This is a genomic window from Nocardioides caeni, from assembly GCF_004912195.1.
GTDB classification, from domain to species: domain Bacteria; phylum Actinomycetota; class Actinomycetes; order Propionibacteriales; family Nocardioidaceae; genus Nocardioides; species Nocardioides caeni.
Window position 1 is genome coordinate 26,544 of sequence record NZ_STGW01000013.1, and the last position, 56,429, is coordinate 82,972.

Consider the following 56,429-nt stretch of genomic DNA (forward strand, 5'->3'; position numbering starts at 1 on the left):
GTCGCGCAGGCGCTGCGGGCGGCGATCCGCTCGCTCCCGCTGTCCACGACCCGCCCCCGGGCCGAGCGTGGTCCCGTGGATGAGGAGGTGGCCCGCCAGATCGCGGCGCTGCGCCAGCAGGTGCGCGAGCACCCCTGCCACGGTTGTGCCGAGCGCGAGGACCACTCGCGGTGGGCCGAGCGGCACGCCAAGCTCGAGCGCGACACGCAGACGCTCGCGCAGCGCATCGAGCGACGCACCAACACCGTCGCCCGCACCTTCGACCGGGTCTGCGAGGTGCTCGACGTGCTCGGCTATCTCGAGGAGGACGCCGTCACCGAGCGCGGTCGCGGTCTGATGCGGATCTACTCCGAGCTCGACCTCGTGGCGGCCGAGGCGCTGCGCACGGGGCTCCTCGACGACCTCGGGCCAGCGCAGCTCGGCGCCGTGCTGTCGTCACTCGTCTATGAGTCCCGCCGGCCCGAGGAGGCCCCGCCCAGCGTCCCCGGCGGTGCGATCGCAGTCACGATCGAGGCCATCACCCGGCTGTGGGCCGACCTGGAGCAGGTCGAGAGGAAGCACCGGCTCGACTTCCTGCGGCGTCCGGACGCGGGCTTCGCGTGGACCGCCTACCGCTGGGCCGAGGGCCAGGACCTCGACGAGATCATCACCCGCAACGACCAGACCGCGGGCGACTTCGTGCGTCAGATGAAGCAGCTGATCGACTTCGCCGGCCAGATCGCCGACGCCGCGGCCGGCACGCCGATCCGCGACACCGCCCGCGAGCTCGTCCGACTGCTGCGCCGCGGGATCGTCGCGGCCGACCAGTGATCAACTGAGCGCGGGCAGGGCGGCGAGCACGCCGGTCAGACGCTCGACCGGGCTGGCGAGACCCCACCGCTCGGTCAGCTCGGCGAGGCCGGCCGGGTCGACGGGAGCCGCCGGCAGCGCCAAGCCGTCGCGGGGGAGGTCGATGTCGCGGGCGACGGCGACGACCGTCGGCGCGACCTCCAGGTAGGGAGCGGCGTCGCGGATCTTGAGTCGAGGGCCGGGGCCGAGGTCGGAGCCGGGGTCCGCCACGGCCGCGACGATGCCGTCGATGTCGCCGTACTTCTGCAGGAGCGTGGCCGCGGTCTTCTCACCGACGCCCTTGACGCCGGGCAGGCCGTCGGAGGCATCGCCGCGCAGGGTGGCGAAGTCGGCGTACTGGTCGGCACGGATGCCGTACTTCGCCAGCACCCACTCCTCGTCGACCCGCTCGTGGCGACCCACACCCTTGCCGACGTAGAGCACCCGCACGCCGGCGGCATCGTCGACGAGCTGGAAGAGGTCGCGGTCGCCGGTGACCACGTCGACCGGCATGCCCGCCCCGGTCGCGAGGGTGCCGATCACGTCATCGGCCTCATAGCCGGGTGCGCCGATGACGGCGAAGCCGAACGCCTCGAGGACCTCGCGGATCACCGGCACCTGGACCTCGAGCGGGTCGGGCACCTCCTCGACATCGGGAGCCTCCGCGACCACCTCGACGACGCGGTGCGCCTTGTAGCTGGGGATCAGGTCCACCCGCCACTGTGGCCGCCAGTCGTCGTCCCAGCAGCACGCGAGGTGCGTCGGCTGGTACTGGTCGACGAGCTGGGACAGGTAGCCGAGGATGCCCCGGACGGCGTTCACGTTGGTGCCGTCGGGGGAGAGGATCTCGGGCGCACCGAAGAAGGCCCTGAAATAGAGTCCGGCGGTGTCCAGCAGGAGCAGTCGCTGCGTCACCGGATCAGCCTAGCGATTAGGCTTCGCCGCGTGAGCCAGAGCAACACGCCGCCTGTCGAGGCAACCGACCGGCAGATCCTGGAGCTCCTGGCCAAGGACGGTCGGATGTCCTACACCGATCTCGGCCGAGCGACCGGGCTGTCGACCTCGGCGGTCCACCAGCGCGTCAAGCGCCTGGAGCAGCGGGGCCTGATCCTCGGCTACGGCGCGACGGTCAACTACGCCGAGATCGGCGTGCCGCTGACCGCGTTCATCGCGATCCGCCCGATCGACCCGTCCCAGAAGGACGACTGCCCCGAGCGGCTGATCACGATGCCGGAGATCGAGTCGTGCTGGTCGGTGGCCGGCGAGGAGTCCTACGTCGTCAAGGTCCGGACCACGACGCCGGCCGAGCTCGAGGGACTGCTGGGCCGGATCCGGACCGCGGCCAACGTCTCCACCCGCACGACGATCGTGTTGTCGACGTACTACGAGAACCGGCCGGTCTCCGGCTGATCGTCGCCTCCGGGGCGGACGTCTCGGCGCGCCGTGTCCGACACGCCGAGGGATCTCGGGTTTTTTCGAGATTTTTCCGTGTCCGGGGCGCGTCGCTGACCTGCGAGAACGTGTATCAGTGCAGGTCAGCGTCCGGTTGACAGTCGCCGGACGGCTGACCAGAGTACGGAACCGTTCGCTCGTGCAGGTCGTGGACAGCGGACCGACGTCCGAGTGGCCGTTCGTTGGGGGAGTAGCACCAGCTCCAGCCAAGGCGGTTCGCGGAGGTCGGTTCGCTCCTCGAGAGTGGACCGGAAGGGCTCGGGTCTCCCTAGACAACGTCGCGCGCGCCGGCAGCCGGTCGGACGCCGCGATGGTCCGAAGGCGGCCCGACCCTTCCGCGCCTGCAGAGCGGGCGCTGCCGACGTCCCTCGACCGGATCAGTAGGCTCACGTCGTGCTGCGGCGGTCGGGTGTGGGGATCCTCGGAGGGCTGCTGCTGTTCGCCGCCTTCGAACCGATCGCGCTGCCCTGGCTGCTTCCGTTCGGCGTGGCCTGCTTCGCCTGGGCGCTCCGGGACCTGTCCGCGCCGCGGGCCGGGCTGATCGGCCTGTGCTTCGGGGTGTCGTTCTACTTCACGCACATCTACTGGATGAGCGAGTCCATCGGCACCGATGCCTGGCTGGCGCTGGCCGGCATCGAGGCCGCCTTCTACGGCGTCCTGGGCGCCCTCGCGCCCCTGCTGCGCCGGCTCCCGGCGTGGCCGCTGTGGATGGCCGCGGCGTGGGCCACGATGGAGACGGTGCGCAGCGGCTGGCCGTTCAGCGGCATGCCCTGGGGCCGTCTCGCCTTCGCCAGCATCGACACCCCGGCGGCCCCGGCGGTCGCGTGGGCCGGGATGACGGGTCTGTCGTTCCTGCTGGCGCTCCTCGGCTTCACCCTGGCCGCCGTCGCCGAGGACCGGGCCCGGCTGCGCATCTGTGCCGTCGTCGCGACACTGGCCGTCCTCGTGCTCCCCGCTCTCCTGTCGTACGACGTGGAGGAGTCCGGCAAGGCGACCGTGGCCGTCGTGCAGGGCAACGTGCCCGGCCCCGGCAACAACATCCTCTACGACCCCCTCGGGGTCACCGAGAACCACGTCGCGGCGACGGTCGACCTGGCGACACGGGTCGAGCAGGGCGACAGCCCGGCGCCCGACTTCGTGCTGTGGCCGGAGAACTCGACGGCCAGCGACCCCTTCTCCGACTCCGAGGTCAACGCCGGCATCCAGCGTGCGGTCGACGCGATCCGGGTGCCGGTCGTCGTCGGCGGGATGGTGTCCGAGGGCTATGACCACGTCCTCAACCAGGGGATCGTGTGGGACCCGGTCAGCGGCCCCGGCGAGCGCTACACCAAGCACCACCCGGTGCCCTACGGCGAATACATCCCCTTCCGCGACATCTGGGACCCCGAGTTCGGCCAGCTGGCCCTCATCTCGCGCGACATGAAGAGCGGCACGCGCACCGATCCGCTCGACATCGCCGGCATCCCCGTCGCGGACGCCATCTGCTTCGACGTCGCCTACGACGACGTGATGCCAGCCCAGGTCCGTGACGGCGCCGAGCTCCTCGTCGTCCAGACGAGCAACGCCAGCTTCATCAACACCTTCCAGATCGAGCAGCAGTTCGCCATCACCCGGCTGCGGGCGATCGAGGCAGGGCGTTGGTTGACGGTCGCCTCGACCAACGGGCGGACCGGCGTCATCGACCCCGACGGCAGTGTCGTCGCGACCGCCGGCATCCGCACCACCGCGGTGCTCGTCGAGGAGGTCGGGCTGAGCACGGGGCTCACCCCAGCCATGTGGCTGGGCCCCTGGCCCACCCGGCTGCTGATGATGATGACGCTGGGCGCCCTCGCGGCTGGCGTGGTCGCGTACCGTCGACAGCGAGAGAACGACACGGATCCGCTGCCGGAGCGGATCGAGGAGCCCGAAGGTGCCTGAGACCAGCAACGACCACCTGCCGGCGCTCGGTCGCGTCGTGATGGTCCTGCCGACCTTCAACGAGGTCGACAACCTGGCGTGGATCGTCGGACGGCTGCGCGCCTGCCAGCCGAGTGTCGACGTCCTGGTGGTCGACGACGGCTCCCCGGACGGCACCGGGGCGGTGGCCGACGCCCTCACGGCGGCGGACCCGCAGGTGCACGTGCTGCACCGCTCCGCGAAGGGCGGGCTCGGGGCGGCCTACCTCGCGGGCTTCGCGTGGGCGCTCGCCGAGGGCTACGACGTGATCGGCGAGATGGATGCCGACGGGTCGCACCAGCCCGAGCAGCTCGGCCGGCTGCTCGTGGGACTGATGGATGCCGACCTCGTCATCGGCTCGCGCTGGGTGCCCGGTGGCTCCATCGTCAACTGGCCCTGGCAGCGCGAGCTGCTCTCGCGCGGCGGCAACCTCTACGTGCGCCTGCTGCTCGGCATCCCGGTCCACGACGCGACCGCCGGATTCCGGCTCTATCGCCGCACGACCCTGGAGAAGCTGCGCCTGGAGAGCGTCCGCTCCACCGGCTACGTCTTCCAGACCGACCTCGTGGCCCGCGCCCTGCACGCCGGCCTCACCGTGCGTGAGGTGCCGATCGAGTTCGTCGAGCGGGTCCGGGGCGAGTCGAAGATGAGCCCCCAGATCGCCGCCGAGTCGCTCGGCCGGATCACCCGGTGGGGCCTGGGGGAGCGGGTCGCCCAGCTCCGGACCCGCGCCACCCGCGGAGGTCGGCCGTGAGCTCGCCGGAGCGGCGCCGCCGCCGGCTGACCGCGGCCGTGCTCCTGGCGTTCCTGCTGGTGCCGATCGCCGAGATCTACGTCCTGATCCAGATCGGGCAGGTCATCGGCCCGTGGTGGACCATCCTGCTGCTGGTCGTCGACAGCATCCTGGGCGCCTGGCTGATCAAGCGCGAGGGCAGGAAGGCGTGGGCAGCCCTGCGCGAGCGGGTCGAGACCGGCGCGCTGCCGGCCCGCGAGCTCGCCGACGGCGCGCTCATCGTCCTCGGCGGCGCACTGATGCTCAGCCCCGGCTTCGTGACCGACGTCGTCGGCATCCTGCTCATCCTGCCGGTCACCCGCCCGCTCTTCCGGGGGCTCATCACGTCGTACGCCGTGCGGCGGGTCGCCACACCCGCCCGCCGGAACGCACCTCGCCCCGGACCAGAAGTGGTCCGGGGCGAGGTGATCGACGACGGCGAGTGAGCCGGCGTCACCTGATCGGGCGGATCAGGCCTTGGCCTTCTTCTTGCGCTGGTTGGCGCGGTGCAGGTGGGCGGGACCGATCTCCCCGCCACGCAGCAGCTCGAGGCGCTCGGTGAGGATCTCCTCGAGCTCCTTCTCCGAGCGTCGCTCGAGCAGCATGTCCCAGTGGGTGCGCTGCGGCTTCTCCGCCTTCACCTCACGCTCGATGCCGGCAGTCGACTCGGCCTCGAGTCCACAACGGGGGCATTCCCACACCGCCGGGACGTCGGCCTCGACCGACATCGTGATCTCGAACTCGTGCCCCTGGGCGCAGCGATAACCGACCTGCTGGCGCGCCGCGAACTCGATGCCGCGCTCGTCCTCGAAGGACTGACCCCCCAGTCGGGCCCCGCGTAGTGTCCGTTCAGCCATGAGAACTCCACCTCCCGTGTTTCGTCTCTGACCTCTCAACGTTACCCGTCGGTCAATGGTTCCACTCCCGGGGAGGTTTCTGTCAGACAATCCGGGCGTTGCCGGCCTCCCGGATGCCCCGCTCGGTGTCGACGCGCAGCAGCAGGAGCCCGCCGATCGCGAAGAAGACGATCAGCGCGAAGATCGCGGGACGGTAGGAGTCGGTCAGCTGGTAGACGAGACCGAACGTCAGGGTGCCGAGCCAGGACGTCCCACGGTCCATCGCGTGATAGAGGCTGAAGAACTCCGCTTCCTTGCCTGCCGGGATGAACAGCGAGAAGTACGAGCGGGCGAGGGCCTGCGTGCCGCCCAGCACCACGCCGATCGCGACGCCGAGCACCAGGAACGGGATCAGGGCCCCGTCCGGGACGGCGAGGGCGACGGTGACGATGCCCATCCAGCCCAGCAGCCCGACGAGGATGACCCGCTTGGCGCCGTAGCGGCGGGCAGCGCGGCCGAAGCCGATGGCGCCGAACACGGCGACGAACTGCACCAACAGATAGGTGCCGAGGACGGTCCCGGTCCCGAAGCCGAGCTCCTTCTCACCGAAGATGGCCGCCGACGCGATGACCGTCTGGATGCCGTCGTTGAAGAACAGGTAGGCGACCAGGAAGGTCAGCGCGACGGGATAGTTGCGCAGGTCCTTCAGCGTCGCCCACAGCTGCCCGAACGAGCGGGCCAACAGGCCGCCCTCGACCTGCTCCACCGCCGCCGGCGCATGCGGCCTGATCCCGCGCCACGGGATGATCGTCCACGCGGCCCACCAGACCGCTCCCGAGAGCATGCAGAGCCGGACGGCCGTCGACGTGCTCAGCCCGAGGCTGTCGTGGAAGGTCACCACGGCGAAGTTGACGGCGAGCAGCAGGCCCCCGCCGGCATAGCCGTAGGCCCAGCCGATGGACGAGACCCGGTCCCGCTCCGACTCCTCGGAGATGAGGGGCAGGATCGCGTCGTTGATGACGGTGGACGCGCCGAAGGCCAGGTTGGCCACGATGAAGACGAGGCTCCCGAACAGCCAGTTGTCACCCACCAGGAAGAACAACAGGCCTGCCGCGGTCGCGCCGGTCCACGCGAAGCCGGCCAGCAGGGCGGGCTTGTGCGCCGTCCGGTCGGCGATCGCGCCGATCAGGGGGTAGAGCAGGGCTCCGAGCACCGTCGACAGGGTGATGACGTACGACGGCAGCGACCCCGGCGAGATCGCGAGGCCGAGCACGTCGAGGCTCTCCCGGCAAGTGCGGTCGTCGTCCCCGACGAAGCCGCAGGCCGCCTGCTCGGCGATCGAGATCAGGTAGGGCGCGAAGAGGACCCCGGCGATGGTCGTCGCGAAGGCCGAGTTGGCCCAGTCGTAGAAGAACCAGGCCCGCTGCTCCTTCCTCCGGTTGAGCGGACCCAGGTCGGCGATGCCGGCGCTGCTCATGTGGTCGTCCCTCCCGACGGCGGCCGCCACTGACCGCGTCCCTCGAGCACATCCTTGAGCAGGTCGGTGCGATCCGTGAAGAGGCCGTCGACGCTGCGGTCCAGCAGCTCGACCATCTCGGCGGGGTCGTCGATGGTCCACACGTGGACCTGGTGGCCGGCGGCGTGCGCGCGCCGCACGAAGCCGGGCGTGACCACCCGGAGGCCCTTGCGACGGTGCGGGACCTGGAAGGCGACGAACCCGTCGCCGGCCAGGCGCCGGGCGATGCCTGCGGTGGGGGAGAGCCGGAACGCGACGACCTGCCACGGGTCGGCCGCGGTCGGCACCCGGCCCTCGGTCAGCGCACGGAAGCGGCGGATCCGGGACCGCGAGAACGACCCGATCAGGACCCGGTCCCACAGGTCCCGCTCACGGACGAGCCGGGCGAGGGCGTCCACCGCGCCGTCGGCCTTGATGTCGATGTTGAACCGCGCGTCCGGGAACGCATCGATCAGGTCGACCAGCGTCGGGATCTCCTCGCGCCCGCCGATCCTGGCTCGTCGTACCTCGGCCAGGGTGAGGTCGCGGATCGCGCCCTTCTGGTCGCACACGCGGTCGAGGACGTCGTCGTGGAAGGCGAGGAGCACGCCGTCGGCGGTCAGGTGGACGTCGGTCTCGAGGTAGTCGTAACCGAGCGCGCTGGCGTGCCGGAAGGCGGCCAGCGTGTTCTCCAGACCCTCGATCTCGGGGTGATAGGCCCCACCGCGGTGGGCGAAGGCGAGGATCCGGCCCTGGGGGAGATAGGGGGACATCTGGTCTCCTGGCTGACTCGGTCTCGGTACGCGCGTCGCTGCCTCGCAGGCTCGGCAGCGGCGCTACTCGACCTGGCCGCTGATCCGCTGCCTCGCAGGCTCGGCAGCGGGCGTCTCAGATGTCCCTGAACGTCTCGATCTCGGCGCCCAGGGAGCTGAGCCTCTCGGCGAGGTCCTCGTAGCCACGGTGGATGACGTAGGTGCTGCGCAGCACCGAGGTGCCCTTGCTCGCCAGCATCGCCAGCAGGACCACGACGGCCGGACGCAGCGCGGGCGGGCAGACCAGCTCCGTGCCGGTCCATGAGGTGGGTCCCTCGATCTGCACGCGGTGCGGGTCGAGCAGCGTCACCCGGCCGCCGAGCTTGTTGAGCTCGGTGAGGTAGATCGCGCGGTTGTCGTAGACCCAGTCGTGCAGGTACGTCGTGCCGTGCGCCACCGCGCCGATGACCGCGAAGAACGGCAGGTTGTCGATGTTGAGGCCGGGGAAGGGCATCGGGTGGATCTTGTCGCGCGGCGCCACGAGGTCGGAGGCGTGGGTCGTGATGTCGACGAGCCGGGTGCGGCCGTTGGCGGCGAGGTACTCCTCGGTGAGGTCGTAGTGGAAGCCCATCTCCTCGAGCACCGCGAGCTCGATCTCGAGGAACTCGATCGGCGCGCGCTGGATGGTGATCTCCGAGCGGGTGACGATCGCCGCGGCGAGCAGTGACATCGCCTCGATCGGGTCCTCGCTGGGGGAGTAGTCGACGTCGACGTCGATGCTCTCGCAACCGGTCACGGTGAGGGTGGTCGTGCCGATGCCCTCGACCTCGACGCCGAGCGCCTGGAGGTAGAAGCACAGGTCCTGGACCATGTAATTGGAGGACGCGTTGCGGATGACGGTGCGCCCCGGGTGGAGGGCTGCGGCCATCAGCGCATTCTCGGTGACGGTGTCGCCGCGCTCGGTCAGGACGATGGGCCGGTCGGGCTCGATCGCCCGATTGAGCTGGGCGTGGTACCAGCCGTCGGTCGCCTTGACGTCGAGGCCGAAGGGGCGCAGCGCCGACATGTGGGGCTCGACGGTGCGGGTGCCGAGGTTGCAGCCCCCGGCATAGGGCAGGTCGAAGGTCTCCGCGCGGTGGAGCAGCGGGCCGAGGAACATGATGACCGAGCGCGTGCGCCGGGCTGCCTCCTCGTCGATCTTGGTGAGGTCGAGCTCCTTCGGCGGGATGATCTCGAGGTCGTTCTCGGCGTTGATCCAGCGCGTCTGGACGCCGAGGCTGGCCAGCACCTCGAGCAGGCGGTTGACCTCCTCGATGCGGGCGACCTTGCGCAGCGTGGTCCGTCCCCGGTTGAGCAGGGAGGCGCACAGCAGCGCGACACCGGCGTTCTTGGAGGTCTTGACGTCGATGCTGCCGGTCAGCGTCGTCGGGCCCTTGACCCGCAGGTGGGTCGGCCCCGCGCCGAGCGCGACGATCTCCGAGTCCAGCGCGGTCCCGATCCGGGCCAGCATCTCGAGGGAGAGGTTCTGATGGCCCTTCTCGATGCGGTTGATCGCGCTCTGGCTGGTGCCGAGGCGTTCCGCGAGCTGGGCCTGGGTGAGGCCACGGTGCTTGCGGGCGTCGCGGATCAGGTTGCCGATGCGACCCTTGTAGTCGTCCGGCTGCTCGTCCTGGGTCATGCTGTCGACGGTAACTCACATATGAGATAAAGCAACACCCGGCTGTCGCCGCGTGTCGCCGGACCGGCATCCCTGACAGGATCGTGCCATGCGCGCCACGACGATCCACGCCGCCCGTGACATCCGCGTCGAGGAGGTGGCCGATCCCCAGATCCGCAAGCCCACCGACGCCATCGTGAAGGTGACCGCGGGCTGCATCTGCGGCTCCGACCTGTGGCCCTATCGCGGGGAGAACCCGATCAAGCCGGGTGCCACGATCGGCCACGAGTGCATCGGCGTCGTCGAGGGGGTCGGGGGAGAGGTCACCGCCTTCCGGCCCGGCGACTTCGTCATCGTCCCGTTCTGCCACTGCGACAACACCTGCCCGCACTGCGCCGTCGGCGCACAGTCGGCCTGCCAGAACCTCGGCATGACCGTGAGCGGCCAGGCGGAGTACGCCCGCGTCACCCAGGCGGACGGCAGCCTGGTGGCCACCGACGGCGTTCCCGACGATGCCCTGCTGCCCTCCGTCCTCGCCCTGACCGACGTGATGCCGACGGGCTGGCATGCCGCCGTGTCCGCGGGCGTCAAGGCCGGCGACACGGTGGTGGTCGTCGGTGACGGCGCCGTCGGCCTGTGCGGCGTCCTCGCGGCGTCCGTCATGGGCGCCGAGCGGATCATCGCGATGTCGCGACACGAGCCCCGCCAGGCCGTCGCCCGCGCCTTCGGCGCCACCCACGTCATCGCCGCCCGCGGCGACGAGGCCCGCGCAGAGCTGCTCGAGCTGACCGACGGCATCGGGGTCGACGCAGCGCTGGAGTGCGTCGGCACCGACGCCGCCATGACGACCGCGATCGAGGCGACCCGTCCCGGTGGCGGCGTGGGCTTCGTCGGCGTCCCGCACGGCGTCAAGCTGCCGGTCGGCACCCTGTTTGCCCGCAACGTCGGCCTGCGTGGCGGCATGGCTCCCGTACGCCGCTACCTGCCCGAGCTGCTGGAGCTGGTCACGTCGGGCAGCATCGAGCCGGGACTCGTCTTCGACAGCACGCTGCCGCTCGACGAGTCGCCGCAGGGCTACGAGGCGATGGACGAGCGCCGCGCGATCAAGGTCATGCTGCGGCCGTAGGGCGCAGCCGTCCGCTCCCGGGTCAGCGCATCTGCGCCCGGCGCCCGGCCCTGCCCGCCACCCACACGACGCCGAACAGCGCGCCGAAGAGCGCAGCGACGAGGAGAGCGGTGGCGAGGACGACGATGGCGACGGTGCTCATGGGCCCACTCTCACATGACGTGGGTCACATTTGCACGCACCTGATCAGCACTCGATGACGTTGACGGCGAGACCGCCGCGCGAGGTCTCCTTGTACTTCGTGTGCATGTCGCGGCCCGTGTCGCGCATCGTCTTGATGGCCCGGTCGAGGGAGACGGTGTGGGCGCCCGTGCCGGCAACGGCCAGCCGCGCCGCGTTGATCGCCTTGACCGCCGCGATCGCGTTGCGCTCAATGCAGGGGATCTGGACCAGACCGCCCACCGGGTCGCAGGTGAGTCCGAGGTTGTGCTCGATGCCGATCTCCGCGGCGTTCTCCACCTGCGGCGGCGTCGCCCCGATCACCTCCGCGAAGCCGCCGGCGGCCATGGAGCAGGCCGACCCGACCTCGCCCTGGCAGCCGACCTCGGCCCCCGAGATGGATGCGTTCTGCTTGAACAGCGCCCCGATGGCGCCGGCGGTGAGCAGGAACCGGACGATGCCGTCGTCGTCGGCCCCGGGGACGAAGCGCGTGTAGTAGTGCAGCACCGCCGGCAGGATGCCCGCCGCGCCGTTGGTCGGCGCGGTCACCATCCGGCCGCCCGAGGCGTTCTCCTCGTTGACCGCGATCGCCCACAGGTTGACCCAGTCCATGGCCCCCAGGGGATCGGCGCCGTCGGTCCGCTCCAGCAGCCGGGCGTGCAGGCCCGGCGCGCGCCTCGGCACCTTCAGTCCACCCGGGAGGATGCCCTCGTGCGCGCAGCCCGCGCTCACGCAGTCCGCCATCGCCGACCAGATCCCGAGGAGTCCCGAGCGGATCTCGGCCTCGGTGCGCCACGACGTCTCGTTGACCAGCATCACGTCACTGATCCGCAGGTCGTGCTCCGCGCAGGCCGCGAGGAGCTCCCCAGCGGTCGCGAACGGATGCCGGACCGGGGTCTCGTCAGCGACCACGCGGTCGGCGCCCACCGCCCGCTCGTCGACCACGAAGCCGCCACCGACCGAGTAGAAGATCCGCTCGCGGACCACGGAGCCGGTGGCGTCGTACGCCGTGAAGCGCATGCCGTTGGGATGGCCGGGCAGCGACCGGCGCCGGTGCAGCACCAGATCGTCGTCGCCGAGGTCGACGTCGTGCCGCCCCGCGAGGCGAAGGCGCCCGGTCGCGCGGACGGCGTCGGCCCGCTCGTCATAGGTCGCGATGTCGACGGTCGCGGGCTCGGCCCCCTCCAGACCGTGCAGGACGGCCTTCTCGGACCCGTGGCCGTGACCGGTCGCTCCCAGCGACCCGAACAGCTCGGCGCGCACCCGGGCCACGGCATCGAGGTCTCCGGCCTCGGCAAGCCCTTCGGCGAACAGGCGCGCGGCTCGCATCGGCCCGACCGTGTGGGACGACGACGGTCCGATGCCGATCGAGTAGAGGTCGAAGACACTCAACGCCACGTCTCCACCGTAGTCCGACGCCGGCTCCGACCACGGGAGGACGACAGGGACCTCCCGGAACCGGCAGGATCCCGCCCATGAGCGACCTGAGTGGACGGACCTTCCTAATCACGGGGGCCAACACCGGCATCGGCAAGGAGACAGCCCGCGAGCTGGCGGGACGGCGCGCACGCGTCGTGCTCGCCGGACGCTCGGAGGACCGGACACGCGCGGCGATGACCGAGATCGCCGACCAGACCGGCAACACCGACCTCGACTACCTGGCCCTCGACCTCGGCGACCTCGACTCGGTGCGGACGGCCGCGGCCACCTTCCTCCAGGCAGCGGAGCCGCTCCACGTCCTCATCAACAACGCAGGGTTGGCCGGCAAGCGTGGCATGAGTGCCAGCGGCTTCGAGCTCGCCTTCGGCACCAACCACGTCGGCACCTTCCTGTTCACCGAGCTGCTGCGCGACCACGTGGTCGACAGCGGGGGAGGGCGGATCGTCAACGTGGCCAGCACCGGGCACTACCGGGCGCCCGGGATCGACTGGGAGGCCGTCCGGCGGCCGTCGGTCACGCGCACCGCCTTCGACGAGTACTGCGTCTCGAAGCTGGCCAACGTCCTGCATGCCCGCGAGCTCGGCCGACGGCTCCGGGGCACGGGCGTCACGACGTACTCCCTGCACCCGGGAGCCATCGCCTCGGACGTGTGGCGGGAGGTGCCGCCGGGCCTGCGGCACGCGATGAAGCTCTTCATGAAGTCGCCGGCGCAGGGCGCCCGCACATCGCTCTTCTGCGCGACCTCGCCGGACGTGGCGGACCAGACCGGCCGCTACTACGACAGCCGGCGGGAGAAGGCACCCTCGAAGGTCGTCACCGACGAGCTCGCGGCGGATCTCTGGGAGCGATCGGAGGCATGGGTCGGCGTCGATCGCTAGGGTCGTCGCCGTGAATCACGCTGCCGACTCCCACGACCTGATCCGCGTCCAGGGCGCCCGCGAGAACAACCTCAAGCACGTCGACGTCGAGATCCCCAAGCGCCGCCTCACCGTGTTCACCGGGGTCTCCGGGTCCGGGAAGAGCTCCCTGGTCTTCGGGACGATCGCCGCGGAGTCGCGGCGGCTGATCGACGAGACCTATTCGACGTTCGTCCAAGGGTTCATGCCCACCCTGCCGCGACCCGAGGTCGACGTGCTCGAGGGCCTGACCACGGCCATCCTCGTCGACCAGGAGCGGATGGGGGCCAACCCCCGGTCGACGCTCGGCACGGTGACCGACGCCCACGCCATGCTGCGGTCGCTGTTCTCCCGGATCGGCGCGCCCTCGATCGGCGGCCCCACGGCCTTCTCGTTCAACATCCCGACGACCACGGTCGGCGGCGCCTCGGTGACGGAGTCGGGCAAGAAGAACGTCATCAAGCAGCAGGTCTACCTCGGCGGCATGTGCCCGCAGTGCGAGGGCCGGGGGACCGTCTCCGACCTCGACCTGAGCCAGATCGTCGACGAGAGCAAGTCGCTGGTCGAGGGCGCGGTGCTGGTGCCCGGCTACACGGCCGACGGCTGGATGGTCGCGGCGTTCAAGGCGGTGCTGCCGCCGGAGAAGCCGGTCGCGAAGTACACGAAGGCGGAGCGGCAGGACTTCCTCTACGCCGAGCCGCGCAAGATCAAGGTCGACAAGATCAACATCACCTACGAGGGCCTGATCCCCAAGATCCGCAAGGCGATGTTCGCCAAGGACGTCGATTCGCTCCAGCCCCACATCCGGGCGTTCGTCGAGCGCGCCGCGGTCTTCGGCACCTGCAGCGCCTGCGACGGCACGCGGCTCAACGAGTCCGCGCGGTCGGTCACCATCAAGGGCCGCAACATCGGTGAGGCGGCGGCGCTGCAGGTCACCGATCTCGCCGAGTGGCTGCGCACCATCGACGACCCGGGAGTGGCGCCGCTCATCGGCAAGCTCCTCCACCTGCTCGACTCCTTCGTCGACATCGGCCTCGGCTATCTCTCGCTGGACCGGCCGTCCGGCACCCTGTCGGGCGGCGAGGCGCAGCGCACCAAGATGGTGCGCCACCTCGGCTCGGCGCTGACCGACGTCACCTACGTCTTCGACGAGCCGACCATCGGCCTCCACCCGCACGACATCGAGCGGATGAACAACCTGCTGCTGGAGCTGCGCGACAAGGGCAACACCGTGCTGGTCGTGGAGCACAAGCCGGAGACGATCGCGATCGCCGACCACGTGATCGACATGGGTCCGGCGGCCGGCAGCGCCGGCGGCGAGGTGGTCTTCCAGGGCACGGTCGAAGGCCTCCGGGCGTCCGGGACCCGCACCGGCGAGCACCTGTCCTACCGGGCGTCGCTCAAGGACGCCGTGCGGGAGCGCAGCGGTGTGCTCGAGATCCGCGGGGCGGACTCCCACAACCTGCGCGACGTCGACGTCGACATCCCGCTGGGCCTGCTCACGGTGGTCACCGGTGTCGCGGGCTCGGGCAAGAGCTCACTGATCCACGGCTCGGTGGTCGGGCGCGAGGGCGTCGTGGCGATCGACCAGGGCGCCATCAAGGGCTCGCGCCGGTCCAACCCGGCGACGTACACGGGCCTGCTGGAGCCGATCCGCAAGGCCTTCGCGAAGGCCAACGACGTCAAACCGGCCCTGTTCAGCGCCAACTCGGAGGGCGCGTGCCCGACCTGCAAGGGCTCGGGCGTCATCGTCACCGAGCTCGGGTTCATGGACACGGTGTCCACGCCGTGCGAGGACTGCGGGGGCAAGCGCTTCCAGGCCGCGGTGCTCGACTACCGACTCGGCGGGCTCAACATCGCCGAGGTGCTCGACCTCCCGGTGGAGAGGGCGCTCGAGCTGTTCTCGGCCCCCGACACCAAGGTGCCCGCGGCGGCCGACATCCTGAGCCGGCTCGCGGACGTCGGGCTCGGCTACCTGACCCTCGGTCAGCCCCTCAACACCCTCTCCGGCGGCGAGCGGCAGCGGGTCAAGCTCGCCCTGCACCTGAAGGAGAAGGGCGGCGTCTACGTCCTCGACGAGCCGACGACGGGCCTGCACCTGGCTGACGTCGACAATCTGCTGCGCCTGCTGGACAAGCTCGTCGACTCCGGCAAGTCGGTCATCGTCATCGAGCACCACCAGGCCGTGATGGCGCATGCCGACTGGATCATCGACCTCGGGCCGGGCGCCGGCCACGACGGTGGCACGGTGGTCTTCGAGGGCACGCCGGCGGACCTGGTTGCTCAGCGGGCGACGCTCACGGGGGAGCACCTGGCGGACTACGTCGGCGGCTGAGCGGTCGCGCTGGTGCTGGCGCCGCGCGTATTGGCGACGCCGATCCCCGCCAGGGCGACCGTGAGGCCGAGCCACTGCAGCGGCGTCAGCGACTCGTGGGCGACCATCGCACCGAGGAGCACGCCGGTCACGGGGTTGAGCAACCCGATCACCCCCACCTGGCCCGCCCGCAGGTGCGCCAGACCGGTGAACCAGCAGACGAAGGCGAGGGCCGTGCCGAGGACGCTGACGAAGGCGACTCCGGCGACCACCTCGGGCGTCGGCTCGGGCGGAGCCCCTTCGACGGCCACCGCCACCAGTCCGAGGAGGAGGCCGCCGACGGCCATCTGCCAGGCGGTGGTCGCCAGGATGGGCGTGCCGTCGGACCACTTCTTCGCGAGCACGGAGCCGATGCCGTTGAGGGTCAGCGCACCCAGTGAGGCGAGCAGTCCCCGGACGCTGAGCGAGCCGCTGGACGCGCCGATGAGCAGGAGCACCCCGACGATGCCGCTCACGCCGCCGATGACGACACGGGGTGTGATGCGCTCGCCGATCAGGAGCCAGCCGGCGCCCGCCAGCGCCACCGGACTCAACGCCATCACCGACGCGGCGATCGACGACGGCAGGGCCTGGGCAGCCAGGTAGATCAGCAGGAAGAACGCACCGACGTTCAGCACGCCGAGCACGGCCGAGCGCCACCACCAACCGCCGCGGGGCAGTGCACGGGCCAGCAGGAGCAGGAGAGCGGCCGCGGGGAGCGCGCGCAACGCCGAGCCCCACAGGGGGAGCTCGGGCGGCAGCAGCTGCCGGATGACCACGTAGTTCGCCCCCCACGCCAGCGGGGCCACGGCGGTCACGGCGATCCAGCGGGAGGTCATGACGACCCAAGGCCAACCGTGCGGGATTTATTCACCCACCACCGTGATGCGGGTCAGTCGACATGCGGTGGGTTGTCGGTGGTCGCCGGTAGACCAGTGTCATGAGCCGAGACATCCAGGTCACGTTCGACGCCCACGACCCCCGCGCCCTGTCGACCTTCTGGGCCGAGGCGCTCGACTACGTCATTCCCGGTCCGCCCGGGGTCCCGCTCGCTGCCGGCGACGACCCCTGGGCCGCGTGGGAGGCCTTCCTCGAGCAGCTCGGCGTGCCCGCCTCGCAGCGCAACAGCCGCTCGGCCATCGAGCACCCCGACGGCAGCGGGCCCCGCGTGTTCTTCCAGCAGGTGGCCGAGGACAAGGTCGCCAAGAACAGGGTGCACCTCGACGTCCGCGCGGCGCCCGGCCTGGCGGGGGAGGAGCGGATGGCGGCGCTCGAGGAGGAGTGTGCCCGTCTGGTCGCGCTCGGCGCCACGCGGCTCGCCCGTTTCGAGCCAACTCCGCCCATGAGTGCGGGCCACCTGGTGCTCGCCGACCCCGAGGGCAACGAGTTCTGCCTGGACTGATCGACCGTACGAGTCTGCGCAGGTCAGAGCGCTACTTCGCGACCCGGAGGCCCTTCCGTGCCACATCGGTGCCAGACCGGGCGCGCTGTGCCATCGCGGCCCGCAGCAGGTCGTCGCCCTCCGGCAGCGCGTGGCTGTAGATGTCGAGCAGGACGCGCTCGGTGTGCCCGAGAGCGCGTGCCACGGTCGCGGCTGGCACGCCTGCGTTCAGCAGCACCGAGCCTGCCCGGTGGCGCAGGGCGTGCGGCGTCGCGCCGGGCACCTCGGCCTTGATGGCTGCCTGCTCGAACTGCCAGCGCAGCCGGTGGTACCGCACCGGCAACCCGGTGGGCGTCGAGAACACCAGTCGCCCGAGGACGTGGTCGAGAGGCGGAAAGGCGAGCATGTGCGCCGACAGCACCTTCACGAGGTCACGGGGGACTGGCACGGCGCGATCGGACTGCGCCGACTTCACCGGCCCGGCCGTCTTGCCGTTGGGCGCCATCGAGCGGCGCACGTGGATGACCCCGGCCTCGCGGTCGATGTCGTCGACCGTCAGCGCCAGCGCCTCGCCGATGCGCAGCCCGGCGACCGCGAGCAGGGTCACGAGGGCGTGGTACCGCTCGGGCATCGCCTTGCGCAGGGCCTCGACCTGCTCGTCGGTCAGCACCTCCTGCCGGTACGCCTTCGTGCTGCGCCCGGCGGCCTTCACCGTGACGCCCTCGACGGGTGACCACGTGATGAGGCGGTCGTCGCGAGCGCTGGCCATGACGGCGGCGAGGAAGGTGCGCACGTACTTCAAGGTGCTCGGCGCCAGCACCTCGCCGCGCTCAGTCAGCCACTCGCGCACGTGGGTCGGCTTCACGTTCCCGAGCGTCATCCGGCCGAGCGTGCCTAGGCGCGGCGCCGCCGCAGCAACGACACGAGAGAGTGCACGGCGAACGCGACCGCCAGCACCACCACGACGAGGCTCACGACACGAATCCAAGTCGGCGCCTCGGCATCGCGTGCCGAGCCAAGGGCGAACCACAGCACGAACAGGTCGGCGAGCAGCAGGCCGATCGTGGCGTCTGACCTCAGTCGAATGGCTGGCACACGCTGACGATATCGGCTTTTGGCCTGTGCTCGGCGAGACGCTACGGGGGTCGCGCATCTAGCGTTGGACATGCGCCGCGAGGTCTGGTTCCCGAGCGGCGCAAGTGCGGAGTGCGAACACCGCGACGCTCTGACGATCCCCCGGTCCCGGTGCTAGCCGGGCCGGGGGTGACTCGGGCAAGACTGCAGCGAAGGCCGGGCGCCGACGCAGCGGAATCGAGGTTGGCCGGGCGCCTCCTCGCAGATCATCCCGACTGCGATGGAGCCCACCCATGCCCAACGACACCACCAACGCGCAAGAACTGACCCGCGAGCAGGTGCAGGCGATCCTCGTCCGCCCGCTCGAAGCCCGGTCCGTGTTCCTCGCCTCCGGCCCGCGCATCTTCGACGTGACGCACTCCGGCCGCGTCCGCATCCCCCGACTGACCGGCATGACCGCGCCCGGCTGGCACGGCGAGGGCGAGCAGATCACCGAGGCCGAAGCCTCGTTCGACGACGTCATCCTGCTCGACGGCGTGGCCTCGTTGAAGGTCATCACCCGGTACAGCAACGAGTTGGCCCGCTCGTCCGTCGTCGCGCTCGACAGCGCCCTGCGCGACAAGTTGGTGACCGACGTGCAGGCCGTGCTCGACACCGCGTTCTTCGCCGGTGACGGCGCCGTGAACCCCGCCAACGGCCTACGCGCTCCGGTCGGGCTCATCAACTACGCGGGCGTGCAGTCGCTGACCGGCATCGGTGCGATCAACCCTGACGACATCCTCGACGCCGTCGGCCTCCTCCTCGCCGCCAACGTCGACCCCGCCAAGGCCCGCATCTTCATGCGGTCCAACGTGTTCATCGCCGTGCGCAAGTTGAAGGACGGGCAGGGGCGCTACCTCTTGCAGCCCGACCCGACCGCGGACGGCGTCTACCGCATCCACGGCGTGCAGGTGGTCGTGACCAACCGGCTGCCGCAGGTCGCGGGCGCCTCGACGGTCGCCGTCGCCGACATGTCGCAGGTGGCTGTCGCGCGGGACATGGCGCCGAGCGTGACCGTGCTGCGCGAGCGCTACGCCGACACCGACGAGCAGGGCATCCGCGTTGTGGCCCGGTACGACGCTGCGCCGCTCAACCCTGACGCGGTCGTGCTCCTCGAAGGCGTCACGGCGGCCTGAGCATGGCCCTCGTCGAGGCCGAGGCGCTCGTCGAGTACCTCGGCAAGATCAACGCGCCGTCGAGCGCGGTCGCAGTGGCTGACGTGGCCGCTGCGACCGCCTCGACGTACACGCAGGCGTACTGCTCCCGGCTGCGTCCCGGCGAGCCCGCCCCGCCCGTCGTCGCGGCGGTCGCGCTGCACCTCGCCGCCCGCGTCGCGACCAACCCCAAGGCGACGCGCAGCGTCTCCACCGACGGGCAGAGCGCCGACCTGCCTGTGCTCGGCTTCACCTACTTGGAGAGCCTCCTGCTCAACCCGTACCGGAGGCGTACGGCCTGAGCCGGTCGACCGATGCCCGGTGCCGGTCGACCGGCTCGTTGGCGGAGGCAAGGGGAGCGACGTGCCACCCACGTGCCAGATCGGGACGGAATCAGACCGCTAAGCGGCTGTACACCCTGACCTGCGCGGCTAAGCCTGTGTACACACGTTTTCGCAGGTCAGACGCTAAGCGTGTGTACATCGGTCGTCTCTGTGACCTGCACAAACGAGGCCGGGCAACGAGTTCTGCCTGGACTGAGGGATCAGGTGCCGGTCCGCTCGACCCGGAGCTGCTTCTTGAGCCCGGTATGGGTGGCGTCGTACCCGAGGCGGGCATAGAAGCGGAGCGCGTCGGCGCGCTGGTCGTCCGTGGTGAGCTGGGCAAGGGTGGCACCACGGGCACGCCCGTGGTCGTGGGCCCAGTCGAGCATCAGTGCACCGAGGCCCCGGCCGCGCAGGCCAGCGGCGACGCGGACCCCCTCGATCTGCAGTCGGGTCGCGCCGCCGCGGCTCAGGCCCGCGACGATGCTGAGTTGCATCGTCGCGACCACGGAGCCGCCGGCATCGCGGACGACGGCCAAGAACTGAGCTGGGTCGCGCGCGACGCCGTCGAAGGCGGCCTCGTAGCGGGCGATGTCGCCGCTCTCGCGTGCCGCTCCGATCTCGTCGTCGGCGAGGAGCGCGACGACAGCGGGGACATCGCTGCGCCGGGCGCGCTCGATGCGGTAGGTGGTCCCGGCGACGGTGAGGGCCCGCGCGTCATCGGCACGGGCGGCATTCCGGAGGCCCGCGATGAGTCGGTCCAACCAGCGCCCCACGTTGCGGCGGGCCTCGGCGGTGTCCGGGTAGCGGCAGCGCAGGTGCAGCCCGGTGTCGTCGAGCACGAACCAGAGCATCACGCCGTCAGTGAGGATCGAAGCGCCCACATACTGCGCCTCGATCCCGGAGGCGTCGAGGCGAACCGGCAGGCGGCGCAGGTCGAGCCACGAGATCGCGAACATCCCCGGCGCCTCGGGCATCCCACCCCAGGGCACGAGCACCTCGGCGAGCGGCCACGAGCCGAGGTGCACCGCCTCCTTGACGGCGGCCGCGGCGCCGGCCGGCTCCGGGTCGTCACACTCGATCACGGAGTTCGTGATGAACCAGCCGACGGAGTCGTGCCAGGACGGCTCAAAGCGGCTGTGGACGGGGAAGACCGCACGGAGCGGCTCGTCTGCGAGAACCCGCGTGACCCTGGTCATCTCGGCAACGACGATCGAAAGCGTCGAGACTCCAGCTTGCGCGGCGCCGGCACCGAGGGCCGCAGCAGCGTCGACGTCGAGGACGTCGCGGACCTCCACCCGTTCCCGCTGAGGCCCGTCGCTCTCACCGAGGCCCATCGGGAAGCGAGGCATCACGTCGCCGGAGTCGCCGAGGATCTGCGCCCACCGGTCCCGGACGTCCTGGGGCGCCTGGGGGCGCTCGCGCAGCGCCGTCGTGTGAGCCGCGAACGGCGGGGGAGCGGGGTCCCCGGCGAACGGCTCCTGTCCGGAGCGGCGCGCCGCCATGGCTGCGAGGAGGTCCCGGGCGATCACGAGCATCGACCACATGTCGACATGGGCATGGTCGGCGGCGACGACGACCGTCGGCCCGTCGGCGGTCTCGAGGACGCACAGCCGGTGCGAGGGCGCGGCATAGGAGGTGCACGCCGTGTCGAGGACCTCACGCAGCGCCTCGTTGACCGCCTGTCCCGGGGCGATCGGGTGCTCTCGCCAACTGCCCTCGCCGATCCTCACCTCGTGCAGACGCGGGCCGGCGGAACCGGGGGAGAAGGCCGTGCGCAGCGTGCCGTGCCGGAGGACGACGGCGCGCCACGCCTCCTCGATGTCGGCCAGGCCGTGGGGGCCGGTCAGCCGGAAGGACAGCGCCATCCACGAGCCGGCCCGCGTGCCGGCACCCACGTGGCGGCCCTGATCGAAGGAGACGGGCAGCTCAGCGCCCGGCGCCGACACCTGGAGGTCGTAGCCCATCAGCCGGCCGAACGGGAGCCGCAGATGCGCCACGTTCGTCAGCCGCATGCGCCACACTGTAGGGCCAGGGCCACCGCCAGCAGCGCAGCCGGCACATCTGAAGACCCGCGCCGACCAGCGCAGAACTCGCAGGAGCCACCGGTGCCAACGTTCCCCGTGTCCGGTGCGGACCTCGACTGGGAGATCAGCGACGAGGGCGGCGAGCCGGTCGTGCAGCTGCACGGCCTCACCTCGAGCCGCTACCGCGACCGGGTGCTCGACCTCGACCTGGGCCGCGGCCTCAGCGGCACGCGGCTGCTGCGCTACGACGCGCGCGGGCACGGACGGTCCACCGGCAGGACCGTGCCGGAGGACTACCGCTGGGACAACCTCGCCGACGACCTGCTGCAGATCCTCGACCACGTTTTCCCGGGGGAGCAGGTGCACGGTGTCGGGCCCTCGATGGGCTGCGGAACCCTGCTGCACGCAATCACGCGGGCGCCCGACCGCTTCTCCGCACTCACCCTGGTCGTACCGCCGACTGCCTGGGCCACCCGGAGATCGAAGGCGGACGACTACCGGACCGCGGCCGACTTGGTCGAGGCCGGCGGAATGGATGCCTTCATCTCCGCGGGCGCCGCGACGCCGCCTCCGCCGGCGACCGTCGATGCGCCGCCCACCGTGCCCGACGTCGACGTGGCACTGCTGCCCACACTGTTCCGCGGCGCCGCGCTGACCGACCTGCCGGCTCCGGACCTGATCGCCCGCATCGCCGTACCGACGACGGTGCTGGCCTGGACCGACGACCCGTCGCATCCGTTGAGCACCGCCGAGACCATCAGCCGCCTGATCCGCGGCAGTGCGCTGGTCATCGCGCGCACGCCTACCGACCTGGCACGTTGGCCACACCTGCTGCACGAACAGGTCGTGTCGGTCCACCGGTGACGGGTCAGAACCCCTGTTGCAGCGCCGCTCGCACAGGACGGAACCGCAGGACGGACGCGCCGGAGCGGAAGTCATGGCGCGCCACGAGCTCCAGCTGGATGCGCTCCCGCAGGCCGGCGAGCAACGTGGGGCCGCGTCCAGCCAGGACCGGGTGCACCACGAACTCGTACTCGTCGATACTAGAGCGCCGATAAGTGACATTATGTCAGTTCACGCCGAACGGAACGCTTTCAGCGGCGACTTCTCATCCGGATCGGCCCCACTGCCCCGTCCAGATCCACCACGCGTCCCCCCTGCGTCACCTCGACGACGCCGCGCGCCACCAACGACCGGGCCGCAGCGCGCACCGGCTCCATCAGCGCCCGCCAGTCGTCGTCGGCCGCCGCGGCTCGCGCTGCGTCGGACGGGCAGATCGTGGCCCCCGGGCGCCGTTGCGCGAGGAGCTCGAGGATCGTGCGCTCGAGTTGCTCCTCGCCCCGACGTGGTGACATAACGTCTCAGCCCCTCCGTCCGACCCGCTCCGCAAAGGCGTCCAGGGCGTCGATCACGTCAGGCGCGAGCCAGATGCGGTTGCGGCGGCCCGTGCCGATGCGTCGTACGACGCCAGCGGACTCCAGCTGCTCGACGGCTCGCTGTGCCGCCGACAGCGCCACGCCGGTGACCTGCTCGACGTGACCGATGGTGATCGCCGGCTGGCTCAGCAGGTGTGGCAGCAGCCGGCGGGCTGCCGAGCCGCGCCGCGACGGCAGCCGCTCGCCCCAGGCGTCGTGCACGGCCTCGAGGTCGTCGACGAGGTGTCGCCCGTTGTCGATGGCGCGGAAGGACGCGTCGACGAACCGACGGACGATCGGCTCGACCACGCCTTGGCGATAGGCGGTGAGCGCGTCGAAGTAGTCGTCGGTGTCGGTGAGCAGGCCGGCCGAGACCGGGACGGTGAGGGGTTGGGTGACGCCGGCGTGGCGCAGCATCGCGTGCACCAGGGTGCGGCCGATGCGGCCGTTGCCGTCGTTGAACGGGTGGATCGTCTCGAACTGCGCGTGCGCGACGGCGACCTGGATCAGGACGGGCAGGTCCACCCGACCCACGAACGCGACCAAGTCCTCCATCGCCGCGGACACGCGCTCGTGGTGCGGCGGCACGAAGGATGCCCCGTGCGGACTGGGCGCAGAGCCGCCGATCCAGACCTGCTGCTCGCGCAACTCCCCCGGCGCCGCGTGATCGTGCCCGGCCAGCAGCTCACGGTGGGCGGCCAGCAGCGCCGTCACGCTGATCCGGTCGGCCTGGTCGATCGCCCGCTGCATGGCGGCGACATTGGCCGTGACCAGCTGGGCGTTCGGGTCGACCTGGGCGTCGATCGCCGCCAGTGCGAGGGCCCGGGCGCCGGCCGTGACGCCCTCGATCTGGGAGGACGACGCCGACTCGGTCCGCAGCAGCACGGCGGCCAGCGGCGCCACCGCTGCCGGCACTCCCCCTGCGTCCGACGAGTCGGCGCGGCGCCGCCCGATCGCCGTCACCTCGGCGTCGAAGCGCGCGATCTCGCGGACCGCGTCCTCGGCCTCGGCCTGGAGCGATGCGGCCACTGGGACGTCGAGGTCGGCGATCGCAGCCGGGACGGCTGCCCGGTAGGAACCGCGCGCCGCGAGCTGCTGGCGTCGCGACGCCGGACGCTCGACGGACTGCTTCCACTCGCGTTGCTCCCAGGCCACCGCAACGGTGGCCGAGGACTGCGCAGCATGGTCCATCCGGACACCTTACACTACTTTATCGATTAAAGTGGTGTAAGCGACGGGCCGCGCGGGCGGCGGCTAGTGCTCAGTGACGATGCCGCGCTCGACCCGCAGCTCACGGGTCGTCGCGACCGCCTCGAGCATGCGGCGGTCGTGGGTCACGAGCAGCAACGTTCCCGGATAGTCGGCGAGTGCGGTCTCCAACTGCTCGATCGCCGGCAGGTCCAGGTGATTGGTCGGCTCGTCGAGCACCAGCAGGTTCACTCCCCTGGCCTGCAACAGCGCCAGCGCGGCGCGGGTGCGCTCGCCCGGCGACAGGGTGGTCGCCGGGCGCAGGACGTGGTCGGCCTTCAGGCCGAACTTCGCCAGCAACGTGCGCACGGGCTCGGGCGCGCGGTCGGGGACCTGGCGCTGGAAGGCGTCGACCAGCGGCTCGTCGCCCTCGAAGAGCCGGCGCGCCTGGTCGACCTCGCCGACCACGACACCGGGCCCCAGGTGGCCGCTCCCCTGCTCGAGCGGCACCCGGCCGAGCAGGGCCGCGAGCAGCGTCGACTTGCCGGAGCCGTTGGGGCCGGTGATCGCGACCTTCTCCGCCCAGCCGATCTCGAGGTCGACGGGACCGAGCGTGAAGTCGCCGCGTCGTACGACGGCATCGCGCAACGCCGCCGTGACCGCGCCCGAGCGCGTGGCGGTGGCGCTCTCGAGGCGCAGGTCCCACTCCTTGCGTGGCTCCTCGACCTCCTCGAGCCGCTCGAGCGCACGCTCGGACTGCCGCACCTTGGCGGCCTGTTTCTCGCTGGACTCCGTGCGGAAGCGCCGGATCGACTTGTCCGGCTCGTTGTTGATGCTGCGCCGCGCGTTGCGGACGCCCTGGGCCGCCCAGTTGCGCTGCGTGGTGATCCGGCCCTGCAGCGTGGAGACGGTGTCGGCGTAGTCCTCATAGGCCTCGCGCGCGTGACGACGAGCCACTTCACGCTCGGTCAGCCAGGCGTCGTAGCCCCCGCCGTAGAGGTTGACGGAGCGCTGGTGCAGGTCGAGCTCGACGATCCGGTTGACCGTGCGGGCCAGGAACTCCCTGTCGTGGCTGACGATCACCGCCGCGACGTTGATCCCGGCCACGAAGCGCTCCAGGCGATCCAGACCGTCCAGGTCGAGGTCGTTGGTGGGCTCGTCGAGCAGGAACACGTCGTAGCGCGACAACAGCAGGCTCGCGAGCCCGGCGCGGGCGGCCTGCCCGCCGGACAGTGATGTCATCGGCTGCTCGAGCTCCACCGTCAGGCCGACGTCCGCGACCACGGCTTCGGCGCGCTCGTCGAGGTCCGGCGCGCCGAGCGCCAGCCACCGCTCCAACGCCTCCGCGTAGGCGTCGTCGGTCCCCGGCTCCCCCGCCTCCAGCCGCGCCGTCGCCTCGTCGAAGGCACACTGCGCCGCCGCCACGCCGGTACGACGGGCGAGGAAGCCGCGCAGCGTCTCTCCCTCGATCCGCTCGGTCTCCTGGGGCAGGTAGCCGACCGTCGCCGATGACGGCGCGAGCGTGATCGTGCCCGACTCCGCGCTGAGCTCGCCGGCAAGCGTGCGCAGCAGCGTCGACTTCCCCGCGCCGTTGGGGCCGACGAGACCGATGACGTCGCCCGGCGCGATCACCACGTCGAGGTCCGAGAAGAGCGCCGTCGCGCCGTGGCCGGCGGCGAGGCCGCTCACCTTGATCGTCGCGTTCACCCGCAGAGACTAGAGGCCCGCCACCCTCGGCAGCACCTCGTTAACGACCTCGGACGTCCACGCGGCGGGGTCCTCGGAAGCCGGCATGAAGGTCGCGAGAGTGACCCCGAGGTCGGCGTACTGCTCCATCTCGCGGGCGAAGCGGTCGGCCTCGCCGACCGGGTCGCCGAACCAGAGGATCGTCTTGCGGATGGCGTCGTAGTCGCGCCCGAGGTCGTCGCAGTGACGGCGCAGCACGTCGAGCTTGCCGGCCACGCCAGGTACGCCGTCGCCGGTGAACAGGTTGCAGGCGTCGGCGTACTGCGCGACCATCCGCAGCGTCTTGCGCTCGCCCTGGCCACCGATCATCAGCGGCACGCGGCCACGGACGGGCCGCGGCAGGCAGAGGGTCTCCGCGAGCTGGTAGTGCTCGCCGTCGAACGGACCGTCGTCGTCGCTCCACATCTGCTCGGCGATGCGGATCGTCTCCTCCAATCGCTCGAAGCGCTCGGCCAGTGGCGGGAACGGGACGCCGAGGCCGGCGTGCTCGCGGTCGTACCAGGCCGCACCGATCCCCAGCCACGCACGACCCCGCGACAGCACGTCGAGGGTGGAGACGACCTTGGCCAGGAGGCCGGGGTGGCGGTAGGTGACGCCGGTGACGAGGAGGCCGAGGTGCACCCGCTCGGTGCGGGCAGCGAGGTAGCCGAGGGTCGTGTAGCCCTCGAGCATCGGCTCGAAGGGGCCACCGAAGTCGACCATCTGGAAGTAGTGGTCCATGCCGGTGACCAGGGAGATGCCGCCCTCGTCGGCGATCCGCACGGTCTCGTCGAGCCGGTCCGTCAGCGTCGACTGCCAGTCGGGGTGGGTGAAGGTCGCGTAGTGGATGCCGAGGTCCATGTCGGCCAACCTACGCCCGAGGTGCGCGGACCGCCTGCGTACGATGCGCGCCATGCGATCGCGTCTGGCCCTGGCCGCTCCCCTGCTGCTCCTCCCCCTCCTCGCCGCCTGCGGCGACGAGGAGTCCGGCAGCGCCTCCGGACCCGACACGGCGTGCAACTACGTCTCCGGTGGCACCCCCGCGCGAGACGTCACCGCGCCGCCCAGCGAGCCCGAGGTCTCGGGCGAGGTGACCGCGGTGCTGCACACCTCGATCGGCGACCTCACCGCGATCCTCGACGCCGACAAGGCGCCCTGCACCGTCGCCTCCTTCGAGTCCCTCGCCGAGCAGGGCTACTACGACGACACGTCCTGCCACCGTCAGGGCAACGACCCCGGCTTCGAGTTCCTCCAGTGCGGCGACCCGGGCTTCGACCCGACCGCTGCGACACCCGACCCGGCGGTCGGCAGCGGCGGTCCCGGCTACACGATCCCCGACGAGATCGCCGGCGACGAGACCTACCCTGCCGGCACGCTGGCCATGGCCAACACCGGTCAGGACAACTCGGGCGGGGGTCAGTTCTTCATCGTCTTCGGCGACTCGTCGTTCCCGCCGAGCTACACCGTGTGGGGCCACCTCGACGAGGCCAGCCTCGCGACGCTGAAGGAGGCGACCGCGGCCGGCAACGACAGCTACTGGGCCTCGATCGGCAGCAGCGGCGGCCGCCCCAACAACCCGGTCACCTTCGAGAGCATCGAGATCAGCTGACCGGCAGGTCGAGGCCGGTCAGCTCGACCGACCGCTGCCACAGCGACCTCGCCAGCACCTCGTCGCGCGCCAGCAACGACATCCGGGCCTCGCTCGGCCAGCCCCACAGCTCGGTCCGGCCGTGCGGCCCGATGTAGGCGCCGCCCGCCACGTCCATCGTCGCCGCGTGCACCGTGCAGAGAGCGCCGCGCCAGGCCGGCATGCTCACCAGCCGCGAGCCGTAGTGCCCGATGAAGGCGTAGACGCGGTTCGTCGTACCACTGGTGATGTGGGTGGCCGAGGCGCCCGGATGCGCACCCACCGACCGCACGGACGATCCGGCAGCCCGGAGCCGGCGGTCGAGCTCGCCCATGAAGAGCAGGTCCGCGAGCTTCGACTGGGCATAGGCCGGGAAGGCTCCATAGGGCCGGCGCTCCCAACCGAGGTCGTCGAGGTCGATCCGGCCGGAGCGGTGCTCGCGCGAGCTCACCGTCACGACCCGGTCGCCCACCAGCGGCAGCAGGCCCATGGTCAGTGCGTAGGGCCCCAGGTAGTTGGTGGCGAAGTGCATCTCGATGCCCTCCGCCGAACGGCGCAGCGGGAGACCGAGGACCCCCGCATTGTTGACGAGTACGTCGACCGGTCGGCCCTCCGCGACCATCTCGCCGACGAAGGCGCGGACCGAGCCCAGGTCACTGACGTCGAGGCGGCGCACCGTGACCCGGCCCTTGTCGACACCCGGCACCGTGCGAGCCGCCGCCTCCGCCTTCTCCACGCTGCGGCACGCCATCACGATCTCCGCGCCGCGGGAGCCGAGGATCCGGGCGGTCTCGAGGCCGAGCCCGCTGTTGGCACCGGTGATCACGAAGCGCCGCCCGCTCTGGGCCGGCACCTGGGTCCATGGACGCATGACGCGAAAGGTATCGGTTCCCGAGCGACTCGGCAGTGTCCCTAGTGTGGGCGCATGGCGAACGACGCGACCAGTCATTCTCGCAGCCTGACGCGCACCGAGGCCGAGCACCGCGCGCAGGCGCTGCAGGTGACGTCCTACGACGTCGCGCTCGACCTCGCGATCGGCGACGAGACCTTCTCCTCACACAGCACCATCCGCTTCACGAGCCAGGCCACGTCCACGTTTCTCGACGTCAAGCCGCGGACGCTGCACCGGATCACCCTCGACGGGCTGCCGCTCGACCCGGCACTGCTGGACCGCGGCCGCGTGCCGCTCACCCTCGACGCCGGCGAGCACGAGCTCGTCGTCGAGGCGACGATGCCGTTCCGCAACGACGGCGAGGGTCTCCACCGCAGCGTCGACCCCGCCGACGGGCGCGCCTACGTCTACGGCATGTCCTTCATGGACGCCGCCCCGTCGATCTTCGCCTGCTTCGACCAACCCGACCTGAAGGCGCCGTACTCCTTCCGCGTGACGGCGCCCGCCGACTGGTTCGTGGCCGGCAACGCGCCCGCGCGCGAGGCGGGCGGCGACGGCCGCACCCGGCAGTGGGAGCTGGGCCCCACTCCCCCGTTGGCGACCTATTTCGTCACCCTCGTCGCCGGGCCCTATCACCACCTCGCGGCGGAGCACGACGGCATCCGCCTCGGACTCAGCTCGCGACAGAGCCTGGCCGCGAGCCTCGAGAGGGAGGCCGACGAGCTCTTCACCCTGACCCGCCAGTCCTTCGACGAGCTGCACCGGCTCTTCGGCGTGCGCTATGCCTTCGGCGACTACCACCAGGCCTTCGTCCCCGAGTTCAACGCCGGGGCGATGGAGAACCCCGGCTGCGTCACGATCCGCGACCCGCTGCTCTATGACAGCGGCACGGCCACCCGCGCCGACCGCAGCTTCCGCGCCGCACTCGTGGCACACGAGATGGCCCACCAGTGGTTCGGCAACCTGGTGACCCCCCGGTGGTGGGACGACCTGTGGCTCAACGAGTCCTTCGCCGAATACATGGGCTACCGGGTCGTCGCCGACGCCACGGAGTACGACGACGCGTGGCTGCACCAGTCCTACGCCCGCCGCACGTGGGGCCTGACCGCCGACTGTCGCCCCACGACGCACCCCGTCGCCGGCAACGCCGCCGAGGACGCCCTCTCGGCGCTGCAGAACTTCGACGGCATCTCCTACTCCCGCGGCTCCAACGTGCTGCGGCAGCTGGCCACCCGGCTCGGCGACGAGGCCTTCCTCGGCGGTGTGCGCGAGCACTTCGAGCTCCACCGCTTCGGCAACGCGACGATGCACGACCTCTTCGGCAGCTGGGAGCGGGCGGCGGGCGTGGCCGACCTGGACGACTTCGTGCGCGACTGGTTGCTGACGCCGGGGCCCGACACGCTGCGGGTCGAACGCGAGGCGGCCGCTGTCATCCGCACCTCCCCCGCGGCGCATCCAGCCCAGCGCAGGCACCTGCTCGACATCGCGGTGCACCGCGACGGCGGGTGGCAGGTCGAGCCGCTGGTGCTCGACGGCCCCACGACGCCGCTCGCCGCCGGCGACGCGCCGGTGCTGCTGGACGCCCGCGAGACGACGTGGGCCCTCACTCCGCCCGACGCGCTGACGATGGCGGCACTTCCCCGGCTCGTGCCCGCCATGACCGCCCCCCAGCTGCGGGCGACGACGTGGAACAGCGTGCGGCTGGCGTTGTTCGACAACGCGGTCGACGTCCGCGACGTCGCCGAGCTCCTCGTCGCGGCCCCGCCGGTCGAGGACACCGCCGACGGCGTGCGCAACCTGCTGCCGTGGGCGCTCGACACCGCACTCCCCCTCTGTCCCGGCGGCACCACCGGGCGGTTCCACGACGCGGTGCGCGCCGCGACCGACGCCGCGGTCAAGGGGTCCGAGCTGCAGCTGTCCGCCTTCCGCGCCACGATCCTGACCTCGGCCGACGCCGCCGAGCTCGAGCGTTGGGCCGCCGGCGCGAGCCTCCCCGACGGGGTCGCCGGCGACCTGGACCTGCGCTGGAAGGCCCGTCGCCGCCTCGCCGAGATCGGTGCCACCGACCGGTCAGCGCTGGACACAGCGCTCGCCGAGGAGCCCAGCGGCGCGGCGACCGTGCACCACGCCCGCGCCGTCGCCTCCCTGCCCACGGCCGAGGCCAAGGCGTTCGCCTGGCAACGCGCCACGGGCGAGGTGTCGGTGCCCAACTACGAGATCGAGGCGGCGGGCGTCGGCATGTGGCGTCCCGACCAGCGGGAGCTGACAGCGCCCTACGCCGCCGCCTACTTCGAGGAGCTCGACACGCTCATCGCCGCTCACCAGGGCTGGGTGCAGGGAGTCGTCCTCGGCGCGTTCTTCCCGATCAGCCACCTCGACGACGCCACGGCCGCCGCCGCCCGTCGCGCGCTCGAGCGCGACCTCCCGGGCGCCGTACGACGGCGGCTGACGGACCATCTGGACGAGCTCGAACGCCGCCGCGCGGTGCTGAACGGCGGCTGACGGCGCGCCCGGCGGAGTTCCGTCGGGACCCACTGTTTGACTGGACCCATGTTGATCCTCGCTGTGCTCCTCGTCGGTCTCCTCCTCGGAGCGGGACTGGGCTGGCTCGCGCGGCAGGTGACGCTCCCGGTCGTGGAGCCCGTCGCGCCGGCCGACCCGGCCGAGGCCCCCGAGGTGGTCGCAGCCCGGCACGAGCGCGACCTGGCGGCGCTGCAGCACCAGGTCGACCTGGCCAACTCGCGCGCGGAGGTGCTGGTCGCCCAGGTCCGCGAGCAGGAGGCAGCCGCCGTCTCGGGCGTGCGCAGCGACCTCGCGACCGCCGCGGCCCAGGTCGACGAGCTCCGCGCGGCGCTGGCCGACGCCCGGGCCCAGCACCAGGCGCTGCTGGAGTCGCAGCGCCGCGCCCAGGTCGAGCGCGAGCGGACCGAGGGCGGCCACTCCCAGGTGCTCAAGACGCTCTCCCCCGTCGTCGAGCACCTGCGCACCATGCAGGCGAAGGTCGACGACCTCGAGAAGGCCCGCGTCGCCCAGCACACCGAGCTCGCGGCACAGATCCGGCACACCCAGGTCTCGGTCGAGGAGTCCCGCAAGGCCGCGACCACCCTCGCATCGGTCCTCAAGGACAACGCCGTGCGCGGCGCATGGGGCGAGACCCAGCTGCGCACGCTCGTCGAGACCGCAGGACTGCTCAACCGGGTCGACTTCGAGCTGCAGCACACGATGGAGGCCGACTCGGGGGCGCGGCGCCCGGACATGGTCATCAACCTGCCCGGTGGCAAGCAGATGGCGATCGACGCGAAGGTGCCCTACAACGCGTTCATGGACGCCCAGCGCGAGGGCATCGAGCCCGAGTCGCGTCAGCGGCACCTCGAGGCCCACGCCCGCAAGGTGCGCGGTCATGTCGACGTCCTGGCGCGCAAGGGCTACTGGACCGGGCTCGCGGTGAGCCCCGAGTTCACGGTCGCCTTCATCCCCAACGAGCAGCTGCTCAACGCCGCGCTCGAGGTCGATCCCTCGCTGATGGAGCACGCCTTCGCGCAGGGCATCGTCCTCGCCACGCCCGCCAACCTGTGGGGACTGCTCAAGACGGTCGCCTTCACCTGGAAACAGGAGGCCCTGACCGAGGACGCCCAGCAGCTCTTCGAGCTCGGGCAGGTCCTCTACCGCCGGATCCTCAAGCTCGCCGAGCACGTCGACAAGCTCGGCCGGTCCATCCAGCGCAGCGTCAAGGACTACAACGCCTTTGCGGGATCGCTCGAGCGCTCCGTGCTCCCGGCCGCCCGCAAGCTCAACGCCGCTGCTCCGGCCAGCACGACCATCCCCGCCCCGACCGAGGTCGAGGAGGTCCCGCGCGCGCTGACCTCGAGCGAGTTCGCAGCCCTGGCCGACCTGGATCGTGAGGAGCTGACGTTCGACTTCGAGGCGGTCGACGCGGAGATCGTGGAAGACGACGCGCAGGCCGGCTGAAAGCTGGAAGCAGCACCCATCCGGTCGGCGGTTCGCTCCGAACGGAGTGTGACAGCTCACACTCTCGCTCCGGAGGAACCCATGCGCATCCGCAAGCCCACGCCCGCCTTCGCCGTGGCGGTCGGCGCCCTCGTCGTGTCTCTTGGCGGCACGTCCTACGCCGCCCTCGCCATCACCTCCGCCGACATCCAGGACGGGGCGGTGCGGTCCTCCGACATCCGCAACGACAGCATCCGCTCGCGTGACGTCGCCAACGACAACCTGCGCTCGATCGACATCAAGAACGGCACGCTGCGGCGCGTCGATCTGGCCGACGGTGTGCTTGCCGGACAGCGCGGCCAGCGCGGGGCGCGGGGACCGCAGGGCCCCGAAGGCCCGCAGGGTGCGCCAGGAGCGGATGGTACGGATGGCGCCGACGGCGCTCCGGCCCGCTGGGTCCTGATCAACGCCGCCGGGCAGATCGAGGCCCAGTCCGGTGGCTTCACCGTGGCCGCTGCCTACCCGACGCTGGCCAACACGGCCCAGTCGGGCGACAACTCGCTGCGGGCGGCCGGCAACGTCTACATCAACGCCGGTGAGGACCTCTCCGACAACGCGGTCATCGCGACGATCGTGCTGCAGAACCAGACCGACCAGAACGCCGACGGGATCACCAACGGCCGGGCCGCCGGTCCGGACGCCAACCCGGAGTTCTCGGGCGAGATCAGCGCCTCGGTCTGCGGGATCGCCGGCGTCGTGGCCTGCGCCCCGGCCGACACCAACAACGCGTCCCACTTCGTCGTCAGCCCGCGCAACAGCGACGGCAGCGTGACCCAGGACGGCGCCCGGAAGCGGTTCTACGTCGTCATCGCCGGGGGCTGACGCCGGCGGTCCGGCCTGACTGGTGGGCGGGCTGGACCGCCGGGACGGCGGCCGTGACGCTCAGGCGCCTGCGCCGGGGTGGTCGCGGCTGCCGTCCCACTCCGAGCCACTGAAGTCCACGGTCCGTCGGGTGTTGGCCAGCGACGTGACCGTGGCCGTGCCGAACACGCCCGACCGGTCGAACACCTCGGCCGTGCCGACGGCGACGCCGTCGGACGTGACGTGGTCGGTGACGCGCAGTCCGAGCGAGGTGTCCTCGGGCAGCCGCGACAGCGCGAGGCCGATGTCGGTGTTGATGAACTCGACCCCGCCGCGGCCCCAGTTGACGACCATGCTGGTCGCGTCGGCGATGGAGGCGACCGCCTGGAAGGGCGTGCACTCCTCGTCGGCGACGATCGGCATCGCGGTCTGCCAGGTCTGGTGACGGCCGCTGTTCTGGTGCTCGGTGAAGTTGTTGGACCAGGGCCGTTCACTGGCGAAGATGGGCACGTGGTGCTCACCCGCGGCGGGCAGCAGCTCCGGCGGCGGCGGTGTGGGCCGGTCGTCGGGGGACGTCCAGACCGTGGTCGCCGGGGCCTTGGTCGGCTGGAGGAAGGTCGCGCTCGCCCGGGCCATGATCTCGCCGTCCTGCTCGATGACGGCGTCGACGAGCACGAGCCTCGGCCCCTCCCGCACCACGGTGGCGCGCGCTGTCGTCCCGATCATCCGGGCCGGACGGAAGAGATCCACCTGGTAGCGGGCCGGGACGAGGTCGCCCCGACCGAGGTCGTGGACCGCCAGCTCCAGGGTGCGGGCGAGCAGTCCGCTGACGGCGACGCCGTGCATCTGGTCCTCGCGCCACAGGGCCTGGGCCAGCGGCAGGGGGAAAAACAGCTCGCCCTCGCGACGGAACCAACCCAACTGGAACGTGTTCTCGTTTTCGTCCACGGCACCATGATGCCCGGTCGTCACGGGCGAGCGGCCGGTGGCCCTCCGGGGATCGGCGCGCGGGGGTCATAGGGGACGCGGGTCCAGATGAAGGTGGCGCACTCGAGGTGGTTGACGGTGCCGTCCGGGTCGCGAACGACGCGCAGGGTCTCGCCCGCGAGATAGCCGGTGCGGCCGAGGAAGGTGCCGTCTGCTCGGGGCTCGAAGCTCATCACCCGTCCGAAGCCCGCGGGCGGTGCAGCGTGCAGCAGCTGGCCGTCCCACCGCAGCACGTTGGGCGCGTGGCCCCAGTGCCAGGTGCCGACGATCTCCCGGACAGCGTCGGGCACCGAGGTCGTGGGCGCCCACTCCCGTGGCAGCGCCGGCTCGGTGTCCAGCACGAGATGCACGAGCTCCTCGGCCACACCACCCAGACCGTAGGCGCCGTTGGTCAGCACGACGGCACCCACCCGTGCGTCGACATCGATGCAGACACCGCAGCAGAAGCCCGGCATCGATCCGCCATGACCGACGAGCTTGCGTCCACGGGACCGGCTGATCGACAGGCCCAGTCCCCAGGTCTGTCCGGTCCGGTCGTCGGGGTCGCCGACCTGCGGCGTGGCCATCGCCCGCAGCGAGGCGGCGGACAGCACCGAGCGGTCGGCGTCGACGAGAGCCGTGAGCCAGGTGCCGAGATCGGTCACGGTGCTCCACAGCTGGCCGGCCGGTGCCATCGCACCGGTGTCGGGCAGTGGCTCCGGCATCGCCTCGCCCGTCAGGGCATCGACGGCGAAACCCTCGGCCGCCGGCTCGACCCACTGGTACGACGTGCGGGTCATGCCCAGCGGAGTCAGCACCTCGGCCTGCAGCACCGACCACCAGCTCTCGCCCCAGACCCGCTCGACCACGGCGCCGAGCAGGCCGTAGCCGAGGTTGGAGTAGTGCAGCTGTGCGCCCGACGGCAGGACGGGCGTCGCGCCCTCGTGCGCCGCGGCGAGGGCTGCGAGGTCACCGCCCTCGGAGCGCTCCCACCACTCGCCGTGGGGCTCGGCCGTCATCCCGCTCGCGTGGCTGAGCAGCGACCGCAGCGTCGCGTCGCCGAAGGGCGCCTCCGGCCAGAAGCGCCGGACCGCGTCGTCGATGCCGAGCTCGCCCCGCTCCGCCGCGAGCACGACCAACGCGGCGGTCATCGTCTTGGTGACCGAGCCGATCTTGTACTGCGTGTCCGCGTCGGGCCGGGCGTCCGAGTCCCGCCGGACCGTGCGGCCGCGACCACCGGACCAGGCGAGGTCGCCGTCGCGGACGACACCGGCCGCCACCGACGGCAGCCGTCCGTCGGCCTGGGCCGAGGCGACCCGCCGCAGCACAGCGGCACCGGTCGGTTCGAACAGTGCCATTACTCGACGTACTCCTCGAGCGGCGGGCAGGCGCAGACCAGGTTGCGGTCGCCGAAGGCCTGGTCGATGCGAGCGACCGGCGGCCAGTACTTGTCGGGGCTGATCCCGCTCGGGAACACCGCCAGCTCACGCGAGTAGGGCCGGTCCCACTCGCCCACCAGCGCGCGGGACGTGTGCGGGGCGTTGGCGAGCGGCGAGGCGTCGACGGCCCACTCCCCTGCCGCCACGCGGTCGATCTCGTCCTTGATCGCGATCATCGCGTCGCAGAAGCGGTCCAGCTCGGTGAGGTCCTCGGACTCGGTCGGCTCGACCATCAGCGTGCCGGCGACGGGGAAGGACATCGTCGGCGCGTGGAAGCCGTAGTCGATCAGTCGCTTGGCCACGTCGTCCACACTGACGCCCGTCTCCTTGGAGATGTCGCGCAGGTCGAGGATGCACTCGTGCGCGACCAGTCCGGACTCGCCGCGGTAGAGGACGGGGAAGTGCTCCCCCAGACGTGCAGCGACGTAGTTGGCCGACAGCACCGCGACGGCGGTCGCCCGGGTGAGCCCCTCGGCGCCCATCATCCGGATGTAGGCCCACGAGATCGGCAGGATCCCGGCGGAGCCGAAGGGCGCTGCGCTGGTCGCGCCCGTGCCCTCGCGGCGGTCGGCGTCGGGGTGCAGCGGGTGCGTCGGGAGGTACGGCGCCAGGTGGGCGCGGACCGCGACCGGACCCACACCCGGCCCGCCGCCGCCGTGCGGGATGCAGAACGTCTTGTGCAGGTTGAGGTGGGAGACGTCGCCGCCGAACCGACCCGGCTGGGCATAGCCGAGCAGTGCGTTGAAGTTGGCGCCGTCGACGTAGACCTGGCCGCCGTGCTCGTGGACGATGTCGCACAGCTCGGTGATGGTCTCCTCGTAGACGCCGTGGGTCGAGGGGTAGGTCACCATGATCGCGGCGAGGGTGCCGGCGTGCTGCTCGCACTTGGCACGCAGGTCGTCGAGGTCGACCGTGCCGTCATCGTTCGACTTCACGACGACGACCTTCATGCCGACCATGACCGCGGACGCCGGGTTGGTGCCGTGAGCCGACGACGGGATCAGGCAGACATCACGCTGGTCCTGGCCGTTGGCCCGGTGGTAGTTGCGGATCGCGAGCATGCCGGCGAACTCGCCCTGGGCGCCGGCGTTGGGCTGGATGGAGACCCGGTCGTAGCCGGTGACCTCGGCCAGCCAGCTCTCCAGCTGCTCGATGAGCTCGCGGTAGCCGTCGGCGGACTCCGCTGCGACGAACGGGTGCAGGTGAGCGAAGCCGGCGAGCGAGATGGGCTCCATCTCGGTCGTGGCGTTGAGCTTCATCGTGCACGAGCCGAGCGGGATCATGCCGCGATCGAGCGCGTAGTCGCGGTGGGCCAGCCGCGTGATGTAGCGCAGCATCGACGTCTCGTTGTGGTGGGTGTTGAAGACCGGGTGGGTGAGGAAGTCCGTCGTCCGGCGCAGCGCTGGCGGGAGTCCGTCAGCTGGCTGCACGGCGACCGGCGTCACCCCGAACGCGGTGTGCAGCGCTCGCAGCGTCGGCGCGCCGGCGGTCTCGCCGAAGGAGATCCCGACGGTGTCCGCGTCGACCAGGCGCAGGTGCCCCTCCTCGGCCCGTGCTGCCGCCACGACCTCCGCGGCACGACCGGACACGCGCACCTGGAGGGTGTCGAAGAAGGTGTCGTTGACCAGCTCGAGGCCCGCGCCCCGCAGGGACGCGGCGGCGCGACCGGCCAGGTCGTGGATGTCGCCGGCGATCGCCCGGAGGCCGTCGGGGCCGTGATGGACGGCGTACATCCCGGCGGTCACCGCGAGCAGCACCTGCGCGGTGCAGATGTTGGACGTCGCCTTGTCGCGGCGGATGTGCTGCTCGCGGGTCTGCAGCGCGAGGCGGTAGGCCGGGCGTCCCTCCGCGTCGACGGACACGCCGACGAGCCGCCCCGGCAGCTGGCGCTCGAGCCCCTCGCGCACGGCCATGAAACCGGCGTGCGGGCCGCCGTAGAAGAGCGGGACACCGAAGCGTTGGGCCGAGCCCACCACCACGTCGGCGCCGAGAGCCCCCGGCGCCTCCAGGACCGTCAGCGCGAGCAGGTCGGCGGCGACGACGGCGAGACCCCCACGCTCGTGGACGGCGTCGATGACCGGCTTGATGTCGGCGATCCGCCCGGACGCGCCGGGGTACTGGATCAGCACGCCGGAGACGTCGCCGTCCGGCAGACCGGCCGCGAGGTCGGCGACGAGGATCTCGATGCCGATGCCCTCGGCGCGGGTGCGCACCACGTCGATGGTCTGGGGCAGCGCGTCGGCGTCGACGACGAACGGGCCGGACGCCAACCTATTGGCACGGAAGGCCAGCGCCACCGCCTCGGCCGCGGCCGTACCCTCGTCGAGCAGCGACGATCCCGCAGTGGCCAGACCGGCGAGGTCGGCGACCATCGTCTGGAAGTTGATCAGCGCCTCGAGCCGTCCCTGGGAGATCTCCGGCTGGTACGGCGTGTAGGCGGTGTACCAGCTCGGGTCCTCGCGGACATTGCGTCGGATCACCGCGGGGGTGACCGTGGCGTGGTAGCCCAGGCCGATCATCGGCTCACCCGGGACGTTGCGTCCCGCCATGGCCCGCATCTCGGCGGCGGCCCTCTCCTCGTCGACGGCGTCCGGCAGGTGGAGCGGGTCCGTGGAGCGGATGGACTTCGGCACCGCCGCGTCCATCAGCGCCTCGAGCGAGGGGTGGCCGAGACGGTCCAGCATCGTCGCGACCTGCTGGTCGTCGGGACCGATGTGACGGTTCACGAAGGGGGTGCTCATGGGCAGGCAGGTCCTCGGGGATCGAAAAGGAGATCGAGTCCCTCCCCCTCTGTCACCGCAGCGCCGCGGCTCCAGAGTTGCCTGCTCCACACGGTCCGGGCGCCTGAGAGGTTCCGGGGAGGAATTGCCCCTTCGGCGCAGGCCTGCGTCCACGACGCATCCTGACTCTCCCGTGTGGGATGAACAGCGGCTTCAGGGTAGCGCGTCAGCCCACGTTACGCGCAGCGCGCCGCGCGGCGAGCTCATCGCCGGCGATGGTCTCGGTGGGCTCCTCGTCCGAGGCGCTCTCGCTCGGCAGTTGGGCGAGCGTGCCCTCGATCTCGCGCCACACACCGCCGATGGCGATGCCGAAGACACCCTGGCCACCCTGCAGCAGGTCGATGACCTCGTCGTTGCTGGTGCACTCGTAGACCGACGCACCGTCGCTCATCAACGTGACTTGGGTGAGGTCGTCGGTGCCGCGCTCGCGCAGGTGACTGACGGCGGTACGGATGTTCTGCAGCGAGATGCCAGCATCGAGCAGTCGCTTGATGATCTTGAGGATCAGGATGTCGCGGAAGCTGTAGAGCCGCTGCGAGCCGGAGCCCTTGGCGCCCCGCACGCTCGGCTCGATCAGGCCCGTGCGGGCCCAGTAGTCGAGCTGGCGGTAAGTGATGCCGGCCGCGTTGCACGCGGTCGGACCGCGGTAGCCCAGGTCACTGGGCAAGGGCGAGACGTCGTCGGTGAACAGCAGACCCTGCTCCTCCGCGGCCGCGGTGGCGGCAGCCGTGTCCTGGCCGACCTTCTCAGGCTGCTGCTCGTTCACGGGTCCTCCACGGTGCGGGGCTTCACGGTGCTGATGGCGGCGCGTCTCACGGTTGTGATTCGACTCCTCACGGTACGGCCGAGCCGACAGGTGGGTCAAAGACATGACCGGGCGTGTCGCGGAAAACCCTCAGCCTCAACTTGAGGTTGAGCCCGGCTCCTCCTCGCCACCGAAGTCCTCCGGCGAGACATGGTCGAGGAACTCGCGGAAGGCCTCGACCTCGTCGTCCTCCTCGGCCGGAGCGTTGATGCCCGCCTCGGCCAGGACGTCCTCGGCGCAGAAGATCGGCGTCCCGGTCCGCAGGGCCAGCGCGATCGAGTCCGACGGACGTGCGCTGACCTCGACACCGGACGCGAAGACGAGCGTCGCGAAGAAGACGTTGTCCTTGACGTCGGTGATGCGCACGGCGCTCAACTCGTTGCCGGTGGCCTCGACGACATCGCGCAGCAGGTCGTGGGTCAGCGGCCGCGGCGGGACGACGCCCTGCTGGGCGAACGCGATCGCGGTCGCCTCCACGGCGCCGATCCAGATCGGCAGGTAGCGTCCCCCGGACGACTCCCGCAGCAGGACGATCGGCTGGTTCGAGGGCATCTCCACCCGGACACCCATCACGTCGACCTCGCGCATGCGATCAGCCTAGTCCGAGGGTCTAGAGCTTGCGCAGGCCCGCCTTGACCAGCGTCGCGTGCAACCGCACCGACAGTGCGGCGATCTCGCTGACCGTCTCGTCGGCCCTAGCACTCGCCCCGGCGTCACGACCCCTGCGGGGAGTGACCACCTGTTGAATCAGGCCGACCTCCCGGTCGGCCGCTGCCCGGTAGGCACGCAGGTGGCGGGGCTCGATGCCGTAGTCAGCCAGCTCGCGGGCGGTCTGGGCGATGACGAGGGCGTCGGTGTCGTAGTGGCCCGTGGCCGAGGCCGTGATGAGGCCGAAGCCCTCCAGCTCGCCCAGCAGGGTCTCGTCGATGCCGGCCACCTTGATCAGCTCCTTGCGCGAGAGCCGCAGCCGGTCGGTGCGGCGGAAGGACTCGGGCGCCGGCAGGCCGTCGGCGCCGATCGCCACGGTCGGCACGGTCGGCACGACCGGCTCCGGCGACGGCGGCTCCAGGCCACGGTCGATGGCGTCCAGGTGCTCGCGGATGACCTTGTGGGGCAGGTAGTGGTCACGCTGCATCCGCAGGATGTAGCGCAGCCGCTCGATGTCGGCGTCGGAGAACTTCCGGTAGCCCGACGGCGTCCGCTCGGGCTTGATCAGACCCTCCGACTCGAGGAACCGGATCTTCGGGATGCTGATGTCCTCGAAGTCGGTGCGCAGCCGCTCGAGGACCTGACCGATGTTGTAGCGGGAGTCCCCGGCGTCGCGGGCGACGACCGCGGCCACGATCAGTGGCTCTCGTGACCGGCGAAGAAGACCAGTCGATACTTCCCGACCTGGACCTCGTCGCTGTCCTTGAGAGCGGTCTTCTCGATGCGGTCGCGGTTGACGTAGGTGCCGTTGAGGCTGCCGGCGTCGGCCACGGTGAAGCCCTGGCCCTCGCGGCGGAACACCGCGTGGCGGCGCGACACGGTCACGTCGTCGAGGAAGATCCCGCTGTCGGGGTGGCGTCCGGCGGTGACCTCGTCGGCGTCGAGGAGGAAGCGGCTGCCCGCCCCCGGCCCCTTCTGGACCACCAGCAGCGCGTGACCGACCGGCAGTGCGTCGACGGCCGCGGCATCCACCGGGCTCAGCGCACGGTCGGACGTCTCGACGCCCGACGCGCTGCCGGCGCCGAACTGGATGGTCGCGGTCGCGTCACTGACGGCGGGCTGCTCGTCCGGCGCGACGAGGCGCGTGCCGCACTGCGAGCAGAAGCGTGCGTCGTCGGGGTTCTGCCGGCCACAGGCGGTGCAGAACGGCATCAGGCAACTCCTCGGGTCCGAAAACGGGCTCTGCTCGAACCTACCGGATCAACCACCGAGCTGGGCCTCATATCCGGCCGCGTCGAGCAACCCGTCGAGCTCCGTGCGCTCGGACGGCACGACCTCGAACAGCCAGCCGTCGCCGTAGGGGTCGTTGTTGACCAGCTCCGGCGTGGCGTCGAGCGCCTCGTTGACGGCCACGATCGCACCGGTGACAGGGGCATAGACGTCGCTGACCGACTTCGTGGACTCCAGCTCGCCGCACGACGTACCGGCGGTGACGACCGCGCCGACCTCGGGGAGCGAGACATAGACGATGTCGCCGAGGGCGTCCTGCGCATAGTCCGTGATCCCGACGCGCACCGAGCCCGCGCTCTCGCCGGGCTCGCGGAGCCACTCGTGCTCGACGGTGTAAAGCAGCTCAGCAGGGTTGGTCATGCCCGAAGGCTACTGCCCCTGGTCCGGGACGGCGTAGCGAGGCTCGTCGCGCTCGGAGACCGCCTCGATGTCGACCGTGTCGAGCTGACGGACGTCGACGGACCCGCCGTCGTCCTCGATCTGCTTGCGGGGACCGAGCGCGAAGTCGATGGACGAGGACAGCACGCCGGGCTCCCCGATCACGTCGATGACGTACGGCGCCTCGACGGGCTCCCCGTCGACGAGGAAGCCACCCTCGGTCTCCTCGAAGGAGGTCTGGGCGATGACGCGGACGGTGCCGTTGATCGCGATCGCCTCGGCGCCGACGGTCCGCAGCTCCTGGATCGTGTCGAGCAGCGTCTCGAGCTGGATCCGGCCGTCCTGCTCGGTGACGGTGAGGCGGATGCCCGGGCCGGTCACCGGCACCAGCCCGGCCACGATGGACAGGTTCTCCACCGTCGACTCGGCCTGCTCGAGAGCGGTCTGGCGTCGCGTCGTCTCGTCGCGGAGTCCGGCCTGGACCTCCTCCAGCCGGTCGATCTCGGCCTCGGTGCGCTGGCGGGTGCCGGACAACGCGCTGAAGAGGTCGATCAGGTCCTGCTCGCGCAGGCCGGAGTAGGTGTCGTCGGCGCCGGCGACCCGCACCTGGGTGACCGCGGCGAAGCCCAGCACCGCGAGCAGCAGCCCTGCCACGAGCTGCTTGCGCGAGGGACGCAGCAGTGCCGCCTTGAGCCGGTCGGTGGCGCTGGCGCTGGCGGCGTCCTGCTCAGGCATGGAACACGTGCCTGCGGATGGCGGCGGCATTGGTGAAGATCCGGATGCCGAGGACGACGATGACGCCGGTCGAGAGCTGTCCGCCGACCCCGAGCCGATCGCCGAGATAGACGATGCCGGCGGCGATCACGACGTTGCTGAGGAACGACACGACGAAGACCTTGTCGTCGAAGATGCCGTCGAGGTAGGCGCGCAGGGCGCCGAAGACAGCATCGAGCGCCGCCACGACCGCGATGGGCAGGTAGTACTCGAGCGAGGTCGGGACGTCTGGCTGGAAGACGAAGCCGAGCACCACGCCGATGACGAGTCCGAGAACGGCGATCACGGGGCCTCTCCCCTCTCCGGGTCACTGGTCAGGACGGTGGCCGACCTCAGGTTCAGCAGCGACGCTCGCGCGGCCGGCAGGCGCAGCTCGTCGTCATTGTCCATCTCGTAGTCGAATCCGTACTGGGAGGCGATCGCGTCGAACCGCAGGCCGCTGTCGGACTCGACGAAGTTCGCGGCGAGGGTGCGCTGGTCACCGATGGCGAGGATCGTGTACGGCGGAGCGACCCCCGTGCCGTTGACCTCGATCGCGTCGCCGGAGGTCCGGATGGCACTCAGCACGGTCAGTCGCTGGCCGTTGATGGCGATCGCCTCGGCGCCGGCGTTCCACAAGCCGTCGACCAGCAGCGCGAGGTCCGCGTCGCGGACGAGGCTGTCCTCGTCGGCGTAGGGAGGGTTGTCGACGGTGACGCGGACGCCGTCGCCGACGACCCGCTCGAATCCGGTCAGTGCGCGCAGCTCGGCGTTGCGCGCCTGCTGATCGGCGAGTCTGGTGCCGAGCGAGCGGACATTGCGGTCCGCCGTGGCATTGGACGTGCGCAGCTGCGCGGCGTCGTCCTCGAGCGCGCGTACCGTGGCGCGACGCCCCTCGATGCGCTCGATCAGGCCGGCCCTGCTCGCATCGTTGGCGTCGGCCTCCGCCGACGTCTGCACCGCGGCCACCGTCACGAGGGTGGCGAAGAGTGCCAGCACGAGCACGACCCCGATGCGGGAGCCCGCCGCCGGCTGCTCCTCCTCCGTCGCCGCGGCCTTCCGGGCGGCCGCGACCAGGTAGTCGCGATCGAGCGCCTCGGCGGTGATCAGGGACAGCAGTGGCGTGCGAGATCGGTCGAGGCCTCGCTCGGGTCCCGTGGAGCTCTCAGTCATCGCCTGTCGCCACCCGAGACCGCCGCTCGGTGGTCGCGAGCAGGCGGCGGACCTGCCAGGCATAGAGCACACCGGCCCACCAGTAGAGGCCGACGCCCCACAGGGCCAGGGACCAGCCGAACACCTGGGCGAGGGTCGCGCCGGTGCCGTCGCCATCCCCGAGGAAGAGCAGGGGGAACGCGTAGAGCAGGTTGAACGTGGCGGCCTTGCCGAGGAAGTGAACCGGAAGTGCGCTGTAGCCGCGCGTGCGCAGCAGCGGCACCAGGCCCCACAGCAGCAGGTCGCGCAGCGGCAGCGAGAGCGCCAGCCACCACGGGATGACGTCGCGCAGGGCCAGGCCAACTACGACGGCCAGGATGTAGAGCCGGTCGGCGACCGGGTCGAGGAGCCGCCCCAACTCGGAGGTCTGGTTGAGCTTGCGCGCCAGCCAGCCGTCGAGGAAGTCGGTCACGCCCGAGACCATCAGGACGACGATCGCCCAGAGGTCCGCCTCCGGGCCGAGCACGAGCCACAGGAACAGCGGGACGCCGAGGAGGCGGGAGAAGCTGACGACGTTGGGGATCGTGAGCACGCGGGTGGATGCCTCGTCCGCTCGCGTCTCCGGGTCACCCACGAGGGCCACCCTAGTGCTCACGAGGTGGCCGCCTGCTCATCGGAGTGCGCGGCGTCGCGGATCTCGCCGACCAGCTCCTCGATGACGTCCTCGAGGGCCGCCACCCCCAGAGTCGTGCCGTCCTCGGCGACGACCCGCGCCATGTGCGAGCCGCGGCGCTGGAGCACCTCGAGGGCATCGTGCAGGGCGGTGTCGACCGTGACCGTGGCGAACGGGCGGATCCATCGGTCGGCCACCGGGCGCTGCCGTCGCTCCTCGTCGGGCTCGAGCACGTCCTTGATGTGGAGGTAGCCGACGAGCTCCGGCACGGCGGCGTCCGGGTCGTCCACGACGGGGAAGCGGCTGAAGCCGGTGGCAGCGCACAGCGCCTCGACGTCGGCACCCGTCGCGCCCCGCGCGGCGGTCGCGAGCGTCCCGGGCGCCATCATCACCTCGGCGACGGTCTTCTCGGTGAAGCCGAGGGCTCCGGAGAGCCGGTCGTACTCGTCCTCAGCGAGCAGTCCCTCACCGTGCGACTCCTCGACGAGTGCGGCGACCTCCTCACGGGTGTAGGTGCTGCCGACCTCGTCCTTGGGCTCGATGTTGACCAGGCGCAGCAGGGTATTGGCGATCGCGTTGATGCCGCCGATGATCGGGCCGAGGACGAAGACGATCGCGTACATCGGCGGGCCGAGGACGAGCGCGGCCCGGTCGGGCCCGGCGATGGCGATGTTCTTGGGCACCATCTCCCCGAGGACGACGTGGAGGAAGACGACGATCGTCATCGCGATCACGAAGGCCACCGGGTGCAGCCAGTCGTCCGGCACCCCGAGGGCGTGGAAGCCCGGCTCGATCAGGTGGGCGAGCGCGGGCTCGCCGACGGCACCCAGGCCGAGCGAGCAGATGGTGATGCCCAGCTGCGCACCCGCCATCATCCGCGAGACGTTCTCCATCGCGGTCAGCGTGATCTTCGCGAGTCGCGAGCCCGCCTGGGCGCGGGGTTCGATCTGACTGCGACGGGCGGAGATCAGTGCGAACTCCGCACCGACGAAGAAGGCGTTGGCCGCCAGCAGGAAGACGGCGAGCAGCACGCCGGCATAGTCACCCATCGGTCGGCTCCTCCTCGACGCGCAGCGTCAACCGGTCGATCCGCAGCCCGTCCATGTGATCGACGCTGAGCAGGGCCCGACGATTGCGCACGCCGTCCTCGTCCTCCGCCGGAGGCAGCGGTACGACGGCCACCTCGCCGGGATGCGGGATGCGACCGAGGATCTGGAGCACCAGCCCGGCGACCGTGTCGTAGTCCTCGGACTCGGGCAGCGCGACCTCCGTCAGGTCCTCCACCTCGTCGGGGCGCAGCAGCCCGGACAGCGACCACGACCCGTCACGCCGGAGCCGACCGCGCTGGCCGAGACGGTCGTGCTCGTCGGCGATGTCACCGACGATCTCCTCGATCACATCCTCCAGGGTCACGATGCCGGCATGGTCGCCGTATTCGTCGAGGACGATGGCCATCTGGAAGCCGTCGGCCCGCAGGAGCGCGAGCAGCGGGTCGAGGCGCAGCGAGTCTGGCACCACGATCGGCTTCGCCATGAGGTGCTTGACCTTGGTCGTCAAGCGCTCGTGGAGCGGCAGCGCGACGGCGTTCTTGACGTGCACCGTGCCGACGACCGCATCGGTGTCGTCGAGGACCGGGAAGCGGGAGTTGCCGGTCTCACGGGCCAGGTCGATCACCGCGCTGGCCCGCTCGTTGACGTCGAGGGAGCGGGTCCGCACCCGCGGCGTCATGATCTCGCCGGCGGTCCGGGTGCCGAACTCGACGGACTTCTCCATCAGCTCGGCCGTGTCGGCATCGAGGGTCCCCTCGTCGGCCGAGCGCTGGATGAGCGAGGCCAGCTCGGTCGAGCTGCGGGCCGACCGGAGCTCCTCCTGGGGCTCGACGCCGAGGCGCCGGACGATCGCGTTGGCGCTGCCGTTGAGCACCCGGATCGGGCCACGGCAGGCAGCGGTGAAGGCGCGCATCGGCGCCTGCGTGACCCGGGCGGTCGCGAGCGGCAGGGCGATGGCGACGTTCTTGGGCACCAGCTCGCCGATGAGCATCGTCAAGAAGGTGCTGATCGTGAGGCCGAGCGCGACGGCGAGGGGGCTGACCACGTTGTCGGCCACGCCCGCGGACTCCAGGGGGTCGCGCAGCAGCTCGGCGATCGCGGGCTCGGCGAGGAAGCCGATCGCGAGGTTCGTGATCGTGATGCCGACCTGCGCCCCCGACAGCTGGGTGGACAGCGAGCGGAGGGCCTTCTGGAGTCCGATCGCCGAGGGGTCGCCGTCGGCAGCGGCGCGCTCGACCTGACCGCGGTCCACGGTCACGAAGGCGAACTCCGCTGCGACGAAGAGCCCACAGGCGAGGATCAAGAGGATGGCAAGTCCCAGCAGGAGCCAGGCGGTCATCAAGTTCCTTCACGAAGCGGGACGGGAGTCACCACCCTAACGGCCGAGTGCCGCCCGACGTTCCCGGCCGACCCGACGGAACCAGTCGAGCAACTCCGGAGCGTCGACGCTGCCCGGGTCGTAGGCCCCGCCCAGGTCCTGGTCGGCGAGGACCTTCTTGACCGGCACCTCCAGCTTCTTGCCGGTCCGGGTGTGCGGGATGCCGGGCGCTCGGAGCACCTCGTCGGGGACATGGCGTGGGGAGGCGTGGGTGCGGACCGCGTCCTTGATCCTCGCGATCAGCGCCTCGTCCAGGTCGATGTCGTCGTCGAGGACGACGAAGAGCGGCATCCAGTAGCCGCCGCCCTGCTCCTCCAGACCGATCACGAGAGCCTCGCGGATCTCCGGCAGGGCCTCCACGGGCTCATAGATGTCGCCGCTGCCCATCCGGATGCCGTTGCGGTTGAGCGTCGCGTCGGAGCGGCCGTGGATGGCGATCGAGCCACGGTCGGTGACGGTGATCCAGTCGCCGTGGCGCCAGATGCCGGGAAAGGTGTCGAAGTAGGCGTCGTGATAGCGCGCACCGTCGTCGTCGGCCCAGAACATGAGCGGCATCGACGGCATCGGGCGAGTGACGACGAGCTCGCCGACCTCGCCACGAACGGGCGATCCGTCAGGACCGAAGGCATCGAGCGCGACGCCCAGCAGGGGCCGCGACAGCTCCCCGGGCCACACGGGCAGGCCCGGGACGGGGCCGACGAAAGCGCTCACCACGTCGGTGCCGCCGCTGATGGAGCAGATCTGGACGTGCGGACCGAGGTCGTCCTGCAGCGCCTCGTGGCTGGAGGCCGGGAAGGTGGAGCCCGAGATGCCGACCCGGCGCAGCCGGGACAGGTCGTGCCCGGCCGGTCCGACGCCCGCCTTCTGACCGGCCGCCACGTAGCCCGGGCTCATGCCCGTCACCGTGACGCCGTGCCGCGCGGTCAGCGCCCACAGCCCGTCGACACCGGGATGCGCTGGACTGCCGTCATAGGTCACCACGCTGGCGCCGGTCAGCAGCCCACCGACGAGGAAGTTCCACATCATCCAGGAGGGCGTGGTGAACCAGAACAACCGCTCCCCCGGCCCCAGGTCGAAGTGGTAGGCCGCCACCTTGGCCTGCTCCAGCTGGGCGCCGCCGTGGCCGTGGACGATGCCCTTGGGCTTGCCGGTGGTGCCGCTGGAGAAGAGGACCCACAGCGGATGGTCGAAGGGCACCGGCACCGGCTCGAACGGGTGGGGGGCGCCGATGGCGTCCTCCCAGGCCGGGGTCCCGACGGTGAGCGTGGCGCGCAGGCTCGGCAAGGCGTCGCGGATCTCCGCGACCACGTCACGGCGGTCGTGCGTGCGCCCGCCATGGACGTAGGACTCGGCGTGCACCAGCACCACCGGGTCCAGCTGACCGAAGCGTGCCGTGGCCGCCGACGCCGCATAGTCCATGCCGCACACCGACCACACGGCGCCCAGGCTCGCCGTCGCGAGGAACGCCACGATCGCGTCCGGGGTGTTGGGCAGGTAGCCGACGACCCGGTCGCCGGCCCCGACGCCGAGCGCCCGCAGGGTGCCGGCCAGACCGGCGACGCGACGCTCGAGCTCCGCCCAGGTGAGCTCCACCGTCGCGTCCGGGTCCTCCGTGACCCCCACGACGGCCACCTCGCCGGTCGGCCGACCTGCTAGGACGGCCGCGGCGTAGTTGACCCGGGCCTCGGGGAACCAGACCGCTCCGGGCATCCGCTCCTCGGCCAGCGCCGGCCCCGGGAGGGACATGTCCAGGTGGTCGGCCACGGCCGACCAGAAGGAGTCGATCTCCTCGACGGACCAGGCCCACAGGGCGTCGTACTCCTCGAGGGAGGCGACGCCGAAGCGGCGTCCTGTGAGACCGCTGGCGTGCTCGGCGAAGGCGGCGATCCGGCTCGCGGGAGCGCCCGCTGGGCTGCTCATGCCTCCGCGACCTCCCGCTCGGTGTCCGCGGCATCCCGCTCGGCGTGCGCGGTCAGCTCGGCGTACTGCTCGGCGACGGTCCGCACGGTCCGGACGTCGAGGGAGGGCCCCTGCGAGACCCAGCCGATCCCCGGCTCGAGGCGGCGGATCGGGCGAGCCGGCACACCGCCGACGATGGCGTGGTCCTCGATCGTGCCGCGCACCACCGATCCGGCTGCGACCACGACATTGCAGCCGATGGTCGTGCCGGGCAGGATCATCGCTCCGTGGCCGATCCACGACCCGGCCCCGATGCGGACCGGCTGGTGGGCGCCGAACTGGCGGCCCACCGGCACGTCCGGGTCCTGGTAGCCGTGGCTGGCATCGGAGACGAAGACGTCCTGACCGAACCAGACGTCGTCGCCGATCTCGATCGACTCGTGCGCGGTGATGCAGACCCGCGCGCCCAGCACGCAGCGGTCACCAATCACCAGGCCCCGCTCCGGGAGCCGTTCCTGGGTCGGTCCGTAGCCGACGGACAGGGTCGCGTACTTCCCGATGAGCGTGCCCTCGCCAACGTGGATCGACGCGGCGTTGAAGATGACCGACAGCGGGAAGGCGAGGCAGCTCCCCCGGCCGAAGCTGCCGAAGTCGTCGGCGAGATCGGTGTCGGGACCCACGTCCCCGACGCGTTCGACCCACTGCCACGCGGCGTGGATGGAGCGGTTCAGGAAGCGGCGTACGGGGGTGCGGATGGCGGGCACCGGGCGAGGTTACCGAAACGCAACACAGGAGGGGGTCCTCGGTTCGTTCCCGAAAAGGTGGTGGCCCCGGGGTTCGCCGACGTCGCCGCCCTCTATGACGAGCTCGACGCGAAGGTCGTCGTCTACTGCAACAACTCGATGCTCAACTTCAACTCGCTGCTCGACGGCCGGATGCTGCACGTGCACATCAACCACGGGGAGAGCGACAAGCAGAGCATGGTCAGCAACAACGCCAAGGCCTACGACCGGGTCTTCGTCGCCGGCGAGGCCGCCGTGCAGCGCCACCGGACGGCACTCATGGAGCTGGACGAGTCGAAGCTGGTCCGCGTGGGCCGGCCCCAGCTGGACCTGCGACCGGAGCCGCTGCTGGCGCCCAGCGCGCGTCGTACGGTCCTCTATGCGCCGACCTGGGAGGGCGACGCCGACTACAACGACTACACCTCCGTCGACCTCTTCGGGCCCAGCATCGTCGAGTCCGTGCTCGCCGTCACCGACATGCGGCTGGTCTACAAGCCGCATCCGAAGGTGACCACCAGCCGCACCCCGGCGATCCGCGAGGCGCACCGGGCGATCCTGCGCCGGATCGGCCGCGCCGCGCGCCAGGAGCCGGACGCCGGCCACCGGGCCGTCGTGCTCGACGTGCCGATCAGCCGTTGCGCGGACGTCGTGGACGCCGACACCCTGCCGGACCTCACGGACCTGCTCTCCGACCGCCTGGACCACGACGAGCACCACATCGCCCGCGCGGCGATGCGACGTCACTACTTCGACGAGATCGCGGTCGGCGACAGCACCGCGCGGTTCACGGAGGCCGTCACCGGGCTGGTGGCACTGCGGGACACGCTGCAGGGCGCCGCTGTTGTCGGAGCTGCCTGAGACGCTGGGGCCATGCCCAACCACGCATCCGAGGCCCAGGGCCCTGACCAGGACCAGGCGGCCGTCTATGCCGCCGAGGACCAGCTGGGCGACTGGCTCGACCGCGCCAGCCGGACCCCGGGCACTCCCCTGCGGATCACGCTGGGCGGCTCGGTCCAGGAGTTCTCCCCCGAGACCGAGCCGCGCTTCACCGACCCCGCCGGGGTCCAGGCCTACGTCGACCGGGTCCTGACGCATCTCGCCGACCTCGGCGCGCAGTACGTCGACCGGGCCGGCGTCGACCGCGTCGGTGTGCCGCTCGTGGTCCGTCCCCGGCGCGGCCACCGGCAGGCCCACTACGAGCGTCACGAGCTGCCCGCACGCGGAGTGATCGCCATCCCGCCACGGGAGGTGGGCGGCGCCTGGTCGCTGCGCGGCGCGGTCGTGCTCCACGAGGTGGCGCACCACCTGGCCGGTGAGCTCGGCCACGGCCCGGGCTTCCGGACGACGTTCCTCCGCCTGCTCGAGGATCTCGGGCTGCCGGTCACGGCCGACCTGCTCCACGGCGCCTACCGGATCGAGGGTCTCGACGAGGGCCTCGCCGGCGAGGACCGCACCCTGGTGCGGATCGGCCGGCTGCTGCGCCAGGCGGAACGCACCGACAACACCGCCGAGCGCGAGGCGTTCTTCGCGAAGGCGCAGACCCTCGCCACGCACCACCAGATCGCGCTGGCGGTCGCGCGGGCCTCGGCCCAGGCCGAGGAGCGGCGCGCCGACCCGACCTACGAGACCGTGCCGATCGGTGAGTCCGGCAAGCGCTCGCTGGCCCGCTACGTCCGGCTGATGATCGAGATCGCGCGGGCCAACGACGTCCGCGTCGCGATCTACACCAGCAACACCAAGGTCAGCCTCTATGGCTTCGCCACGGATCTCGCGATCGTCAAGGCGCTCTATGCCTCACTGGTGACCCAGATGGTCGCCGACGGTGACGCGCACCTGCGCTCCGGAGCCCACCGCCACGACGTGCGCGAGGTGTGGAACGCGCGCCGGCGGCGCTGGGAGGTCCAACCGGTCCACGGCTCGACCGCCCGCGCCGCCTTCTACGAGGCGTGGGCCGACCACATCGGCCAGCGGCTCAGCAGCGCACGGCACGACGCGCGCCAGTCAGCGATCGAGGCCGACCGCGGCTCCACCGACGCCGAGGGCTCCACGTCGACCGAGATCGCCCTGCGGGCCCGGGAGATCGAGGTCGTCGACTACTTCCCGCGCATGCAGCGCGACCACGGGATCCGCGGCACCTGGAAGGGCACCGCGCAGGCCGGGCACGCCGCACCCGGCTCCCATGCTGCCGGCACCCGGGCCGCCGCGCGGGCCAGGCTCGGCACCGAGCAGGCGCTGCCGGGCTGAGGCTCCGCTCTCAGCCGGCGATGAGGCGGGCACGGCGGCGACGTCCCGCGAGACCCCGCGCCATCTCGCCACCGACAAAGCGGGCGGCCGCGGTGACCGCATGGAGTCCGGGATCGGGTTCCTTGCCGGCGCCGATCCGGGCGATCTGGGTCTCGTACCACTCCGACTCGCCGGCGAGACCGGCCACGGTGGGCAGGGTGTAGCGCGGGAGGGTCACGCCGTCCGCGCCCTCGAGGAGCTTGCGGGTGAGGTCGGGGTCGACCGCGAGCGGTCGACCCAGGCCGATCAGGTCCACGCCGCCGTCCGCCAGCAGCGACTCGATCGCCGCGCGGGTGCGGATGCCGCCGGTGAGCATCAGCGGCACGTGTCCTGCCGTCGTACGGACGCGACGGGCGAAGGCGGCGAAATAGGCCTCCTTGACGCTGCCGGCCGCAGCGTCGGCGAGCTCGGGGACCTCGCCGAACAGCGCGGGGCTCTCGTAGGTGCCACCGGAGATCTCGATGAGGTCGACCCCCTCGTCCACGAGCAGTCGGACCACCTGCTCGGCGTCGTCCTCGGTGAAACCGCCGTGGCGGAAGTCGGAGGAGTTGAGCTTGACCGAGACGGTGAAGCCCGAGCCGGTGGCGGCGCGGGCGGCGCGCACCGCCTCGAGCAGCGCGCGAGCCCGGGAGGACACGTCGCCACCCCACTGGTCCGTGCGCCGGTTCACGTGCGGCGAGAGGAACTGGGCCAGGAGGTAGCCGTGCGCGGCGTGCACCTGGACCCCGTCGAGCCCGGCTTCCTCGCACCGGGCGGAGGCCTCGCCGAACGCCACGACGATGGCCTCGATCTCGGCCGAGGTCAGCTCGCGGGGACGCCCGAAGAGCCCCATCATCGGGACCGCCCCCGCCTCAGCGCTGGGAGCGACCGGCCGTCCGGCGACGAAGCGGTTGGTCTGTCGACCGGGATGGTTGAGCTGGGCGATGACCTTCGCGGTGCCCGCCGCGTCCCGCAGCCGGCGCAGGCCCGCGACGTCGAGATGACGGTCGGCCACGATGTTGCGGCTGCGCTCGAGGAAGCGGCGGTCGACCATCAGGTTGCCCGTGATGAGCAGTCCGCCCGCTGCGCCGTCGGCCCACCGGCGATAGAGCCGCTCGTGCGCGGCGGTCGGCTGGTTGTCGGCATCCGCGAGGTTCTCGGTCATCGGGGCCTTGACGATCCGGTGCGGGACGGTCAGTCCGCTCGGCAGGGTGAGCGCTTCATCGATACGGGGCACGGAGCGCAGCCTAGATGCTCGACGGCCAACGCCAGTGGCCGTCACCCGGCCCTGACGACGTCGTTGTCGGGAGGTGAGCACCCCACGGACCGGCAAGAGCGCGCTGCTGCGTCCGCCCCGGGCCGATCTCAGCGGCCGCGACCCGGAGTTCATCCGTGCGATGCTGCCGCGGCTGTGGCTGGTGGCCAACCTGTGGTTCCGGGCCGAGGTGCGAGGCTTCGAGAAGGTGCCGGACGAGCCAGTCCTCTTCGTCGGCAACCACAGCGGCGGCGCCGGCACCCCGGACACGTTCGTCTTCCTGCTCGCCTACAACACCTACATGACCGTCGAAGGGCGCCCGCTGTTCTCGCTGGGCCACGAGATGGTCACCTCCCTGCCCCTCATCGGCGCGTTCGCCCGCAAGATGGGCGTGGTCACCGCCGACCAGGACGCCGCGGCCAACGTCTTCGCGCGCGACGCATCGGTGCTCGTCTATCCGGGCGGCGACGTCGAGGCGCTGCGTCCCTGGCGCGACCGGCACCGCATCGTCTTCGACGGACGCAAGGGGTTCCTCAAGCTCGCACACCGTGCCGGCGTCAAGATCGTGCCGGTCGTCGCCACCGGTGGCCACGACACCCTCTTCGTGCTCAACGACGGCCGGTCGACGGCGCGGCGCCTCGGCTTCGACCGCCTGCTGCGGATCAAGTCGGTGCCGATGACGCTCAGCATCCCGTGGGGGCTGCTCCCAGGTGGCCTCCCCCAGGTCCCGCTGCCGTCGAAGATCCGGATCCAGCTGCTCGACCCCATCGACCTCCGGGACCGCTTCGGGGACGAGCCGGACTGGGACGAGGCCTACGAGTTCGTCACCAGCGTCATGCAGAGCGGCCTGTCGACCCTGGCCGCGAAGACCGTGATCCCGGTGCTCGGGTGAGCGCGACCGCGCGCGCCCGGGTCCACGTCGACCTGCCGGCCGACGAGCTGCGGGCCTTCGTCCGCGATCCGCACGCGGCGCTGCCGGTGATCACCGGCTTCGGGGACTTCGTCCATCACCGCGACGCCCCCGCAGCGGGGCGACAGGAGTGGGACGTGATCTATCACGTCGGCGCCCTCCAGCTCGGTGGTCGCGTCGAGATCGACACCTCCCGCCACGACGGCATCGACTGGCGCAGCCTTCGCGGCACCCGGCACACCTTCTCCCTCACCGTGACCGAGGACCAGGGTCAGATCGAGGGCGAGGACGACGGCGAGAGCCAGGGCGGGAGTGTGCTGTCACTGGAGATGAGGCTGTCGCTCAGCGGCCTGCTCATGGCCCGGATCGCCGAGCGCACGGGCGCCGGCATCATGCGCCGTCATCTCGAGGCAGCCGCCGAGCAGCTGCGCCATCACGCCGAGTGGTGCCGGTAGGCGTCCCCGTCGGTCGTGAACTCCGCGCCACTGTAGCGACGCAGCACCCGCTCCACCTTGCCCACCAGCCGCCGGTCGGCGTACGACGACAGGACCGGGGTGCGCACCGCGACGGCATAGGGGACGACCTGGGTGGCGAGGAAGGCGAGCGTGCCGACGGCGCGCAGCTTGTCGACCGGCGTCACCGCCACCCCCATCGACTCGGCGCGTGCCTCGTCACCGTCGAGGTAGGACTTCACGAGGAAGAGCTTCGAGGTGCTGCGCTCGAAGCGGACCCGGAAGCTGTTGATCGGCGACTTCTCCTTCTCGATGTCGGCCGCGATCGTGGCGCGGACCAGCCGCCCGCAGGTGTCGTCGTCGAAGTCGCGACGCAGGGTCGCGTGGCGGGTCGCCATGATGTCGACGATCGCCTGCGGCTCGGTCGGCAGCAGGTCCTGCGGCAGACCGAGCAGGAAGCAGCGATAGCGGGCGAACTCGACGCGGGCCCGCTCGTCCGCGCTGAACTCGCTCCGGCCGCGACGCGTCGCCTGGAGGGCCAGGAAGAACGCGCCGGTGAAGCCGGCCGGCATCTGGTCGGACTGCGGGATCGGGACGCCGTAGACGCTGCTGTCCCACGACGTGCGCTTCATGATGTTGAAGCGGACCATCGAGTGCATGAGGCGCACCATCGCCGCTGACTTGAACGCGATGCCGTCGCGGTCGAGCGCGCCCGGCAGGACCGAGGAGAGGAAGAAGGCGGCCGTCTCGTTGGCGCGCTTGCCGGCGGTCGACTCGGACAGTCCGCCGGCGATGGCCATCGGCAGGGCGGCGTACTTGTTCATGAAGGTGCCGAGGAGCGCGCCGCGGATCACGTAGGGCAGGACGTGGGCTGCCAGGTTGCGTTCGAGGGCGGCGCCGCGGCGGACGAGATCGATGTCGATCCAGTCCGGCACCTGCTCCATGTCGGCCAGGAAGGCCGCCAGCTCGGGAGGCGCGCCCTCGACGCTCTCGACTCCGTGGTCGCAGGCCTCGACGAGCATGGTCACCAGGCGCTGGAAGCCGTAGTCGGGGATGAGGCTGGCGTAGGCGTCACCGACCCGGTCGCCGAGCATCGTGTAGGTCGCGATCAGGTCGACCAGCTCGCCGTCGGCCAGCAGCCGCGGCCGCTCGCCCTCCATGTCGGGACGCATCTGCGCCGGGACCGCCGGGTCGGTGGTGAATCGGTGCGGGAGGGCCTCGAAGTCGATCGACCCGTAGATCAGGGGGAGGTCGTCCTTCTGGGACGCGATGATCTGGCGGCGCTCCGGCTGCGTGACGGTCATGGGAGCAAATGTAAGCGATCGCACGCATTTGGTCCGCCAGACCGGATCGCGAGGAAAAACAAGACGGACCCACGTGCGTTCACGTGAGTCCGTCCTCGGTTGATGTCAACGACATCGATCGGTCGGGCTGACAGGATTTGAACCTGCGACCCCCTGACCCCCAGTCAGGTGCGCTACCAAGCTGCGCTACAGCCCGAACACCCCATCCGGGATCGCCGGCGGAGCGGTCGGAACACTACCGCAGGCACTCGGGCCGACCCGAATCGGCCTCCTCCCCGGGCGTGGTGCGGTAGGAATCGGACATGGACCGACGACTTCTTGCGGCGCTCGTGCTGCCGCTCGCCCTGACGGCATGCGGCGACGACTCCAGGTCGTCCGACGACCGCACCTCCGACGACGCGACCACCACCGGGCCTGCGGGGGCGCCCGAGGCCGCAGGGGACCTGACGGATCAGGACGCCGCGGCGATCGAGGAGACGATCCTCGACTTCCTGCTGACCGGCGAGTGCGACCTCGCCACCGACGACTACCTGCGCGACATCGCGCTCTTCGCTGACGACGACGCCACCCGGGACGAGGCGTGCGGCCAGTGGGAGGACGTCTTCAGCGAGCCCCTGTTCACGGCAGACGACGTGGTGCTCAGCGAGCTCAGCGGGGAGGACGGCGTCGCGACGATCCTGGTCGGATCGGACATCGCCCCGGACATCACCACGCTCTACCAGCTGACCCTCGTCGACGGCGCATGGCTGGTCAGCGGGGACGAGTACAACACCGACGGTCTCTGACACGCATCCAGTCTCAGCGGAAGTCCCGCGACGACTGCCGGGCCTCGAGGGGCTGGGCGGCTCCGTGGAGGACGGTGTCGAGGGAGACCACCCGGTCGGCCACCAGGTTGGTGA

At 71.2% G+C, this 56,429-nt stretch carries 55 protein-coding genes, 1 tRNA gene, 1 pseudogene and 1 riboswitch (1 of these 58 only partly in view); of the genes and pseudogenes, 21 read left to right on the forward strand and 36 right to left on the reverse strand.

What is annotated here, in order from left to right; all coding sequences use genetic code 11:
• Positions 1-810, forward strand: a pseudogene (locus E9934_RS20340) (DEAD/DEAH box helicase); the annotation flags it as partial.
• Here E9934_RS20340 and E9934_RS15820 read toward each other — a convergent pair.
• Complete coding sequence (locus tag E9934_RS15820; RefSeq protein WP_238695004.1) at positions 811-1,743, reverse strand: 5'-3' exonuclease; 933 nt, start codon at positions 1,741-1,743, stop codon at positions 811-813.
• A gap of 30 nt (positions 1,744-1,773) precedes the next feature.
• Between E9934_RS15820 and E9934_RS15825 the strand changes: the two genes are divergently transcribed.
• The 4 genes from E9934_RS15825 (at position 1,774) to E9934_RS15840 (ending at position 5,433) form a co-directional block, all read left to right on the forward strand.
• Positions 1,774-2,238 (forward strand): Lrp/AsnC family transcriptional regulator, encoded by a 465-nt coding sequence (locus tag E9934_RS15825; protein ID WP_136563869.1) that lies wholly within the window; start codon positions 1,774-1,776, stop codon positions 2,236-2,238.
• Between the two features lie 435 nt (positions 2,239-2,673).
• Positions 2,674-4,197, forward strand: coding sequence for an apolipoprotein N-acyltransferase (gene lnt / locus E9934_RS15830; protein WP_136563870.1), 1,524 nt, complete (start codon positions 2,674-2,676; stop codon positions 4,195-4,197).
• Entirely contained in the window at positions 4,190-4,969 is a 780-nt protein-coding gene (locus E9934_RS15835) for a polyprenol monophosphomannose synthase (RefSeq protein ID WP_238695005.1), read from the forward strand. The genes lnt and E9934_RS15835 overlap by 8 nt, the downstream gene beginning before the upstream one ends.
• A complete protein-coding gene (locus tag E9934_RS15840) occupies positions 4,966-5,433 on the forward strand; it encodes an FxsA family protein (protein WP_202977350.1) in 468 nt (155 codons plus the stop codon). The genes E9934_RS15835 and E9934_RS15840 overlap by 4 nt, the downstream gene beginning before the upstream one ends.
• Before the next feature lie 24 nt (positions 5,434-5,457).
• On the opposite strand, the gene E9934_RS15845 is transcribed toward E9934_RS15840, so the two are convergent.
• From E9934_RS15845 to E9934_RS15860, 4 genes are all read right to left on the reverse strand, one after another.
• Positions 5,458-5,844, reverse strand: coding sequence for an RNA polymerase-binding protein RbpA (locus E9934_RS15845; RefSeq protein WP_136563871.1), 387 nt, complete (start codon positions 5,842-5,844; stop codon positions 5,458-5,460).
• 82 nt (positions 5,845-5,926) lie between these two features.
• Positions 5,927-7,300, reverse strand: coding sequence for an MFS transporter (locus tag E9934_RS15850; RefSeq protein ID WP_136563872.1), 1,374 nt, complete (start codon positions 7,298-7,300; stop codon positions 5,927-5,929).
• Complete coding sequence (locus tag E9934_RS15855) at positions 7,297-8,091, reverse strand: glycerophosphodiester phosphodiesterase family protein (protein WP_136563873.1); 795 nt, start codon at positions 8,089-8,091, stop codon at positions 7,297-7,299. The genes E9934_RS15850 and E9934_RS15855 overlap by 4 nt, the downstream gene beginning before the upstream one ends.
• Positions 8,092-8,206: 115 nt before the next feature.
• Positions 8,207-9,748 (reverse strand): helix-turn-helix domain-containing protein, encoded by a 1,542-nt coding sequence (locus tag E9934_RS15860; protein WP_136563874.1) that lies wholly within the window; start codon positions 9,746-9,748, stop codon positions 8,207-8,209.
• 88 nt (positions 9,749-9,836) lie between these two features.
• Here E9934_RS15860 and E9934_RS15865 point away from each other — a divergent pair, with 88 nt between their 5' ends.
• Positions 9,837-10,853: a zinc-binding dehydrogenase gene (locus tag E9934_RS15865; protein ID WP_136563875.1), complete on the forward strand. Its 1,017-nt coding sequence runs from the start codon at positions 9,837-9,839 to the stop codon at positions 10,851-10,853.
• A gap of 186 nt (positions 10,854-11,039) precedes the next feature.
• On the opposite strand, the gene E9934_RS15870 is transcribed toward E9934_RS15865, so the two are convergent.
• Complete coding sequence (locus tag E9934_RS15870; RefSeq protein WP_136563876.1) at positions 11,040-12,410, reverse strand: L-serine ammonia-lyase; 1,371 nt, start codon at positions 12,408-12,410, stop codon at positions 11,040-11,042.
• A 77-nt stretch (positions 12,411-12,487) separates the two neighbouring features.
• Between E9934_RS15870 and E9934_RS15875 the strand changes: the two genes are divergently transcribed.
• Positions 12,488-13,330 (forward strand): SDR family oxidoreductase, encoded by an 843-nt coding sequence (locus tag E9934_RS15875; protein ID WP_136563877.1) that lies wholly within the window; start codon positions 12,488-12,490, stop codon positions 13,328-13,330.
• Between the two features lie 10 nt (positions 13,331-13,340).
• Positions 13,341-15,683, forward strand: a complete 2,343-nt coding sequence (locus E9934_RS15880; protein ID WP_136563878.1) for an ATP-binding cassette domain-containing protein — start codon at positions 13,341-13,343, stop codon at positions 15,681-15,683.
• On the opposite strand, the gene E9934_RS15885 is transcribed toward E9934_RS15880, so the two are convergent.
• Positions 15,668-16,540 (reverse strand): DMT family transporter, encoded by an 873-nt coding sequence (locus tag E9934_RS15885; RefSeq protein WP_136563879.1) that lies wholly within the window; start codon positions 16,538-16,540, stop codon positions 15,668-15,670. The genes E9934_RS15880 and E9934_RS15885 overlap by 16 nt on opposite strands.
• A gap of 101 nt (positions 16,541-16,641) precedes the next feature.
• On the opposite strand from E9934_RS15885, the gene E9934_RS15890 reads away from it, so the two are divergent.
• A complete protein-coding gene (locus E9934_RS15890; protein ID WP_136563880.1) occupies positions 16,642-17,103 on the forward strand; it encodes a VOC family protein in 462 nt (153 codons plus the stop codon).
• 31 nt (positions 17,104-17,134) lie between these two features.
• Here the strand turns inward: E9934_RS15890 and E9934_RS15895 are convergent, their stop codons facing one another.
• Together E9934_RS15895 and E9934_RS19705 are read right to left on the reverse strand one after the other, a co-directional pair.
• Positions 17,135-17,962: a tyrosine-type recombinase/integrase gene (locus E9934_RS15895; RefSeq protein WP_158295029.1), complete on the reverse strand. Its 828-nt coding sequence runs from the start codon at positions 17,960-17,962 to the stop codon at positions 17,135-17,137.
• Between the two features lie 14 nt (positions 17,963-17,976).
• Entirely contained in the window at positions 17,977-18,177 is a 201-nt protein-coding gene (locus E9934_RS19705) for a hypothetical protein (protein ID WP_158295030.1), read from the reverse strand.
• Positions 18,178-18,449: 272 nt separating this feature from the next.
• On the opposite strand from E9934_RS19705, the gene E9934_RS15900 reads away from it, so the two are divergent.
• Both E9934_RS15900 and E9934_RS15905 read left to right on the forward strand, forming a co-directional pair.
• Entirely contained in the window at positions 18,450-19,331 is an 882-nt protein-coding gene (locus E9934_RS15900) for a phage major capsid protein (protein ID WP_136563882.1), read from the forward strand.
• A gap of 2 nt (positions 19,332-19,333) precedes the next feature.
• A complete protein-coding gene (locus E9934_RS15905) occupies positions 19,334-19,651 on the forward strand; it encodes a hypothetical protein (RefSeq protein ID WP_136563883.1) in 318 nt (105 codons plus the stop codon).
• Between the two features lie 242 nt (positions 19,652-19,893).
• On the opposite strand, the gene E9934_RS20345 is transcribed toward E9934_RS15905, so the two are convergent.
• A complete protein-coding gene (locus E9934_RS20345) occupies positions 19,894-21,687 on the reverse strand; it encodes a GNAT family N-acetyltransferase (RefSeq protein WP_136563884.1) in 1,794 nt (597 codons plus the stop codon).
• 93 nt (positions 21,688-21,780) lie between these two features.
• On the opposite strand from E9934_RS20345, the gene E9934_RS15915 reads away from it, so the two are divergent.
• Positions 21,781-22,563 (forward strand): alpha/beta fold hydrolase, encoded by a 783-nt coding sequence (locus E9934_RS15915; RefSeq protein WP_136563885.1) that lies wholly within the window; start codon positions 21,781-21,783, stop codon positions 22,561-22,563.
• Between the two features lie 4 nt (positions 22,564-22,567).
• On the opposite strand, the gene E9934_RS15920 is transcribed toward E9934_RS15915, so the two are convergent.
• The 5 genes from E9934_RS15920 to E9934_RS15940 all read right to left on the reverse strand — a co-directional run bounded on the left by E9934_RS15920 (position 22,568) and on the right by E9934_RS15940 (position 26,888).
• Positions 22,568-22,720, reverse strand: coding sequence for a hypothetical protein (locus E9934_RS15920; protein WP_202977352.1), 153 nt, complete (start codon positions 22,718-22,720; stop codon positions 22,568-22,570).
• Positions 22,721-22,793: 73 nt separating this feature from the next.
• Entirely contained in the window at positions 22,794-23,054 is a 261-nt protein-coding gene (locus E9934_RS15925; protein WP_136563886.1) for a DUF3253 domain-containing protein, read from the reverse strand.
• Positions 23,055-23,060: 6 nt separating this feature from the next.
• Positions 23,061-24,305 carry a Fic family protein gene (locus E9934_RS15930; RefSeq protein WP_136563887.1) on the reverse strand — a complete coding sequence of 415 codons (1,245 nt, stop codon included), beginning with the start codon at positions 24,303-24,305 and terminating at the stop codon, positions 23,061-23,063.
• 63 nt (positions 24,306-24,368) lie between these two features.
• Entirely contained in the window at positions 24,369-26,009 is a 1,641-nt protein-coding gene (locus E9934_RS15935) for an ABC-F family ATP-binding cassette domain-containing protein (RefSeq protein ID WP_136563888.1), read from the reverse strand.
• Between the two features lie 9 nt (positions 26,010-26,018).
• Positions 26,019-26,888 (reverse strand): LLM class F420-dependent oxidoreductase, encoded by an 870-nt coding sequence (locus E9934_RS15940; protein ID WP_136563889.1) that lies wholly within the window; start codon positions 26,886-26,888, stop codon positions 26,019-26,021.
• A gap of 52 nt (positions 26,889-26,940) precedes the next feature.
• Here E9934_RS15940 and E9934_RS15945 point away from each other — a divergent pair, with 52 nt between their 5' ends.
• Positions 26,941-27,636: a peptidylprolyl isomerase gene (locus tag E9934_RS15945; RefSeq protein WP_238695006.1), complete on the forward strand. Its 696-nt coding sequence runs from the start codon at positions 26,941-26,943 to the stop codon at positions 27,634-27,636.
• Here E9934_RS15945 and E9934_RS15950 read toward each other — a convergent pair.
• Entirely contained in the window at positions 27,629-28,525 is an 897-nt protein-coding gene (locus E9934_RS15950; RefSeq protein WP_136563891.1) for an SDR family NAD(P)-dependent oxidoreductase, read from the reverse strand. The two genes, E9934_RS15945 and E9934_RS15950, sit on opposite strands and share 8 nt — an antisense overlap.
• Before the next feature lie 54 nt (positions 28,526-28,579).
• Between E9934_RS15950 and pepN the strand changes: the two genes are divergently transcribed.
• From pepN to E9934_RS15965, 3 genes are all read left to right on the forward strand, one after another.
• The gene (pepN, locus tag E9934_RS15955; protein ID WP_136563892.1) at positions 28,580-31,048 is read left to right on the forward strand and encodes an aminopeptidase N; all 2,469 of its coding nucleotides are present in this window, start codon (positions 28,580-28,582) and stop codon (positions 31,046-31,048) included.
• A 48-nt stretch (positions 31,049-31,096) separates the two neighbouring features.
• On the forward strand, positions 31,097-32,515 hold the full coding sequence (locus E9934_RS15960) for a DNA recombination protein RmuC (RefSeq protein WP_202977353.1): 1,419 nt from the start codon (positions 31,097-31,099) through the stop codon (positions 32,513-32,515).
• An 81-nt stretch (positions 32,516-32,596) separates the two neighbouring features.
• Positions 32,597-33,376, forward strand: coding sequence for a collagen-like protein (locus E9934_RS15965; RefSeq protein WP_136563893.1), 780 nt, complete (start codon positions 32,597-32,599; stop codon positions 33,374-33,376).
• Positions 33,377-33,436: 60 nt separating this feature from the next.
• Here E9934_RS15965 and E9934_RS15970 read toward each other — a convergent pair whose 3' ends face one another.
• The 16 genes from E9934_RS15970 to E9934_RS20500 all read right to left on the reverse strand — a co-directional run bounded on the left by E9934_RS15970 (position 33,437) and on the right by E9934_RS20500 (position 49,329).
• Entirely contained in the window at positions 33,437-34,303 is an 867-nt protein-coding gene (locus E9934_RS15970) for an acyl-CoA thioesterase domain-containing protein (protein ID WP_238695007.1), read from the reverse strand.
• Positions 34,304-34,323: 20 nt separating this feature from the next.
• Positions 34,324-35,679 carry a serine hydrolase domain-containing protein gene (locus tag E9934_RS15975; protein ID WP_136563894.1) on the reverse strand — a complete coding sequence of 452 codons (1,356 nt, stop codon included), beginning with the start codon at positions 35,677-35,679 and terminating at the stop codon, positions 34,324-34,326.
• Positions 35,679-38,501 carry an aminomethyl-transferring glycine dehydrogenase gene (gene gcvP, locus E9934_RS15980; RefSeq protein WP_136563895.1) on the reverse strand — a complete coding sequence of 941 codons (2,823 nt, stop codon included), beginning with the start codon at positions 38,499-38,501 and terminating at the stop codon, positions 35,679-35,681. Before gcvP ends, E9934_RS15975 begins: the two co-directional genes overlap by 1 nt.
• An 81-nt stretch (positions 38,502-38,582) precedes the next feature.
• Positions 38,583-38,684: riboswitch (glycine riboswitch) on the reverse strand.
• 22 nt (positions 38,685-38,706) lie between these two features.
• On the reverse strand, positions 38,707-39,306 hold the full coding sequence (locus E9934_RS15985) for a MerR family transcriptional regulator (protein WP_275106642.1): 600 nt from the start codon (positions 39,304-39,306) through the stop codon (positions 38,707-38,709).
• A 135-nt stretch (positions 39,307-39,441) separates the two neighbouring features.
• The gene (locus tag E9934_RS15990) at positions 39,442-39,933 is read right to left on the reverse strand and encodes a bifunctional nuclease family protein (protein WP_136563897.1); all 492 of its coding nucleotides are present in this window, start codon (positions 39,931-39,933) and stop codon (positions 39,442-39,444) included.
• Positions 39,934-39,955: 22 nt separating this feature from the next.
• Complete coding sequence (ftsR, locus tag E9934_RS15995) at positions 39,956-40,687, reverse strand: transcriptional regulator FtsR (protein ID WP_136563898.1); 732 nt, start codon at positions 40,685-40,687, stop codon at positions 39,956-39,958.
• Positions 40,688-40,689: 2 nt separating this feature from the next.
• Complete coding sequence (locus E9934_RS16000) at positions 40,690-41,205, reverse strand: FHA domain-containing protein (RefSeq protein ID WP_136563899.1); 516 nt, start codon at positions 41,203-41,205, stop codon at positions 40,690-40,692.
• 48 nt (positions 41,206-41,253) lie between these two features.
• On the reverse strand, positions 41,254-41,643 hold the full coding sequence (gcvH, locus tag E9934_RS16005; protein WP_136563900.1) for a glycine cleavage system protein GcvH: 390 nt from the start codon (positions 41,641-41,643) through the stop codon (positions 41,254-41,256).
• Positions 41,644-41,652: 9 nt separating this feature from the next.
• Positions 41,653-42,396, reverse strand: a complete 744-nt coding sequence (locus E9934_RS16010; RefSeq protein ID WP_136563901.1) for a DUF881 domain-containing protein — start codon at positions 42,394-42,396, stop codon at positions 41,653-41,655.
• The gene (locus E9934_RS16015) at positions 42,389-42,721 is read right to left on the reverse strand and encodes a small basic family protein (RefSeq protein ID WP_136563902.1); all 333 of its coding nucleotides are present in this window, start codon (positions 42,719-42,721) and stop codon (positions 42,389-42,391) included. The genes E9934_RS16010 and E9934_RS16015 overlap by 8 nt, the downstream gene beginning before the upstream one ends.
• Positions 42,718-43,587 (reverse strand): DUF881 domain-containing protein, encoded by an 870-nt coding sequence (locus E9934_RS16020; protein ID WP_136563903.1) that lies wholly within the window; start codon positions 43,585-43,587, stop codon positions 42,718-42,720. The genes E9934_RS16015 and E9934_RS16020 overlap by 4 nt, the downstream gene beginning before the upstream one ends.
• Complete coding sequence (clsA, locus tag E9934_RS16025) at positions 43,580-44,200, reverse strand: cardiolipin synthase ClsA (protein ID WP_136563904.1); 621 nt, start codon at positions 44,198-44,200, stop codon at positions 43,580-43,582. Before clsA ends, E9934_RS16020 begins: the two co-directional genes overlap by 8 nt.
• Positions 44,201-44,217: 17 nt before the next feature.
• Entirely contained in the window at positions 44,218-45,288 is a 1,071-nt protein-coding gene (locus E9934_RS16030; RefSeq protein ID WP_136563905.1) for a hemolysin family protein, read from the reverse strand.
• On the reverse strand, positions 45,281-46,627 hold the full coding sequence (locus E9934_RS16035) for a hemolysin family protein (RefSeq protein ID WP_136563906.1): 1,347 nt from the start codon (positions 46,625-46,627) through the stop codon (positions 45,281-45,283). The genes E9934_RS16030 and E9934_RS16035 overlap by 8 nt, the downstream gene beginning before the upstream one ends.
• 36 nt (positions 46,628-46,663) lie before the next feature.
• Positions 46,664-48,586, reverse strand: a complete 1,923-nt coding sequence (locus E9934_RS16040; protein ID WP_136563907.1) for an acetoacetate--CoA ligase — start codon at positions 48,584-48,586, stop codon at positions 46,664-46,666.
• Complete coding sequence (locus E9934_RS20500) at positions 48,583-49,329, reverse strand: acyltransferase (protein ID WP_275106643.1); 747 nt, start codon at positions 49,327-49,329, stop codon at positions 48,583-48,585. Before E9934_RS20500 ends, E9934_RS16040 begins: the two co-directional genes overlap by 4 nt.
• Positions 49,330-49,386: 57 nt before the next feature.
• On the opposite strand from E9934_RS20500, the gene E9934_RS16050 reads away from it, so the two are divergent.
• Positions 49,387-50,205 carry a hypothetical protein gene (locus E9934_RS16050; protein WP_158295031.1) on the forward strand — a complete coding sequence of 273 codons (819 nt, stop codon included), beginning with the start codon at positions 49,387-49,389 and terminating at the stop codon, positions 50,203-50,205.
• 12 nt (positions 50,206-50,217) lie between these two features.
• Positions 50,218-51,591, forward strand: coding sequence for a TIGR04338 family metallohydrolase (locus tag E9934_RS16055; protein WP_136563909.1), 1,374 nt, complete (start codon positions 50,218-50,220; stop codon positions 51,589-51,591).
• A gap of 10 nt (positions 51,592-51,601) precedes the next feature.
• Here the strand turns inward: E9934_RS16055 and E9934_RS16060 are convergent, their stop codons facing one another.
• Complete coding sequence (locus tag E9934_RS16060) at positions 51,602-52,846, reverse strand: oxidoreductase (protein ID WP_158295032.1); 1,245 nt, start codon at positions 52,844-52,846, stop codon at positions 51,602-51,604.
• A gap of 73 nt (positions 52,847-52,919) precedes the next feature.
• Here E9934_RS16060 and E9934_RS16065 point away from each other — a divergent pair, with 73 nt between their 5' ends.
• Positions 52,920-53,756 (forward strand): lysophospholipid acyltransferase family protein, encoded by an 837-nt coding sequence (locus E9934_RS16065; RefSeq protein WP_136563911.1) that lies wholly within the window; start codon positions 52,920-52,922, stop codon positions 53,754-53,756.
• Positions 53,753-54,229, forward strand: coding sequence for a hypothetical protein (locus tag E9934_RS16070; RefSeq protein ID WP_136563912.1), 477 nt, complete (start codon positions 53,753-53,755; stop codon positions 54,227-54,229). Before E9934_RS16065 ends, E9934_RS16070 begins: the two co-directional genes overlap by 4 nt.
• On the opposite strand, the gene E9934_RS16075 is transcribed toward E9934_RS16070, so the two are convergent.
• On the reverse strand, positions 54,208-55,530 hold the full coding sequence (locus E9934_RS16075; RefSeq protein ID WP_136563913.1) for an oxygenase MpaB family protein: 1,323 nt from the start codon (positions 55,528-55,530) through the stop codon (positions 54,208-54,210). The genes E9934_RS16070 and E9934_RS16075 overlap by 22 nt on opposite strands.
• 122 nt (positions 55,531-55,652) lie before the next feature.
• Positions 55,653-55,726: transfer RNA gene (locus E9934_RS16080), tRNA-Pro, on the reverse strand.
• A gap of 106 nt (positions 55,727-55,832) precedes the next feature.
• Here E9934_RS16080 and E9934_RS16085 point away from each other — a divergent pair.
• Complete coding sequence (locus tag E9934_RS16085) at positions 55,833-56,315, forward strand: hypothetical protein (RefSeq protein WP_136563914.1); 483 nt, start codon at positions 55,833-55,835, stop codon at positions 56,313-56,315.
• A 13-nt stretch (positions 56,316-56,328) separates the two neighbouring features.
• Here E9934_RS16085 and E9934_RS16090 read toward each other — a convergent pair whose 3' ends face one another.
• On the reverse strand, positions 56,329-56,429 hold the final stretch of the coding sequence (locus E9934_RS16090) for an error-prone DNA polymerase (protein ID WP_136563915.1). Its footprint extends 3,205 nt past the window's final position; 101 of the gene's 3,306 nt are visible here — the last part of the coding sequence; its start codon lies beyond the right edge, outside the window — the gene reads right to left on this strand; it ends in the stop codon at positions 56,329-56,331.

What these genes read in the sequence shown, in the direction of transcription:
- E9934_RS16055 (WP_136563909.1), top strand. Translation starts at nt 50,218, where the DNA reads ATGCCCAACCACGCATCCGAGGCCCAGGGCCCTGACCAGGACCAGGCG.
- E9934_RS15850 (WP_136563872.1), bottom strand. Translation starts at nt 7,300, where the DNA reads ATGAGCAGCGCCGGCATCGCCGACCTGGGTCCGCTCAACCGGAGGAAG.
- gcvH (WP_136563900.1), bottom strand. Translation starts at nt 41,643, where the DNA reads ATGACCAACCCTGCTGAGCTGCTTTACACCGTCGAGCACGAGTGGCTC.
- E9934_RS15950 (WP_136563891.1), bottom strand. Translation starts at nt 28,525, where the DNA reads ATGCGTCCATGGACCCAGGTGCCGGCCCAGAGCGGGCGGCGCTTCGTG.
- E9934_RS15885 (WP_136563879.1), bottom strand. Translation starts at nt 16,540, where the DNA reads ATGACCTCCCGCTGGATCGCCGTGACCGCCGTGGCCCCGCTGGCGTGG.
- E9934_RS16085 (WP_136563914.1), top strand. Translation starts at nt 55,833, where the DNA reads ATGGACCGACGACTTCTTGCGGCGCTCGTGCTGCCGCTCGCCCTGACG.
- E9934_RS15940 (WP_136563889.1), bottom strand. Translation starts at nt 26,888, where the DNA reads ATGGACCTCGGCATCCACTACGCGACCTTCACCCACCCCGACTGGCAG.
- E9934_RS15860 (WP_136563874.1), bottom strand. Translation starts at nt 9,748, where the DNA reads ATGACCCAGGACGAGCAGCCGGACGACTACAAGGGTCGCATCGGCAAC.
- E9934_RS15925 (WP_136563886.1), bottom strand. Translation starts at nt 23,054, where the DNA reads ATGTCACCACGTCGGGGCGAGGAGCAACTCGAGCGCACGATCCTCGAG.
- E9934_RS16040 (WP_136563907.1), bottom strand. Translation starts at nt 48,586, where the DNA reads ATGAGCAGCCCAGCGGGCGCTCCCGCGAGCCGGATCGCCGCCTTCGCC.
- E9934_RS15965 (WP_136563893.1), top strand. Translation starts at nt 32,597, where the DNA reads ATGCGCATCCGCAAGCCCACGCCCGCCTTCGCCGTGGCGGTCGGCGCC.
- E9934_RS15975 (WP_136563894.1), bottom strand. Translation starts at nt 35,679, where the DNA reads ATGGCACTGTTCGAACCGACCGGTGCCGCTGTGCTGCGGCGGGTCGCC.
- E9934_RS15895 (WP_158295029.1), bottom strand. Translation starts at nt 17,962, where the DNA reads ATGACGCTCGGGAACGTGAAGCCGACCCACGTGCGCGAGTGGCTGACT.
- E9934_RS16075 (WP_136563913.1), bottom strand. Translation starts at nt 55,530, where the DNA reads ATGACCGTCACGCAGCCGGAGCGCCGCCAGATCATCGCGTCCCAGAAG.
- E9934_RS16020 (WP_136563903.1), bottom strand. Translation starts at nt 43,587, where the DNA reads ATGACTGAGAGCTCCACGGGACCCGAGCGAGGCCTCGACCGATCTCGC.
- E9934_RS15875 (WP_136563877.1), top strand. Translation starts at nt 12,488, where the DNA reads ATGAGCGACCTGAGTGGACGGACCTTCCTAATCACGGGGGCCAACACC.
- E9934_RS16030 (WP_136563905.1), bottom strand. Translation starts at nt 45,288, where the DNA reads ATGGGTGACTATGCCGGCGTGCTGCTCGCCGTCTTCCTGCTGGCGGCC.
- E9934_RS15855 (WP_136563873.1), bottom strand. Translation starts at nt 8,091, where the DNA reads ATGTCCCCCTATCTCCCCCAGGGCCGGATCCTCGCCTTCGCCCACCGC.
- E9934_RS15890 (WP_136563880.1), top strand. Translation starts at nt 16,642, where the DNA reads ATGAGCCGAGACATCCAGGTCACGTTCGACGCCCACGACCCCCGCGCC.
- E9934_RS15845 (WP_136563871.1), bottom strand. Translation starts at nt 5,844, where the DNA reads ATGGCTGAACGGACACTACGCGGGGCCCGACTGGGGGGTCAGTCCTTC.
- E9934_RS15865 (WP_136563875.1), top strand. Translation starts at nt 9,837, where the DNA reads ATGCGCGCCACGACGATCCACGCCGCCCGTGACATCCGCGTCGAGGAG.
- E9934_RS15960 (WP_202977353.1), top strand. Translation starts at nt 31,097, where the DNA reads ATGTTGATCCTCGCTGTGCTCCTCGTCGGTCTCCTCCTCGGAGCGGGA.
- E9934_RS15900 (WP_136563882.1), top strand. Translation starts at nt 18,450, where the DNA reads ATGCCCAACGACACCACCAACGCGCAAGAACTGACCCGCGAGCAGGTG.
- gcvP (WP_136563895.1), bottom strand. Translation starts at nt 38,501, where the DNA reads ATGAGCACCCCCTTCGTGAACCGTCACATCGGTCCCGACGACCAGCAG.
- E9934_RS20345 (WP_136563884.1), bottom strand. Translation starts at nt 21,687, where the DNA reads ATGCGGCTGACGAACGTGGCGCATCTGCGGCTCCCGTTCGGCCGGCTG.
- E9934_RS16035 (WP_136563906.1), bottom strand. Translation starts at nt 46,627, where the DNA reads ATGACCGCCTGGCTCCTGCTGGGACTTGCCATCCTCTTGATCCTCGCC.
- E9934_RS15990 (WP_136563897.1), bottom strand. Translation starts at nt 39,933, where the DNA reads ATGCGCGAGGTCGACGTGATGGGTGTCCGGGTGGAGATGCCCTCGAAC.
- E9934_RS16000 (WP_136563899.1), bottom strand. Translation starts at nt 41,205, where the DNA reads ATGCCGTTCTGCACCGCCTGTGGCCGGCAGAACCCCGACGACGCACGC.
- E9934_RS16010 (WP_136563901.1), bottom strand. Translation starts at nt 42,396, where the DNA reads ATGCCTGAGCAGGACGCCGCCAGCGCCAGCGCCACCGACCGGCTCAAG.
- pepN (WP_136563892.1), top strand. Translation starts at nt 28,580, where the DNA reads ATGGCGAACGACGCGACCAGTCATTCTCGCAGCCTGACGCGCACCGAG.
- E9934_RS15945 (WP_238695006.1), top strand. Translation starts at nt 26,941, where the DNA reads ATGCGATCGCGTCTGGCCCTGGCCGCTCCCCTGCTGCTCCTCCCCCTC.
- E9934_RS15905 (WP_136563883.1), top strand. Translation starts at nt 19,334, where the DNA reads ATGGCCCTCGTCGAGGCCGAGGCGCTCGTCGAGTACCTCGGCAAGATC.
- E9934_RS15930 (WP_136563887.1), bottom strand. Translation starts at nt 24,305, where the DNA reads ATGGACCATGCTGCGCAGTCCTCGGCCACCGTTGCGGTGGCCTGGGAG.